A 57,671-nucleotide genomic window follows, 5' to 3' on the forward strand; every position below is an offset into this window, starting at 1 on the left:
GACGGGCTTGGGGTAGAGATAGACTTTTTCGACTTTGGCGTCGGGTCGCATCATGACGGGGCTGGCTCCAGAAAGAGATCGGGAGCACAGCATTGGGGATCAGCTTCGCGCTTTGAATGTGGGGTTCATGGAGCAGTTACAAAAGACTTGAGCATGGAGGTCGGGTTGATGGGGCGTCCTGGATAGACGGGTGAAATGAAGACCCAGCCTTTGCCCTCTGCATCCACCACGCGGCTACCGTGGAGGTGACGTAGTAGCACGAGCGCTTGCTCCGGTAATGGCACGATGTGCTTGCTCTTGTCCAAGTGCTTGGTCTTGCTGACAACGTAGCGCCAATCAGCGCCGACCAAATCCACGTCCTCCCAGCGCATCTGTACCAGTTCGCCAGGGCGGACCGGCAACATGACCAGCAAGCGCATCGCCGCTGTCACACTGCTGTCACTGCAGTCATCCAGGCGCAACAGCAACCTCCCCAGGTCGGCCGGCCTTTCGATCGCTGGGTTGCTGTTGACGACGTGGCGGATTTTCAATTCTTCGATATTGCTGAGCGCCACGTTTCGCTCTACCCAGCCGCGCCCCTCAGCGAATCCCAAGATGGCACGGATGATGGTCCGTACGCGCCTAGCCATAGCCATGGTGCGCTTGCGACGCAACTCGGTGATGATCGCGGTGATGTGGTCCAGCTTGATCTCGCTAACCTGCTTTTTGCCGATCGCAGGCAATATGTGGTTGGTCAGCGCTCCGCGAAACCCGGCGATGGATTTAGGCACCAGTTCGGCAGACTTGAACGACATCCATTGTTCCGCAACAAACTCGAACGTGCGCACCTCATTGAGAAGCTGTGCCTCGATCTTTGCGGTCTTGGCCTTGAGTGGGGCGACATTGTTGGCCACGTCGTTGCGTGCGCCTCGAGCAATGTCGCGCGCTTCTTTCAAGCCGATGTCGGGATATGCGCCGATGGAGAAGCGGTTTTCTTTGCCGTGTAGGCGGTACTTCAGGCGCCAAAACTTGGAGGGTGGTTTGCCAATTTTGCTCGATGCCTTCACTTCCAGGTATAGGCCCGGGACTTCACCGTCGGCGTGTTTGCCGGGGGCAGTCAGTGAGCGGATGAAGGCATCACTGAGCTTGCGTCTGAACGGAGGGGGATTTTCTGTAGACATCGGTGGGAGCACCGTTTTTTAAATTTCACTATTTGCCCCCAATTACGCCCCCATCAGTACTGGAAACCAGTGGAATTCGATGAGCGGCTTTGGACTCTAAATACCATTAACTATCTGATTGTAATGAATTTTGTGGATGTCATTGGAACTCAGTCACAGACTATCGGGGTCCCCAAAGAACATCTGTATCCGCGACCGCAACCACCGCTCCGCCGGATCGTTGTCCTGCGCGCCACGCCAGGCCATGTGCAACTCGAACGTCTGCACGTCCAGCGGCATGTCCTCGGCTCGCAGTCCGCCCGCCGCCGTGAGCGTCTCTGCCGCGTAGTCAGGCACGGTGGCGATGATGTCGGTGCCCGCGAGCAGGGTGCCCAGGCCATTGAACTGGGGCACGGCCAGTACCACGTGGCGCTTGCGGCCAAGGGTTTCCAGGGTTTCGTCGATGAAGCCGGACAGGTCGCCGGCGAACGACACCAATGCGTGCGGGCGGGCGCAGAAGTCGTCCAGGGTCAGGGCGCCGGGTACGCTGTCGGCGCGCAGCAGCTTGGGCTTGCTGCGGCGCAGGACCTTGCGCTTGGCGTTGGCGGGCAGGTCGGCGGTGTAGCTGACGCCCACCGAGATTTCGCCGGAGGCCAGCAGGGTGGGCATCAGCAGGTAGTTGACCCGGCGCACCACCAGGACGATGCCCGGCGCTTCGGCGCGGATCCGCTTGAGCAACTGCGGCAGCAGGGCGAATTCGGCGTCGTCGGACAGGCCGATGCGAAACACCGAGGTGCTGGTGGCGGGGTCGAACTCGGCGGCGCGGCTGACGGCGGTGGAGATCGAGTCCAGCGCGGGGGAGAGCAGGGCGAAGATCTCTTGGGCGCGGGCCGAGGGCTCCATGCTGCGGCCGGTACGCACGAACAGCGGGTCGTCGAACAGGTTGCGCAGGCGTGACAGCGCCGCACTGATCGCCGGCTGGCCGAGAAACAATTTCTCGGCGGCGCGGGTCACGCTGCGCTCGTGCATCAGCGTTTCGAACACGATCAGCAGGTTGAGGTCTACTCGGCGCAGGTCGTTGCGATTCATCGGTGCGTGTCGCCTTGCTCTGGTGGGTCGGGATGAATAGTACGGCCAAAGGCTGTTAACCTGCACGGATTTACCGGCCTCGGATCAATCGCAGGCATGTCGACTATTAATGGCCACTGATGGTCTAACCGGCAAAGCCCCGATAAAGTCCGTGGTAATACGAGATTCACACAGGCGAGGTATGCGATGTCCCGCATGATCCGGTTCCACAAGTTCGGCCCGGCCGATGTGCTGCGCTGCGAAGAGCAGCTCGAGCCGTCGCCGGCGGCCGGCGAAGTCCAGGTGCGCGTCCAGGCCATTGGCCTGAGTTGGTACGACGTGCTCTGGCGGCAGAACCTGGCGCCGTCCCACGCGCGGCTGCCGGCCGGTATCGGTCATGAAATGGCCGGGGTGGTGACCCAGGTCGGCGAGGGTGTCGATGACATCGCGGTGGGCGACCGCGTCGCCAGCTTCCCGGCCACCAGCCCGAACGAGCATCCGGTGTACGGCGATGTCATCGTTTTGCCGCGCACGGCCATTACCCGCTACCCCGAACACTTGACGTCCATCGAAGCGAGCGTGCACTACACGCCGCTGCTGATCGCCTATTTCGCCTATGTCGACCTGGCACGGGCCAAGGCCGGGCAGTCGGCGCTGGTGACCGATGCCAGCCACTGCGCAGGCCCGGCTTTCGTGCAATTGGGCAAGGCCCTGGGCCTGAAGGTGATCGCGGCCACCAAGGAGCCCGAGCAGCGCGACTATCTGCTGGGCTTGGGCGCTGACAAGGTGATCGTCACTGAAGAGCAGGACTTGCTGATGCAGATCGGCAAGTACACCGATGGCCGCGGCGTGGATATGGTGCTCGACGGCATGGGCGGTCCGCAGATGTCACTGCTCGGCGATGTCCTTGCGCCGCGTGGCAGCCTGGTGCTTTATGGCCTGCAAGGCGGCAACCAGACGCCTTTCCCGGCGTGTGCGGCGTTCCAGAAGAACATCCAGTTCCATGTGCACTGCATCGGCAACTTCACCGGCAAGCCTGAGCTGGGCATCGCTCAGGATCAGGTGGCGATGCAGCGCGCGCTGCGCGATATCAACCAGTTCACTGCCGACAAACTGCTGACGCCACAGATCATCAGGGTCTTCCCCTTCGATGATTTCGTGCAGGCGCACCGCCTCATGGATGATTGCCCGTGCGGCGGACGAATCGTGCTGGACTTGGGGGCCGCCCCCTGATCGAAGCGATGCGCTGATTGGGTGCCCCCGACAGCCGCCCCTGTAATCCCACTATGTGCCCTGTCGGGCGCGGGGTTACAGGGGCGGCTTTTTGCATTGATGCACATAGACTGATCGTTTGCTGGTCAAGCACTGAAACTTCCTACAAATATTTAGTGTGTATCTGATATCTAAAACGCATGCAATGTTATCGGCACCTCATGCGGCGGCTCATATCCTTAAAACAAGGGGCTTAATCTCTATAGTCTCCTTTGAATTACGACTATCTGAATGGTTTTTTTACGTTCATCTGTATCTGTTATTCAGCGTACAACCCTCGATAATGGCCCTGTGACACCCAGGCTGAACGCCTGCAGAGTGCCCAGTTGCTTCAGTTTTCGGCTAGTGAGCGCTGGGATTGAAGCTGTGGCGCGTCACTAACCCAAAATAGTTGCGAGAAGCTGCTTCAAGTTTTCCTAGTTAGCTGTAGGAAATCTCCGGAATGCTGAATCAAACATATTCAGCAGTTCGATGACCCGAGGCTTTATTGCGCTCAAGGAATGGAGTGGAACACATGAGCAGTATCCATGATCAAGCAATGCACTACATCTATCAGCAAGTGCTGGAGCGGTTGCTCGACCATATGACCCAAGCCCAGCGTGCCTCGGTTCAGTTGTTGATTCAGCGGCTGCTGGTGTCGGCTGGCGGCGTCGAGTATCTGCGCGATTTCCGGCTGTTGGTGTTGCTGGGATACGACCGCAGCAATGTCAGCCTATTGGCGTTTCTACGGGCGGCGCAGCTGAGTATTGCCTTGCGCGGCCCCGAGACCTTTCGCCTGCAAGTGGTCGTCAATGCCAGACCGGCATTGACCGACACGCTGCTCGACCACCTGGAACGAACCTTCGGCGCACTGTTTCTGCATGACGATCCGCGGGTCGAGTTGCTGCTGGCAGGTGCTGGCTACGTTCAGCCGTTCAGTCGTGACCCTTCGTGTACAGCCGAGTCGCAGCAAGCCGACCGCGACGCCTTGCTTGTGTTCGGCCACTTGTGTGCAGGCCAGCCTGAGGCGGTGCTGGGCAGTCGCTTGCATTTAGAGTTGGGCGATACCGTGCGCACGCTATTGCAGCGCGTGGCGCAACCTAGCGCCGTGATCACTGCCGTGCCCCTGCGACAGCGTCAGCGCTTTGTGGCCTGGAGTCGTGCTGCCATGCGTGTCAGCGGTGAGCGTGGCGACGCGGCCTTGCATCGCTGTGCCGGTGCCTTGTGCGAGTTGCTCGGGCGCATGCACTGTACGCTAGCGTCCCCGCTGCAGCGGCCGGATCCTGTGCCTTACGGACGTAACGGCAAATTGGCGTTGCGCATCATCGCCGTCGACGACCTGCTCAACGAGCGGCGCGACGATGATCATCTGGTCGAGGCGCTGGGCCTCGGCGCGGCATCATCTGCCAGCCCCGCACCTCTGGCGGCGTTCTCCGATCCTGCCTATCTGGCGCACTTGCAACGCTTGCGCACCCACTGGCTGGGAAGCGCCAGCGATACCGCGTGGTTGGCAAGCGAGCCTGGGCACGCCGTGCTCCAGCGCGCCTTCGGCATTGACGATGTGCAGTCCACCTGTCTGCTGTTCGCCCCCTTCGCCGAGCGAGGCGAAGGATTGGCGGCCTTCGTCCAGCGCTGTCATCCGGCCATGCGTGTGGCGCTGCCGTATCTGCACCGGGCGCTTCAGGGCGAGCCGTGCCCGGAAGCGGTGGTGCAGTGGTTGCTCGATACCAGCGGGCTGAGCCTGGCTCAGCTGCGCGGTATCTATAATGGACGCATCGAGCCGACGGCCGCGCGGCTGATGCACCGAGTGGCTCGCCGCGATGCGCGTCTGCGCCTGGTGCTACCACCGATGCTGCACGTAGGCGTCACCGCGCCGATTGCCTGCTGATGGGCCGTTCGGTACGTGGGGAGTTTGCCTATCAGGCGGTCTATCGCTATCTGCTGACGCAGATCACGCAAGTGCGGGGGACTGAGGATGAACGTCTGCCTTCGTTGCGCGATCTGGCGCGACGGCTGCGCGTTTCGCTGGCTACGGTGCAGTGCGCCTACAGCCTGCTGGAGGCCGAGGGTCGCGTACATACGGTGCCCAAGTCGGGCTACTACGCTCGACCAGCGCACCTGGGGCCCAACGAGACAGTGCACCAGGCATTGCCTTTGAGCGGTTCCCCGCCACCCTGTGCGACGCTCGAACCGTTGCTGTTGGCCCACGAGCGGCGGCTGGGTAGTCAGGCGCAGGAGGAGCTGGTCGCTCAGGCGGTGCTGCGCCGCGCAATTGCCGCGCGGCTGACGCATTCATCAAGCCGTTACTGGCGGGCCGAAGACGTCAGTCTGTCGCCCGACTTACCGGCATTGCTCTATACCTCGTTGCACGCCTTGAATTTGCAGGGCAGCACGATCCTGGTGGCCACGCCCTGTTGCGCACGAGACGTTCAGGTGCTTGAGCAATTGGACATGCGGATTGTGGAGTGGCCCCTTGAGGTGCCGGACTTCGACGCACTGGCGCGGCTGCTGGAGGCAGAAAAGGTGCACCTGGCAGTGATGCCCGCCTGCCTCGCCAGCCCGCCCGGGCGCTGGCTTTCGCCTGACGAACAACGTGAGTTGGCACGCTTGCTGGGCCTTCATGGGGTTTGGCTGCTGGAGAGCGATCAGGACAGCGAACAGTGTTTCGCAGGATCGCCGGCATCGCACCTTCGCGATTGGGTGGACCCGCGCCGGCTGTTGGTGCACGGCACATTGGAGGCGATTGTCGGCGCAGAAGCCCCCATTGCCTATCTGCTCAGCCCGCATCCTGAGGTGCGCGAAGCCGTAGCGCGGCGCAACTTCCGGCTTCCACCCCGACGTGTGTTGGCTTTGGCGCGTGTACTGAGCCGATCGGATCTGGACAGCCAGCTTGAGCAGGCACGATCGACGCTGCGAGGGCGCATGGCGACACTCTGCCAGCTGATGGATCAGCACCACCTCGGTGACTGGCTGGCCTATGCTGCGCCGCAGGGCGGCTACACGCTATGGTGCCGTTTGCATCGATCCATCGACATCGATAGCCTCTGCGCCCGCCTGCACAGTCCGGCGCTTCGGGTGCTTGCCGGTACTCGGTTCAGTGTGCAGGGGCGGTTTGGACAGTGCCTGGCGCTGAGCTGGGAGGGCGACGATGCAGCGGCACTGGGTCAGGCGCTCGCGGAGCTGGCCCGAGCCTTGTCAGACCTCCACGGTGCCGACCAGCCGGTTGCGGGATGACCGCCGATCCGGCGCGCTTGCCAGAATCCGTGATCTGTATGTATAACCAGTGCTTCTCCGTTCAGCTTCCGATCCTTCGCCGTGATTGCCCACTCCGTCGACGACCCGTTCTATTACCTGCACAACTTCCGGCAAGTGCTGCGCTGGGTCGAGCAACGTTATGCCGACCTGCTCGACGCCGAAGATCAGGCGTTTCTCGTACAGTTTGCAGGCCTGCCCCAGCCCGCGCAGGCCCTGCTGGTACGCATGGTGATGCGCAAGGGCGAGCTGTTTCGCGATGATCGCCTTCACTATGCCGAGATCGGCGACACCGCCCAGGCACTGGCGCCGTTGCTGAGCCTCGGCTGGGTCTGTGCAGAACCGGTGCTGACGTTGGAGCAGTTGTTCGCGCTGCTGCGCAAGGACGAACTCGCGTGCTGCTTCGCCGGCCACCTCAGCCAGCCCAAGGCCACCAAAGCGCGACTTTTGGCTGAGCTGCAAGCGCTGGAATTGGTCGAGCGCCCGTTGCACGCCTGGTACGCCGAGGCGCCGGTGCGCATCCTGCACTGGCGCCTGCAACCGTTGTGCGACCGTTTGCGCTTGTTGTTCTTCGGCAACCTGTATCAGGACTGGTCCGAATTCGTGCTGGCCGATCTGGGGCTGCTGCGCTACGAGCAGGTCAGCTTCAGCCGCGATTCGCGCGCCCTGCGCCAGCGCGCCGATGTCGATCTGGCCATGGCGCTGCACGCCTGCGCCGAGCGACTGGAGCAGGGCGAGGCGCCAGAGGCGCTGGTGCTGCTGTTGGGTCGGCTGGTCAGTGATAACCCCTGGCTGGCGCGGCGCCGCACCCGCTTGCTGTATGCCATCGGCCAGCGCTGTGAGCGCCTGGGTGACTGGGCGCAGGCGGCTGCGGTGTATGAAGGGCTCGCCCACCCGCAGGCGCGGATTCGTCGGGTGCGGGTGTTCGAGCGCAGCGAGCAGTGGGAGAGGGCGCATGCGCTCGCTCTGCACATGGCCCAGGCGCCGGCCAACCCGCTGGAGGTGCAGGCACTGGCGCGCATGTTGCCGCGCCTGAGCCGCAAGCTCGGCGGGCCACCGCATCGGCGCAGGGCTTCGGCGATGCAGGAACTGATCGAGCTGCAATTGCCTCTGGACAGTGCCGGGCAAGGCGTCGAGCGTGCCGTGCGTGCGCATCTGCAGCAGTCCGGGGGCGAGGTGCACTATGTGGAGAACACCCTGTTCAACAGCCTGTTCGGCCTGCTGTGCTGGGAGGCGATTTTCGCGCCGCTGCCCGGCGCCTTCTTCCACCCTTACCAAGCCGCGCCGCAGGACCTTCACGACGACGACTTCCAGACCCGCCGCGCCGCGTTGTTCGAGGCCTGCTTCGCTCAGCTCGACGACGGTCGCTATCGCCAGACCATCCGCGACCGCTTCGCCGCCAAATACGGCTTGCAGTCGCCCTTCGTGTTCTGGGCCGCGCTGAATGAAAACCTGATCGAGCAAGCGCTGGCCTGTGTGCCGGCGCAGCATCTGAAGCACTGCTTCGTGCGGCTGTTGCAGGACATTCGCAACAACCGCACCGGCATGCCCGATCTGATCCAGTTCTGGCCCGAACAGGCGCGCTACCAGATGATCGAGGTCAAGGGGCCGGGCGATCGCCTGCAGGACAACCAGTTGCGCTGGCTGGAGTTCTGTCGGGAGCACGCCATGCCGGTGGCGGTGTGTCATGTGCGTTGGTGCGAGGCGGTGGCGTGAGCCTGAGCGTGGCCGTCCGCGCACTGTGCGAGTTCGCCGCCAAGGTGGGCGATCTGGATCTGCGTTTCACCCCGTCGCCCACCGCCCAGCAAGGCATGGAAGGCCATCGACAGGTGGTTGCACGCCGCGACCCCGGCTATCAGTCGGAGGTGTCGCTCGAAAGCGAGTACCAAGGTTTGCGTGTGCGTGGACGCGCCGACGGCTACGATCCGGTGCGCAATCGCGTGGAAGAGATCAAGACCCACCGTGGCGACTTGGCCCGCCAGCCGGACAACCACCGCCAACTGCATTGGGCCCAGGCCAGGGTTTATGCCTGGCTGTTGTGTCAGTCGCGAGGGCTGGCGCAGCTGGAGGTCACCCTGGTCTACCTGGACATCGACAGCGACCGCCAGACGCTGTTCAGCGAGCAGCTGCAGGCCGACGATCTGCAGCGTTTCTTCGAGACGCTGTGCCAGCGCTACATTGGCTGGGCCCAGGCCCAGCGCCTGCGCCAGGCCGAACGCAACCGCGACTTGCAGCGCCTGGCGTTTCCTTACCCGCAGTTTCGTCAGGGCCAGCGCCAGTTGGCCGAAACCCTGTACAAGGCGGTCGCCACCGGGCGCTGTCTGATGGCCCAGGCCAGCACCGGCATCGGCAAGACACTCGGTACGCTGTTCCCGCTACTCAAGGCCATGGTCCCGCAGCAACTGGACAAACTGTTCTTCCTCACGGCCAAGACCCCGGGCCGGGCTTTGGCGCTCGATGCACTGCGCCAGATCAGCGCCGCCACCGCGCAACCTGGGCTGCGAGCGCTGGAGCTGATTGCCCGGGACAAAGCTTGCGAGTATCCCGACCGCGCTTGCCACGGCGAGTCCTGCCCACTGGCCAAGGGCTTTTACGATCGTCTGCCGGCGGCGCGCGAGGCGGCGTCGCACGTGCCGCTGCTCGATCGCGCCGCGCTGCGCGAGGTGGCCCTGGCCCATGAGGTCTGTCCTTACTACCTGGGGCAGGAGATGGCGCGTTGGGTTGACGTGGTGGTTGCCGACTACAACTACTACTTCGATGCCTACGCGCTGCTGTTCGGCCTGACCCAGCTCAACCAGTGGCGCGTGGCAGTGCTGGTGGACGAAGCGCACAACCTGGTCGAGCGCGGTAGGGCCATGTACAGCGCCAGTCTCGATCAGGGTCAGTTGATGGCGCTGCGTCAGCGCAAACCGGCCGGATTGACCACTGTGCTGGAGCGCCTCAATCGTCAATGGAACGCCCTGTACAAAGAGCAACAGGCCCCGTATCACGCCAGCGAGCCGGTCCCCGACGCCTTCATCAGGGCATTGCAGCAGTGTACCGGGGTGATCCAGGAGCACCTGGAACAGATGCCTGCCCAAGTCGATCCGCAGGTGTTGCAGTTCTATTTCCAGCTCCTGCAGTTCACCCGAGTGGCGGAGCTGTTCGACGAACACTTCCTGTTCGACATTCAACTGCGCAACGGCCCCCGGCGCCGGCGGCTGGCGACGCTGACGCTGCGCAATGTGGTGCCTGCGCGCTTGCTCGCACCGCGCATGGCCGCCGCGCGCAGCGTCACGCTGTTCTCGGCTACCCTCGGCCCGCGACGGTTCTATGCCGATCTACTGGGCATGCCCGCCGACACCGGCTGGCTGGAGGTCGCCGCGCCGTTTCGTGCCGAGCAGCTACAGGTGCACATCGTCAGCCAGGTGTCGACCCGCTACCAGCAACGGCAGCGCTCCCTGGCCCCCATCGTCGAGCTGATCGCCGGGCAATATCATCGTCAACCCGGCAACTATCTGGCGTTCTTCAGCAGTTTCGAGTATCTGCAGCAGGTCGCTTCGCTGTTCGCCGAGCGGCACCCCGAGGTGACGCAATGGTGTCAGGCCCCGGGTATGGACGAGGCCGCGCGGGAAGCTTTCCTGGCGCGCTTCGTCGAGCAGGGGCAGGGTGTCGGCTTCGCGGTGCTCGGCGGTGCGTTCGGTGAAGGTGTGGACCTGCCCGGTACGCGTCTGATCGGCGCCTTCGTCGCCACCTTGGGCTTACCGCAGGTCAATCCGGTCAATGAACAGTTCAAGGCGCGCCTGGGACGTCAGTTCGGTGCCGGCTTCGATTACACCTACCTGTATCCGGGCGTACGCAAGGTGATCCAGGCGGCCGGTCGGGTGATTCGGGGGGAGCAGGATCGCGGCGTGTTGTTTCTGATCGACGAGCGCTTCAGCGAACCGCGCGTGCAGCAGATGTTTCCCGCCTGGTGGCAGATCGCCGAGTGAGCGGCGTGTGGCCATCGCGCCGCCGTGCAACTCCCAGTACACTGCGCGTTCCAACACCTACATCCGTAGAACTCGAGGTTTTGCATGACGCTCAGTCCTTTGGCAGGCAAGCCGGCTCCCGCCAGCGTGCTGGTCGATATTCCCCGCCTGTTGACGGCCTACTACACCGGTCGCCCGGACGCCTCCATCGCCGCCCAGCGCGTGGCCTTCGGCACCTCGGGGCACCGTGGCACTTCGTTCGAGCTGAGCTTCAACGAGCACCATGTGTTGGCCATCACCCAGGCGATCTGTCTGTATCGCCAGGAAAAAGGCATTGATGGCCCGCTGTTCATCGGCGCCGACACCCACGCCTTGTCAGCCCCGGCTGCCGCCAGCGCGCTCGAAGTCTTGGCGGCCAATGGCGTGCAGGTGCGGCTGTCCAAAGATGACGAATACACCCCGACACCCGCAGTGTCCCACGCCATTCTCTGCTACAACCGCGGGCGCCAGCAGGGGCTGGCCGACGGTATCGTCATCACCCCGTCGCACAATCCGCCCCAGAGCGGCGGCTTCAAGTACAACCCGCCCAACGGCGGGCCGGCCGACAGCGATGTGACCAAGTGGATCGAGGCCAAGGCCAATGAGCTACTGGCGGCCGAACTGGCCGGGGTCAAACGCATGTCCTACGCCCAGGCGTTGCAGGCCGCGACCACCGAGCGCCATGACTACCTTGGCAACTACGTCGCCGACCTGGAAAACGTCATCGACTTCGAGGTGATTCGCAACGCCAAGCTGCGCCTGGGCGTCGACCCATTGGGTGGCGCTGGCGTGCGCTATTGGTCGGCCATCGCCGAGCGCTATGGCCTGGATCTGGAAGTGGTCAACACCGAGGTCGATCCCACCTTCCGCTTCATGAGCGTCGACTGGGACGGGCAGATCCGCATGGACCCATCCTCGCCCCACGCCATGCAAGGCCTGATCGGCTTGCGCGAGCGCTTCGACGTGGCGTTCGCCTGCGACCCGGACCACGACCGCCATGGGATCGTCACTGCTGACGGGCTGCTGCAGCCGAACAACTACCTGGCCGTGGCCATCGACTATCTGTTCCGTCATCGCCCGCACTGGCGTCAGGACGCAGCCGTCGGCAAGACCGTGGTGAGCAGCGGCATGATCGACCGGGTCACCGCACAACTGGGCCGTGAGCTCTACGAAGTGCCGGTGGGCTTCAAGTACTTCGCCCAAGGCCTGTTCGAAGGCACGCTCGGCTTTGGCGGCGAAGAAAGTGCCGGCGCCTCGTTCCTGCGCCTGGACGGCAGCGTCTGGGCCACCGACAAGGACGGCCTGATTCCAGCACTGCTGGCGGCCGAGATGACCGCCCGCACCGGACGCAACCCGAGCCAGGCCTACGCTGACCTCACCGCCACCCTGGGCAAACCCTACGCCACCCGTGTAGAGGCCAAGGCCGATGCCCGGCAAAAAGCGCTGCTGAGCAAGCTGGCGCCCGAGCAGGTCACGTCCACCGAGCTGGCAGGCGAAGCCATCGAGCAGATTCTCAGCCACGCGCCTGGCAACGGTCAGGCCATCGGTGGTCTGAAGGTGATGACCGCCAATGGCTGGTTCGCCGCACGGCCATCGGGCACCGAGGACATCTACAAGATCTACGCCGAAAGCTTCATCGACGAAGCGCACCTGCAGCGACTGGTACAGGAAGCGCAGGTCTTGGTGGATGCCGCGATCCGCTGAAGCCGCTGATGCATGAGCGTCAACAAGAATCCGAGGACTGCCTGGCAGCCCTCGGATTCATGCATTCAGGGGGACAGAACCTCAGGCGACATCCACCAGCACGATCTCGCTGTCTTCGATGGCCGTGACCCGCACGACCCGTTCATCTTCGACGGCGACGCCATCTCGTGCATGGGCGCGCACGCCATTGACTTCGACCACACCCTTGGCAGGCACCAGGTAGCCACGGCGCCCCTCATCGAATCGGTACTCGGCACTTTCGCCAGCGTGCAGGGTGGCCGCCACCAAGCGTGCATCGGCGCGGATGCGCAGGGTATCGCCGGGTTCCTCACGGCCGCTGGCCAAGGTGACGAAGCCTTCGCCACGCTCGCCCTTGGGAAACGGACGAGTGCCCCAGGACGGCGCTCCACCGACGTTCTCCGGCACGATCCAGATCTGGAAAATACGCGTGTCGACCGGCTCCAGGTTGTATTCGCCGTGAACGATGCCGGTCCCGGCACTCATCACCTGAACGTCCCCGGCTTCGGTACGGCCCTTGTTGCCCAAGTTGTCCTGGTGACTGATTGCCCCCTCACGCACATAGGTGATGATTTCCATGTCCCGATGAGGATGGGGTGGGAATCCGCTGCCGGCCGCGATCAGGTCGTCGTTCCATACCCGCAGGTTGCCCCAGTTCATACGCTGCGGGTCGTAGTACTCGGCGAAGGAAAAGTGATGGTGGGCGTCGAGCCAGCCATGATTGGCGTGGCCCAGGCTCTCGAAAGGGCGCAGTTGCAGCATGGTGAGGTCCTCGTTAATTCGTGATGGAGCTATGATGCGCCGATTGCATATCGAAATTAAGCATAAATATCGACTCAGATTGATCGGCTGGATTGATTAATCAATATATTGTGCTTTCTACGTTTCATCGCCTAATTGCCTGATCTGCAAGCCGAAGCTGGTACTTTTCGGCGGATCGTTGGAACATGCTCGCCTGATTCGTTTAGCCCTGGAGTGACCGTGTCCCACGAGCAGCCGCCATCGTCGCCGCCCGACCTGACCCCGCCCGCGCAGTTGCCGTGGCTACGCCGCCTGGCTGCGCGCCTGCTGGGTCGCGGACTGAGCCGATTACAGGCGCAGCATCGCGATTCCTGGTTCCTGGGTCACGCCATTGGGCAGCGCAGCGGACACACCGACGGTGTGCGCGATGGCTACGAGCGGGGGCGCGCCGAAGGCTATGAAGCCGGGCGTCAGGTGCTGGTGATTCGTGACTGCCGCGACGACACGCCTGCCGTGCCGGGGCAGGACAACAACCTGTTCGACGATTGGCGTCTACCGCTCACCGCCGACCTGAAAAAGCGCTTCAAGGCCGATGTCGCCCAGCGCCTGCCGGCCACCGCCCAGCCCAGTGCGGCGCAGTGGAAGCTGATCTTCAGCGACACGCCCAGCACCTGCGTGGTGGCCGGTGCGGGGGCGGGCAAGTCCACGTCCCTGGTGCTGCGCATCCTGCTGCTGCGTCATTACCTGGGCTTCGAACTCGATGCCATGACCGTGGTGACCTTCACCCGGGAGTCGCGCAATGACTTTATCAAGCGCCTGGTGCAGGTGTTCGGGCTGTGGCACGTCGAGATGTCGCCGGCCACTGCCCGCGAGTTGGTGCGCACCTTCCACTCACGCATCCTGCCGCTGGTGCGCAGCCTGCCGGGCTTTTCCCAACTGCGGGCGTTCGAGACGCTGGGCAATGACCTGCCGGCAGGCAGCGAGGCGTTGGCAGAAAGTACCGCGTTCGACCTGCGCCTGAATGACGCCCAGCGCCAGGCCATGAACCTGTGCTACCGCGATCTGCTCGCTGAAAGCCCACGCTTCGCTGAACTGGTGGCCTCCTTGCGTCGCGAGGCGCTGCTGCTCAAACCGTTGGATCCGGACCATCCGGATGTGCAGAAGCGCGTGCAGGTCACCCAATTGGCTGCGCAGCGGGACGAAGAGTTGTGCGATGTGATCGAAGACCTGTGGTTCGCGGCCGGCGCCTGGCCCATCAAGGGCATCGAGCCGTGCCGTGAGACTGTGCAGATACGTGGGCAACGCTTTCACGTGCATGGGCGCCTCGCAGGGCAGGACACCTGGGTCGTGTTAGGCTTCGACCCCGGCGAGAGTGCTCAGTATCAGCGACCCGGCGCCAAGCTTTCGGTGCGCGCAGAATGGTCGGTCAAGCGCACATTGCTTCAAGCTTTTTGCGACAAGCCCCTGATTTGGCTGGATAACTACGACAGCGCCAAACGCCTGGCCGGCACCCTCGCCGGGGATGCCGTCGCCGGGCCGGGGTTCGAGTTCAAGGTCAAGGGTGAGCTGGCATCGGTCCCTTTGCTCGACGCGTTCGTCTCCGCTGCCGGTTTCATCGAAAACCTGGGCCTCGATGTAGGGCGTGCGGTAGCGGACCTGAGCTTCCCGTCAGGCGATGCCGATGCGTCATTTTTCGAAGCGTTGGCGCTGTATTGGAAGGCCTTCGAAAACCATCTGCTGGGCATGTCGCCGCCGGTCATGACCTACAACCGCATGTTCGCGCTGTTCGGCGAGCTCAACCCGCAGAATCTGCGACTGCTGCCTGATACGCTGCTGCGTCCGATGGCTCACCTGATGCTCGACGAGTTCCAGGACGTCTCGCCACAGATCGTCAGTTGGCTGCGCGCCACACTGGCTGAAATCCGCCGGCGCGGTCCGAGTCTGACTACGGGGCGTACGGCGGCGCATTCTTCCTTGCTGTGCGTGGGCGACGACTGGCAGTCGATCTATGGCTGGCGCGGCAGCTCGCCCGACTACTTCATCGGCTTCACCCAGACCTTTCCATCACCTGCCAACACCCGTGTGTTGATGGTCGAGAATTACCGCAGCCAGCAGTACATCATCGACGCCGCCGAGCACTTGGTGCGTGGTGCGCCGGCGATCGGAGGCAAAAAAGCCAGGGCCAGCGGCGCCGCTGCCGAGCTGCCGCTGTCGGCTGTGAAGGTATTCGAGCGCGACGACGAGGCCATGGCGCGCACCGTGGTCGAGCATTACGAACAAGGTGAAAGCATCCTCATCCTGTTTCGAAAATCATCAGATAAATCATTGATTCTAAAGAGTATCGAGCAATTACTTAAAGTAGAGTCTGAACTGCCGAATGACCGCCGGCGAATCCGCCTGCTGACCTATCACAGTGCCAAGGGGCTGCAAGCCGATACCGTCTTCATGCTTGGCGATTGCCAGTACCTCACTCGCTCACCCCACAAGAACCAGCTGTACCGTCTGGCAGGCTTGGCTCGCGATGGCGATGCACAAGGCTACGACACCGCGCAGAAAGACGAAGTGCAGCGCCTGGCCTACGTCGGCGTGACCAGGGCGATCAGGCACTGCTATTGGTACGTGGAGCGGCCGGATGGCGAGGCCAGGACGCTGCCTAGCGCTGCGCGCAGGGTCGATGCCCGGCTGCCATGTTTCGACGATCTGCGCGGATGAGCCGGTCGAGGCCAGGCGCTGGTGCGTGAACTGATTGGCGGCGTCGCGTCTGCCTAAGTGACGGTCGCGCTCGGGCCTTTGGCCAGTGCCCTGATGGTCCAAGGTGGTTCACTCGCCCGCGTTGTTTCGGACGTCGGGCCATGCCAGGGAGCGCGCCATGCCTACGCAGTCCATGCCCAAGGATTACCTGCTGGACCTCAACGGTATCGAGATGGCAGTCCGCACGTGGGGAGAGCAGGGAGCCATTCCGGTGCTCGCGCTGCACGGCTGGCTGGATAACGCGGCCTCGTTCGAGCGCCTGGCGCCGCTCATGGAGGACTGTTTCATCGTGGCCCCTGACCTGATTGGGCACGGTCGCTCCGATCATCGACGCGAAGACAGCGGGTACTACCTCTGGGAGCATGCCGAAGATGTTCTGGCATTGGTCGATCGCCTGGGGCTTGGGCCTTTCCATGTTGTGGCGCACGGTATGGGCAGTGGCATCGCCTCGATACTCGCCCTGCTCACCAGCACTGTCGTCAGCATGACCTTTCTCGATGGCATGGGAGTACCTTTTACCGTCGATGAGGGCGAGCGGCTGCCGCATCTGGCTCGCGCCTATCGGCTCAAGCGCATGGTGCAGCGCAGCCAGGCAGGCAGCACCGGGCCGTTGTCGGGCAGTAGATTCGAGAACCTCGAGCAAGCGATGGGACAGCGTCGCGACCGGTTGGGCGCTGAGGTATCCGAGGAGGCAATCAGGTTACTGGCTCAGCGAGACCTGCTGCAGACGGGCGATGGCTATCGCTGGCGCCATGATGAACGGCTGGCGCTCCCGGAAAGCATGCCCTTGACCGAGAAAGAAGCGTGCAAGCTGCTCCAGCAGATCCACTGTCCGTTGTACCTGATTCTGGCCCGTCAGGGTCGGTGCGCAGGCCCCGTTTTCAATCGCCGTAAATCCGCCTTGCCCGCTCATGCGCAGGTGTCGTGGTACCCGGGTGGGCACCATTTTCACCTCGATGAACCTGAGCGAGCCTTGGCCGAGCAGATAGGGCGGATTCTGGCGCGCCATGAAGGCGCGCCAGTGCTGCGTCGCGTCAATGAGTGAATTGCGCTATATGCCACTCAGCGATTGGCGCCGCCATCGCCCTGCGCTCCGGCGCCTTCTGACCCGGTTTGATCCATACCTGGCAGGTCAGCATCATCCTTTTGCTTGATCGACGGGCTTTCGCTCTCGGCGTTGGGCACACGTGGGTCGGTGTCACGAGGCATGGGCTGCTGGATGGGATTGAGGGTGCTGTCCACTCCAGGCGCAGGGCCTGGGTTGTGCGGGTCGTCCGGGTAGGTGGTGCCAGTGCCCACTGCCATCGCCAGCGGTGAGCACAGCAGGGCAGCCAGCAGACAGGAACGGGTCAGGGATCGCTTCATGGGGCAAACTCCTTTGCGCAGAACAGGGCGTGTTTCCCTTGGGCCCTGTCATGCGCGGCAAGGTGCCATTATCCCGACCGACGGTCAGACAACCGTCGACAGCAACATGATGAAGATGATGCCGACCACCGAGAGGATGGTTTCCATCATGCTCCAGGTCTTGAAGGTTTCAGCCACGGTCATGTTGAAGTACTGCTTGACCAACCAGAAGCCGGCGTCATTGACGTGGGAGAGGATCAGCGAGCCGGCACCGGTGGCCAATACCAGCAGCTCACGGTTGACCCCAGGCACCAGTTCGATCACCGGCGCGACGATGCCGGCGCCGGTGATGGTGGCTACCGTCGCCGAACCGGTGGCGATACGAATCACCGCAGCCACCAGCCAGGCCAGCAGGATCGGTGAGATTTCGGCCTGGACCGCCATCTGCCCGATCACGTTGCCGACGCCGGTATCGACCAGCATCTGTTTGAAGCCGCCCCCGGCGCCGACGATCAGCACGATGGCTGCGGTGGGCGCCAGGCTGTGGTCGAGCATCTTCATGATCTGCTGACGGCTGAAGCCGCGCGCCGAACCGAAGGTATAGAAGGCCAGCAGCAGGGCAGCGAGCAGGGCGGTGATCGGGTGCCCGATCAGGTCCATCCATTGGCGCACGATATGGTCGGTCGGCAGCACCACGTCGGCGAAGGTCTTGAGCAGCATCAGCGCGACCGGCAACAGCACGGTGACCAGAGTGACGGTGAAGCTGGGCAGGTTCTTCTGGTCCGATTCGCGGGCGATCTGGTCCATCAGTTCCTGGGAGGGGTTGCCGGGGATGTAGCGCGAGATGAAGTTGCCGAACAACGGGCCGGCGATCACGGCGGTGGGCAGTGCTACCAGCAGGCCATAGAAGATGGTCTTGCCGATATCGGCGTGGAAGATGCCGATCGCCAGCAGCGGTCCCGGATGCGGCGGCACCAGGCCGTGCACCACTGACAAACCCGCCAGCAGCGGGATGCCGATCTTCACCAGCGACACGCCCGAGCGTCGCGCGACGATGAATACCAGCGGGATCAGCAGCACGAAGCCGATCTCGAAGAACAGCGGGATGCCGACGAGGAAGGCGGCGAACATCATCGCCCAGTGCACCTTTTGCTTGCCGAAGGCGCGGATCAGCGTCTGCGCGATCTGGTCGGCGCCGCCGGAGTCGGCCATCAGCTTGCCGAGCATGGTGCCCAGCGCGAGGACGATGCCGACGAAGCCGAGCACGCCGCCGAAGCCGTCCTGGAACGATTTCATGACCTTGGCCACCGGCATGCCCGAGGTCAGGCCGAGAAAGCCGGCAGCCAGGGTCAGGGCGACGAAGGGGTGAACCTTGAAATGGGTGATCAGCAGGATCAGTCCGACGATGGTGACCAGCGCGTCGAGCAGCAGGTAGGTATCAGTAGCCAGTCCGAACATGGGAGTCTATGCCTCGGTCTTGTCGTTGTTGTAGTGGCGGAGCAGGGTAGGTCTTGAGTGCAAGGCATCAAGACAGCGCTATCTTTGGTGAGCCGGAAAACCGCATTCAGGCGGTTCGCGCCAGGCTCCGCTCACCGCAGGGCTTTAGCCAGTCGTTCACACGCTCGGCCAGCGCGGCGATCGGACGTGTGGCATCCAGCGCAAGCGTGAGGGGTTCGCCGTGAGGCGGCTCGAGGGCCGCGAACTGGCTGTCGATCAGGCTGGCGGGCATGAAGTGGCCGGGGCGGGCCAGTACGCGGCGCTCGGCTTCCTCGGGGCTCAGCTCGAGAAATACGAAGCCAAGGCCCGGCATGGCCTGGCGCAAGGTTTCACGATAGCGGCGCTTGAGCGCGGAGCAGGTGAGGATGGGGCGCTCGCCGGCCTTGACGATGGCCTGCAATTCTTCGCCCAGGCGCGTCAGCCAACCGGCGCGGTCGTTGTCGTCCAGGGGAATACCGGCGCTCATCTTGCGGATGTTTTCGGCAGGGTGGAAAGCATCGCCTTCGATCAGGCGACCGCCACTTCGGGCCGCGATGGCCGAGCCGACGCAGCTTTTGCCGCAGCCTGCCACGCCCATGACCACAATGGCGCAAAGGGAAGGGTTCATCGGTACCTCCTGCGGGGTAAGACAGCGCTGTCTCACGCTCGACGAGCAGTGGTGCAGGCGCCACCCTCCCGGGTGTTATTGATTTTGTGATACGCAGTTCGGACTGCTGCAACGATTGAGGCGTTGCCTGCATCCTGAGACAGCGCTACCTTAGAGACCGTTCCCCCTTCTTGCAAGTAGTAAAATTACAACATCCATGACCCGCATCGGCTCCCGCACCACCGGTCGTCCCACCCTGGCCGAAGTCGCCAGATTGTCCGGGGTTTCCCCGATCACCGCTTCGCGCGCGTTGCGCGGCGTCAGCACCGTTGCCCCGGCGTTGGTGGAAAAAGTCGTGGCAGCGGCCGCGAGCCTGGGCTACGTGGCCAATCCCGCCGCACGCGCCCTGGCTTCGGCGCGCAGCCACTCGGTGGTGGTGCTGATTCCGTCGTTGTCCAACCAGTTGTTCATCGACACCCTCGAAGCGATCCATGAGGTGATGCGTCCGCGTGGCCTGGAAGTGCTGATCGGCAATTACCACTACGATGCCGGCGAAGAAGAGAACCTCATCCGCAATTATCTGGCCTACCAGCCCTGCGGCATCCTGTTGACCGGCTTCGAGCGCAGTGAGGCCTCGCGGCAGATGCTCGCGGCCAGCGGCGTGCCTTGCGTGCACATGATGGAACTGGGCGGTGAGCCGGGCGATTTGTCGGTGGGTTTCTCCCAGCAGTGCGCCGGTCGCGCCGCCGCCGAGCATTTGATCGCCCGTGGTCGGCGGCGTCTGGCCTTCATCGCGGCGCAGTTGGACCCGAGGGTGATGCAGCGCGCCGAGGGCTTCCGGCAGGCCCTGCGCGAAGCGGGGCTGGCCGCACCGGCGCTGGAGGTGCTCGATCCGCAACCGTCGTCCATTGGCCTGGGCGGCGAATTGTTCAGTCGTCTGCTGGAACAGGCGCCGGAGGTGGACGGGATTTTCTTCTGCAATGACGACCTGGCTCAAGGCGCTGTGTTGCAAGCCCTTCGCCAGGGTATCGAGGTGCCTCAGCAGGTGGCCATGGTCGGCTTCAATGACCTGCCGGCCTCGGCACACATGGTGCCGAGACTGACGTCCATCCGAACCCCGCGCGCCGCCGTGGGGCGCCATGCTGCCCAGGCGCTGCTGAACCTGCTCGACGGAAAGCGTGTGGTCGATGAGCGCCAGGACATGGGCTTCGAACTGGTCGTGCGGGAGAGTTCCTGAGCCCCCACTGCAGTCCTCGGGACACTGGACAAACGGCGATGCCGCATCGCTTGCATGGTGCCAATTCCGTTATATGCTCTGCACATTCCCGCCCATACAAGGAGGTTCGGCGCATGTTCGGTTTTCAGCGCAAGTCCGATTCGATGCACAACGAGCGCTGCCGGGAGGCGTTGGCTGCGGTGCAAGCCAAGCTGGCCGCGATCAGCCGGTCGATGGCCATGATCGAGTTCTCCGTTGACGGCGTCATCCTCCAAGCCAATGCCAAGTTCTGTGTTGCGATGGGCTACACGGTCGACGAGATCCTCGGCCAGCATCATCGCCTGTTCTGCGAACCCGAGTACGCCAACAGTGCCGAGTATCAGCAACTGTGGCACGAACTGAGTCAGGGCAAGGCCATCAGCGGCACCTTCGAGCGCCTCGACAAGGCGGGCCGCGAGGTGTGGCTGGAGGCAAGTTACATGCCGGTGCTCGACGAGCAGCAGCAGGTGACCAGCGTGATCAAAGTGGCGGCCGATGTCACCCAGCGCTCCCGCGAATCCCATGAGCGCGAGAGCCTGCTCCAGGCCATCGGGCGCTCGATGGCGGTCATCGAATTCACCCCCGAAGGGCGGGTGATCGCCGCCAACCAGAACTTCCTCGACACCATGGGCTATCAGCTCGATGAGGTGGTCGGACGCCACCATGGTCTGTTCTGCCACCCCCATGAGCGTGAATCGGAGCAGTACCGACAGTTCTGGGCATCGCTGAACCGCGGCGAGTACCATTCCCACCGCTTCGAGCGCATCGATAGACAAGGCCGGACAGTGTATCTGGAGGCTTCCTATAACCCGATGTTCGACAGCAAGGGCCGCCTGTACAAGGTGGTCAAGTTCGCCAGCGATATCACCGACCAGATCAGCACCCAGCAGAGCGCAGCCGAGGCCGCCCATGCCAGTTCGGTGCAGACCGACGCTTGCGCGCGCAAGGGCACCGAGGTGGTGCAGCAGGCCGTGCAGGTGATCGAACAGATTTCCGTCGAGCTCAACGATGCCGCGCGCAGCATCGATGCCGTGAGTCGACAGTCACAGGTGATCGGGCAGATCGTGTCGACCATTCGCGGGATCGCCGACCAGACCAACCTGCTTGCGCTCAACGCCGCCATCGAGGCGGCACGGGCCGGGGAGCATGGTCGAGGGTTCGCGGTGGTCGCCGATGAGGTGCGCAGCCTGGCGGCACGCACCAGCAAGGCGACGCTGGAGATCGTCGAGGTGGTGCGCCAGAACCAGGACCTGTCATTGACTGCAGTTGCCAGCATGCAGTCGAGTCTGTCACGCACGGGGATGGGCGTTGAGTTGGCCAATGAAGCCGGCACGGTGATCATGGAAATCCAGCAGGGCTCGCGGCATGTGGTCGATGCCATCAGCCAGATCAGTTCGACCCTGCAATTGCATTGAGCCCTTGGCGCAGTTCCAGCTCCAGGCCTTGCAGGTTCGTCTCCAGGCGCCGTAGGTGCTCGGCGCTGGGGCTGTCATCGGCGAGGGCCTGTTCCAAGGCCTCGCAGTCGCGGACCACGCCACGCACCTTGAGCATGCGAGCGCCGCCCTTGATCCGATGGACCAGCGCTTTCAGCTCGGCAGGGGCGCTGTCGGGCGTGAGCGCGCGCAGGGCTTGGAGATCCTCGGCGGTGCTGCGCGCGAGTTGTTCAAGCAGGCGCCGGGTGAGACTGGCGTCGTCCTGGGTAAGGTGACGCAGTTGAGCAAGGTCGAAACCGCTTTCCGGGCGATCAGGCGTACGCGCGGGCGCCTGTGGCAGATGGGCCTTGAGCAGTTGCAGGCCAATAGGCTTGAACAGGCAGTCGTCCATGCCGTCGGCCAGGCATTGCGCTCGCGCTTCGGCCTGGGCATTGGCCGTGATCCCCAGAATGGTGCAAGGCGATAGGCCGCGTTCGCGCTCCAAGGCGCGGATGCGACGTGTCAATTCATGGCCGTCCATCACCGGCATGCTGCAATCGGTGAGCACCACGTCGAAATCCTCCGCTTGCCACAGGACCCACGCCGCCTCACCGTTTTCCGCGAGGCTGACGTGGTGACCGAGGCTATGCAGTTGCTTTTCCAGGAGCATGAGATTGGCGGGGTAGTCGTCAGCCACCAGGATGCGCAAGGGGTTGCCACCGATGACTTCGACGGGCAAGGCTGAGCCGCTGCTGGGCACGGGGGTGGCGCTCTGTAGCCTGAGTCTGACCTCGACCCGCGTGCCGACGCCTTCCAGGCTCTGCAAATGCAGTTCGCCTGCCATGAGCTGGCACAGGGTTCGGCTGATGATCAGGCCCAGTCCTGCTCCGTGACGTACGCGCTGGCTGTCGAGCTGGCCGAAGGCTTTGAACAGCCGCGCCTGGTCCGCCTGGCTGATGCCGATGCCACTGTCCTGCACCTGCAACTCCACGCGCAGCCAGCCCTCGGCGTCGGGTTCGGTCCAGAGCCGGACATCGACCTGACCCTGGTCGGTGAACTTGATGGCATTGCTGATGAGGTTGGCGATGATCTGGCGCAAGCGCACCGCATCGACGCTGACCCAGGTCGGCGCGTCTGGCAGGCTGGCGTGCAGCGCCAGACCCTTCAGGCGTGCATTGGCCTCGAACGCACGCAGCACGGACCTGACCAGCTCGACCAGGTCGGCGGGAACGGGTTGCAAGGTCATATGGCCGGATTCGATCCGTGAAATATCGAGAATGTCGCCAATCAGGTCGAGTAGGGCACGCGCTGCATCATGCGCGGTTTGCAGGCCCTGCGGATCGCTGCGGCCTTCGCGGTGATCGTTCAGCGCCAGTTCCAGCAGCCCCATGATGGCGTTCATCGGCGTGCGAATTTCGTGACTCATGATGGCCAGAAAACTGCTCTTGGCCTGGCTTGCGCGCTCTGCCTCCTCCTTGGCCAGACGTAATTGCTCGAGCAAGCTGCGACTGAGCGTCAACTGCGTCTGCAATGCCTGTTGCGCCTCACTGCGCTGGTGGATGAGCTTGCGCAGGTAGCCATTCCAGAACACCACGCCGGCCAAGAGGACCGCCGACAGCACCAGCACTTGCAGGGCCAGTGAACGGTAGTTGCCCCACAGGCTATCGCTGGCGATGGTGCTGGTGCGCCAGCGGTTGATCAACTGGTCGAGTTCGTCCGGCGGAATGCTCAGCAGCGCCTTGTCCAGAATCGATTGCAGCACGGGCAGATCCGGTGACACGGCAAACGCAGCGACGGACTGTTCGTCGTCTTGCAAGCCAGCGATGCGCAGCTTGTCCTTGAACACGTGGGTGAGGTAATAGGCCGCGGCGATCTGGCTGATGAGCGCGACATCGGCTTCGCCCTTGGCCACCGACTCCATCATGGTCAGCGCGTTGTCGCTCTCGATGACCCTGGCCGCAGGGTAGCGTTGCAGCAGCGCCACGTGCGGGGAGGCGCCGCGCACCAGGGCGATGCGCTGATCGTCCAAGCGCTGTGTCAGCGGTGCGTTGCGGCGGACAACACGCACGGTCGGGCTGATCAGATAAGGGCGGGTGAAGCGCACCCGCGAGGCGCGTTCGCGACTGTAGTCGAGCGCACCGGCCATGTGTGCGGCGCCGCTTGCCACCTCATCGACCATGGCCGCCACCGAATCGCGCTCGACGATTTCGAAGCGCAGCCCGGTGCGCAGGCTGATCTGCTTGAGCACTTCCAGGGTGATGCCGGTTGGTTGCTGTTGGCTGTCATTGAAGGTCAGGGGCGCCAGGCTGGGATTGACCAGCACCTGCAGCGTCGGCGCCGTGACCAGCCACTGTTGCTCCTCGGCAGTGAGCGTGGCCAGACGACGTTGCAGCAGCAGGCTGGTGTTGCCGCTGGACCAGCGGCGCAGGATGTTCAAGCGTTCGCTGTCGGTGATGCGCTCCAGTGCCTGATCCACCAGCTTCAGCAGCCTGACGTTGTGCTGGTCCAACGCGAAGGCGAAGCTGCCGGCAGGCGTCGGCACGAAGTGATCGATGCGCACCAGACCTTGGTAGGCGCGGCCGATGGCATAGTCCGAGCTGATCGCATCGCCGATATAGGCGTCGGCACTGCCCAGCGCCACGGCGCTCAGGCCGGCCTGGGTCGAGCGGTAGAGCTGTAGTCGAGCCTGGGGGTAAAGCGCACGCACCGTGCTGGCAGGCACATAGTGATCGACCATGGCCAAGGTCATTCCGGCCAGGCTTTGATCGTCGAGTTGAGGGCGGTCCTGGCGGGTCACGATGACCGGCAGATCGTCGGCGTAGGAATGGCTCAGTGCAAGGCCGCCATCTTGCGCCTCGAAGCCGTTGGAACTGCCGAGCAGATCGATCTGGCCGCGCCGTAGTGCATCGATGGCCTCTGTACGGCTAGCGAAGCGCCGCACCGTGATCGGAATGCCCAACTGCTCGCCGATCAGACCGGCATAGTCGGCGCTCAGGCCTTCGTAGTCTTGCGGGCTGACGTTGATTTCAAACGGTGGATAGTCGGGCTGGGAGCTACCCAGCACCAGCACCTTGCGCTCATCGAGCCATTGCCGATCGTCCTGACTCAACACCAGCGCAGGGCTGGCACTGAGCGAGCGGGCCAGCAGTTGACGCGGCTGGCTGTCCGCCATGGCGGCTGCCGACACTGTGAGCGTCAGTATCAGCAACAGTCTGCGCAGCCAGGGCGTCATGGGCGGGCTCAGGTGATGTTGTTGCGTTTGGCCAGATCGACCATTTCCACCAGCGACTCGGTCTTGAGCTTGTCGCCGATCCGGCCACGGTAGGTGCTGATGGTCTTGGCACTGAGGTTCATGGCGGTGCCGATGTACTTGTTGTTCTCCCCGCGTGAAAGCCGGCGCAGCACTTCCATCTCGCGGTTCGACAGACTGTTCAGGCGCACCGTCTCCGACTCCAGCGTGTTGCTGTTGACCGACATCTGCGGAAACGTCGAATACCCCTTGACCAAGGCCTTGAGCGCGAACAGCAGGGCGTCGAGGTCTTCGTCTTTGTTGACGAAGGCCGCGATGCCGGCATCCAGGCAGCGGCGTACGTACAGCTCGGAAGATTGCCCGGTCAGGACCATGATCTTCGGCGCCGGCTCCAGCATCTGCAGGCGCTTGATCACCTCCATGCCGTCCAGCCCCGGCAGACCGATATCGAGGATCACCACCTTGGGTGAGAGCTGACGCGCCATTTGCACGGCCTCGATCCCGTTTCCGGATTCGCCGACCACCTCGAAGCGTTCGCGCTCGAGCAGAATGCGCACGGCCAGGCGGACGGTTGGGTGATCATCGACCATCAGTACGGTGGTCATGGGCAAGCTCCTGTAAGAATTTATGTTCGTTCCTGGCATTACCCAGGAATGCGTCTGTAGGGCCAATCTGGCTGCGCGCACGATACGTCCATCAGAACGCTTTGATAATGGCGAGTATAGGCGTGTGGAAAAAGCCGCCACAGGATGTAGATATTCCCTACAAAAGCGGCTGAGGATGTGGGATTGAGATGACGCTCGCGGCGAGCGCTATCGCGAGCGTGTAGGACGCGGCCTAGGCAGGGAAGGCGCCCGGTCAGTTGAGCGGCCGGTAGAGGTGGGCGTGGCCTGCCCGGTAGAGCGCCGATTCAGAGAACGGTGCATCGCCCAGGACATGGCCGACCAGAATCAGCGCGGTACGCCGAAAGCCCTTCGCTGCCACACCCTCGACAATGTCGGCCAGCGTGCCGCGCACCCAGTCCTGATCCGGCCAAGTGGCCCGGTGGACCACGGCAACCGGGCAATCGGCGCCGTAATACGGCAGCAGTTCGGCGACGATCTTCGGCAGGTGACGCACACCCAGGTGGATCGCCAGCGTGCTGCGATGGCGTGCCAGGTCAGCCAACTGCTCGCCGGCGGGCATGGGCGAGGCATCGGCGTAACGGGTGAGGATCACCGTCTGCGCCACGTCGGGCAGCGTCAGCTCGCAGCCGAGCAAGGCGGCGCTGGCGGCCGTGGCGGTGACGCCTGGGATGATCTGGTAGTCGATCCCCAGTTCGCGCAGATGGCGTATCTGCTCCCCGATCGCCCCATACAGGCTCGGGTCGCCACTGTGCACGCGAGCCACGTCCAGGCCTTGCTGGTGGGCATCGTGCATGGCGTCGACGATCTGCTGCAGATGCAGTTCGGCGCTATTGAGTACGGTGCGAGCGCTATGGCCCTCGAGCACCGCTGCCGGTACCAGGGATCCCGCGTAGATGATCACCGGACATTGGCGGATCAGGCGCTGGCCCTTGACCGTGATCAGCTCGGGATCGCCGGGGCCGGCACCGATGAAGTAGACCGTCATGAGACTTCCTTGGGTAGGAGAAGCAGTGCTAGCCGTTGCAGGCAATTGCCAGGGTAGCGCTAGCGAACACTTGGCGGGAAATGCGCAGGCGCGGCTGATCGCCCTGACCCCCGGCCAGTGCCAGTGCCGCGCTTTCGGCGACGCCCCAGCAGCCCGTGGTTTTGTGGGATATTTCTGAGCGGTGGCTGAGCTGGTTCAGGAAGGGCTGCAGGTGTTGCGCGTCGTAGCACACCAGAGGCAGGGCCAGGCGCCGTGACAGCGCACTGAGACCCGGCTCATCGGCCTTCGACGCAATACTGGCGATTCCGCGCACGGCCGTGATGGCCAGGCCGTGGGCCGCGAGGCTGCGCCGTAGCAGGTGCTCCAGCACCTCGACAGAGCAGCCTCGGCGGCAACCGAAGCCTGCGTACAGCGCGCTCATCAGGCCTGAGCGGAACGACGGTAGAGCCAGGCGCTGAGCAGGCCCAGAGCAATCCAGAACGCCGCGTTGGTCAACCAGGAGGCCACTTTGAATTGCGCTTCGAGTGCTTCGGGCGCCAGGCTCTCGTATATCTCGGGCTGGGGCGCGCCGATCAGGTGGGGAACGACCAGCAGCGCGGCGCCCAGTACCTTGACCAACCAATGCCGGGCAAACACCAACAGGGCCAGGCCCACGGCTGTGGCCGCTGCGGTGCCGATCCACCAGGTCTGGCGCTGGCCCAGGTCGGCAGCGGCCGTGCCCGGCAGCTCCGGCGGCAGGCCCAGCGTCGGTGCCAGGCAGAACACTGCGAAGCCGCCCAATCCCCACAGGGCACCCGTGCTGACGCGTCCCGGCTCGCGCAGGCTGTACAACGCGGCGAGGATCAAGGCGAACCCGACCGCCACCACCAGGTTGCCGCCGGTGGTCGATAACACACGCTGCCAGCCATCTTCCGGAGACCAGGCTTCGCTGTCCTGCTCATGGGCAGCCACGGCTTGGCCTGCAGCGTGCTCATGCTGTTCGGCCGGGGCTGCGCTTTCGTAGGTTTCGGCCTGAAGAATCAACGGGGCCACCCAGAAGCTCTGCAGCAGGGTCAGCAGCAGGGCAGCGAGCAGGCCACTGAAGCCTGCGGTGCGGGCAATACGCGTAATCATCGCTGGGCCCTCAATGGCAAGGGAAGGCGGCGCTGTGGCGGGTGTCGTGGGCCGCGTTATGCACGGCCTCCAGGTGCGAGAACCCGGCGAAGTAGACCAGGCACAGGCCCAGCAGACTGGCACCGATGGCGACCACCAGGCGTTGGCTGAGACTGACGGGCGTGGCGATGCTGTGTTTGGCGCTGGTGACGGACATGACGCATTCCTCTGCTTTTTTCATGGCGACAGCAAGCGCGGCGAGCCCGGAGCGACAACGTCCAGGAATCGGCAACAGCGCCCGCCCACCGCGGGGTGTGATGACTGAACGTCGGGCCGGTCTCCGGGCTGGCGAGCAGAAGCAAGGCCTCCAACAGCAGCGTCACCTTCCCATGCCTTGGACACAGTGGATCAGACGCTCGCTCGCTTACCGTTGCGGGGGCAGCACCGGACTGATCGAACCCTGGAATGGGCCTCGACGCACCGGTTTCCCGTTTCACCCCTGCAAGGGGCACCCGACGTAAGGGTGTAAGCAGATCACGGTCATGCGCGCGCCGTCAATTCTTGTTACCAAATACCCTCGCCATGGACGGGCTTTGTGCACAGGCGTCGCACTTTTTTACATTTGCAGGCTCTATGCAGGGCCTGGCTGCGCCGATTCCCGGCTTGGCCGCTGACCCGGACCACGGTGCCGATGCCTGTTCCTGCTCTTCGTCATGGCGCTCGCCTGTTGCTGGTGGGCACGTTGATCACCCTGTGCGCGTGCACTCGCCAGGAGGGTCAGGATGTCTTCACCCAGTTGGGCAATGGCCATCCCAGCGAACTGTTCCAGACCAGCGTCGACCGCATGGCGACCCTGTCGATGCGCGACAACCTGCAGAGCCTCTATCTGCTGATGAACAAGCTGTACCTGCGCAACCCCAACCAGTGGCGTCAGTCCGGCTACCTGGACGCTGCCACCGCCGAGCGGCAGATCCGCCAAGCCATCGAGCAGCGCCAGCCGCTGGCGCAACTGGGCCAACGCCGTGACCTGGCTGCCCTGAGCTATGCCTTGAGCCCCGAGTTTCGCGGTGACCGGGTGGGCGCCTTCATCTATGCCATCGGCAGCATGCTGGTGACCGCCCATGGCGGGCGCACCGAGTTCTACATGACCGACGCCATCGATCCATTGTTCGTCAACAACGCCGCGCGCAACATCGAGAAAGCTACCTGGATGCTCAGCCAACGCCAGGACGCCAACGGCGTGCTGCTGTTGTTCTCCAACGAGATTTCCGAGGAGGGCAGCAACCTGAGTTTTGCCGTGGAGTTCGGCAAGATCGTCGCGCGCCTGGACCTGCTGGCGCAGATGCTCGACGAGCGCTATCGGCGCATTGGCCTGAACTATGCCCAAAGCCTGTTGCTGATGAACTTCCTGCCCGTGCAATGAGCCGCAGGCGGCCCTACAGCAAGGCTTCGATTGCGCGCCGATAGCGCTGGCCCGCCAGGCTCATGCTGTTGTTGTGGGTCGCGCCGGGTACCAGCAGCAGAGCCTTGGGCTCCTGGGCGGCGTCGAACAGGGCCTGGCTGAAACGCGGCGGCACGTAGCGATCGTCCAGGCCATGCACCAGCAGCACGGGCAGGCCGACTTCGCCGATCTTGCCCAGCGAGTCGAACTTCTGCGACAGCAACCAGCGCACCGGCAAGCTGGTATTGGCCACGGCAGCGGCGACGTCGCCAAGTGTCGTAAAGGTCGATTCCAGAATCAGGCCGCGTGCGGGCACTGGCGTGCCGTCACTGCGGGCCTGCCGGGAAAGCTCGGAGGCCAGTTCAACCGCCACGGCGCCACCGAGCGAGTGGCCGAAGATCAGGCGCTTGCCCGGCACCGGCTGCAGCTGGGCAAAGCGGTCCCAGGCGATGCGCGCGTCTTCGTAGACTGTGGTTTCTGACGGCAGGCCGCCCCGGCTCTGGCCGAAGCCGCGGTAGTCCACCGCCAGTACCGAATAACCCATGGCATGCAGTTGCTGGATGCGGAACAACTGGCCGGTCAGGTTCCAGCGTACGCCATGCAGATAAAGGATCGCCGGTGCATCCGCGCGTTTGGCAGGCCACCACCAGGCATGCAGGCTCTGCCCCTGGGTGAAGCTGCGCGCACGCAAGTCCAGCTCCTGTACGCCAGCCGGCAGGCCATGGAACCAGCTGGCTTGACCGGGTTCGATACGAAACACCAGCTCACGCTCTTTATGTTGCAGCACGGCGCAGCCCGTTGGCAGGCCGATCACCAGCAGGGCCACGGCCAGCCAGGTGAACCAGCGGCGTTTGAGATGAGAGAACAGGGTGGCGGTCATGAATAAGGTCGCAGGACAAGGCACCGAAGCGTTTTAGCAGAACCTCGCTGCTGGCTGTAGGAAATTTTCCCCGAGCGGTTCGGCGACAGGGTTACAAGCTGTGTCGCTCACGGCACAACAGCCAGGCCGGTCCTTGCTCGCAGTGGCGTAGGGGGGTTAGCTTTCTCCGATACTGTCAATGGAACGCTGATCGTGGACTCGATTACCCAAGCTGTACTGGGCGCGGCGCTGCAGGGCACCTTGCTCGGCCGTCTGCAGGGACGCCGTGCGCTGGTCTATGGCGCGGCATTGGCCACTGTGCCGGACCTGGATGTGGTGATCCACTACGCCGATCCGGTGTCGCAGATGACCTATCACCGCGGTTTTTCCCACTCGATCTTCGTCCTCACCGGGGTGGCCTTGCTGCTCGCCTGGTTGGTGGCCTGCATCGGTCAGCGCCGCAGGCCCGACGCAGGCTACCGCTGGCCGCGACTGTTCGTGGCGTTCTGGCTGGTGCTGGTCACTCATCCGCTGCTGGACGCCTTCACGGTCTACGGCACCCAGTTGTTCTGGCCGCTGACACTGACGCCGCTGAGCTGGGCCGCCGTGTTCATCATCGACCCGATCTACACCTTGCCCTTGCTGATGGCCGTGGCTTACGCCTTCTGGCGCGGGCCGGGGCGCAGAGCCCGGGGCTTGATGACGGCGGCGTTGATCTTCAGCACGGCGTACCTGGGTTTTGGACTGGCCGGGCGCATGACCGTCGAGCAGCGCTTCGAGCAGGCCTTGCAGGCGCAAGGCGTGGCGCCGCGCGAAGTTCGCGCCATGCCGATGGCTTTCAACAACCTGCTCTGGCGAGTCCTGGCCAAGACTGAGGACGGCGGCTACTACGAAGGGGTGAGCAGTCTGTTCGACCGCGAGCCGCCGGAGACGCAATACCTGTCGCTGAATACGCCACTGGCCAAGGTGTTGCAGGACGACCCGTTGTACACGCGTCTGCGCTGGTTTACCGATGACTGGCTGCGCTACGACGTGGTCGGCAGTACGCTGGTAGTCACCGACCTGCGCATGGGGATTCCCGGTAATTACAATTTCCGCTTCGCCATGGCCCGTCGCGACGCACAAGGTCAGTGGCAGGTCGAAACGCCGTCGCGCTGGCGCGACAATGGCACTTCGATGTTCAACGGCGGTGATCTGGCGCTGATCGGGCGGCGCATCCTCGACCAGCACCCGCCGCTGCCGTTGCAGGCGTGGACGGCACGGGCGATGGCGCCTGCGGCAGCGTCCGGGGTGTCTCGCTGAACGGTCGCTCGGCCGGGCTCGACCTGGCCAAGTGGGTGGCCATCCTCAGCATGGTCGCCGATCACCTGCGTTATCTGTGGCCCGAGGCCGTCGATCTGTTCGTCATCGGTCGGCTGGCGTTCCCGTTGTTCTGTCTGGTGATCGCCTGTCATGTGATGCGCGTGCCATCGGGGCAGTTGTACCGCTCGACCCATGCGCGCTACCTGGTTTGGATGCTGGCGTTCTGCGTGCTTTCGGAGCCGCCTTATCGCTGGCTGGACACGGGAACAACGACCTTCAGCGTGATGCCGACGCTGACCTTGGGCCTGCTCTGCGCATGGGGCGTGCATCATCCGCAACGGCTGGCGCGGCTGGCAGCAGTCTCGGCGGTGCTGGTGGCATGGCTACTCCGTGATCGGTTGATGTACGGGCTGCCTGGCGTGTTACTGCCCGCCGGTTGCCTTTTGCTGTGGAACGGACTGCGGGTGGGACTCATGTTGCCGATGGTGTTGGCCATCGCCGGCAACATGACCAACAGTTGGCTGGCCTCGCATCTGGCACAGCCCTTCACATGGATGGTAATGGCCAGCGCTGCCTTGGCGATTCCGCTTGGGTGGCGAATGCTCGCGTGCAACCGCTGGCGCATCAGCCCTGTAGGACGTTGGGCCTACGGGTTCTATCCGTTGCATCTGCTGGTGATCAAGGCGGTGCTGATCATGCGTGTGTCCGGCACCGGGTGACGGCAGGCGTTGGGCTCAGGCGCCCGAGTCAGGGTCGACACGTGGCACGGTGGGATGCTTTTCCTGGTCATCGTCGGTGAGGTTAGGTGCCGCGTCGGGGTCGTCGACGCGGTCGTTGCGCTGTTCAGGATCCAGGTCAGGCCATTCGGTCTGCGCATCGCCGCCACCCATCCGGTGTTTGTCGTTCATGGTATTCACCTCGAGACTCTCGCTGTACCGCAGGCTGGAAAAAAGGCCTGCCCGCAGGCAGGCCAACACAGGAGTGAGGGGCAGCCCATTGGCCGCCCTCATAGGCTGTGAGTCAGCCAACACCCGCAGTGTCCATGCGAACGCTCAAGGGGCCGACCGACGGTGCTGTTCGTCCACTGCCCACCCCCCGCCCAAGGCCACATACAGGTTCACCTCGGCGAGCAGTTGCGCCAGTCGATCATCGATCAGCCCCTGGCGCGCGCTGAACAACGAACGCTGCGCATCGAGGAAGGTCAGGCTGCTGTCCACTCCCGCCCGATAGCGGTTGCTCGCCAGGTCGTAGTAGCGCTGAGTAGCATCCACCAGGTCGCGCTGCGCCAGCAGTTGCCGACGATAGGTCGAACGCGCAGCCAAACCATCGGACACCTCCTGGAACGCGGTCTGGATGGATTTTTCGTAGCGCGCCACCTCGAGTGTTTTCTGCAGTTGCGCATAATCAAGACTCGCGCGCAGGCTGCCGGCGGTGAACAGTGGCAGGCTGATTTGCGGCTGGAACAGCCACGTGCCGCTGCCGCCATCGAACAGCCCGGAGAGTTCGCGACTGGCACTGCCGGCGCTGGCAGTCAGGCGAATGCCAGGGAAGAAGGCCGCGCGCGCTGCTCCGATATCCGCGTTGGCCGCGCGCAGACGGTACTCGGCCTCGAGAATATCGGGCCGCCGTTGCAGCAGATCGTCGGGCAGCCCGGCGGGTAGCTCGACCACCTGTTCGGCCGCCAGCGGCAAGCCCGGCAGGCGCTCGTCGAGCGTTGAGCCCACCAGCAGGGACAACTGATTGACGTCCTGGGCGACCTGGCGTTGGTAGCGAGCAACCGCCGTACGGCCCGTCTCGACGCGGGTCTGGGCTTGCAGCACCTGCAAGGCCGACACGCTGCCGGCACGACGCTGACCTTGGGTCAGGCGCAGGCGCTGTTGATCGGCCTCCAGGGTCTGGTGTGACAGCGCCAGCAATTCCAGGTCGGCGCGCCAGGTCAGGTAGCTGCTGGCGACGCTGGCCACCAGGGTGAGTTGCACGCTGCGGCGGGCCTGTTCGCTGGCCAAATAGGTCAGCAGGGCCTTGTCGCTAAGGCTGCGCAGGCGGCCGAACAGGTCGAGCTCGAATGCACTCAGGCCCAACGTAGCGGAGTAGGTCTGGCTGATGGCGCCGTCATCGCTGCCGGTCATTCGCCGTGGCAGGTACTGCCGCTGGCCTTGGGCATCGGCGGAGAGGTGCGGCAACTGCTCGGCGCGCTGGAGGCGAAATTGCGCACGGTAGGCCTGGACGTTGAGCGCCGCCACGCGCAGGTCGCGGTTGTCGCGCAGGGCGCGTTCGATCAGCTCGCGCAGCAGCGGATCGCGAAAGACCGCCTGGCCGCGCAGGCGGTCATCAGAAACGGCAGGTTCGACCGGGGCCGCCTCGGTCTGGGCGAAGCGCGCTGGCACGGGCGAGGGTGGCCGCTGGTAATCGGGCGTGAGGGTACAGCCGCTGAGCAGCAACACGAGCAGGGCGGCAGGGTATCTAAGCATGGTGTTCTCTGTCTGGCTCACGCGCCGGCCATCCATCGGGCCAGGCCGTGGCGCCCACTGACGCCGAGCTTGGCGGTGGCGCGCTTGAGGTAGGTTTCCACCGAACTGTTCTTCACGTTCAGCCGCTGCGCCATTTCCGGCACGGTGCCTCCGGTCAGCAGGCCCAGGCACACCTGCTGTTCGCGGCTGGAGAGCTGTACTGCTTCCTGCGCCAAACGCTCGTCGAAGCCCTGGCGCAATAGGTCGGCACTGTCCGAGTCCTCGTCGGCGCCGGGTGTCAGGCGCTGCGCGTGATACTCCAGCAAGGGCAGCAGTGTGTCGGCCAGACGCTTGAGCAGCGACAGCTCAGTGAGCGAAAAGGCGCGTTGGCTGGGCGATCGATGAAAGCCGATCACCCAGCGCCGGTCACCGCTGCGCGACACCAGCTTGCACTGATGCAGATGCTGGTGTGCGCTGCCCTTGCGCTGTGAGCGCTTGTGCTGGATCAGCAGCGGGTCTTTCATCTGCACGATGTCTTGCAGCAAGGCAAGGCCGGTGGGGGTTGCCGAGGAGAGCGCGTCGCTCGCCCCGGCACTGCCCAGCATCCTGGTCCGCTCGACGCAGCCCTGGCGGCTGTCGATCGTCCACTCACTCAGGTCGAGCCGGTGCACCGGCACCAGTCCGTCGACGAATCGCAGCATGTGGCCGGCGAAGTCAGGCTCGCTGGCACTGGCGATCAGTTCACCCAGTTGCAGATAGAGGCGCGCATCGTGCGGCCTCAGGCGGCGGGGGTCGAGTTTCATGTCTGTTCATCCTTGATTCGTGTACCACACCTAAGAGTCACCCACCGGCGCAGAGGCTGCCCGAGCGAAGGCGGCGCTATTCAAGACCGGCGGTGCAGGTCGCGTCTGTAGTGGAAACCGGGGACAGAAAATGGCACCGATAAGCGGCGAATTGGCGAGCGGTTTCAGGTGGAGTAAAACGTTTGCGCGGTGATGGTCAGCAAATTGGCGTCAAAATGCCGATGATCGCAACACGTTTCCAGGCTAAGTGCTGACGGGTAAGTGATCTCGGCGGCGAACAAATAGCCAATGTCCTACAGAAGAATCCGCAAACTGCGCTTATCCCGCCGGTGTCCGGGTTTAATGGGCCATACGCCGCAGGGGCAGGGTGCTTGAATCGACCGACGAACAACGGAGAAGGACCTCCCAGCCCATGCCCGCCGCCGATACTTACCCTCTGACCAGTGCTCAACGCGACATCTGGCTCGACCAGTTGAGTCGAGGTGACTCGCCGCTCTACACCACCGGTGGGTACACCGACCTGCGCGGTGACTTGCAACCGCACCCACTGCACCAGGCCTTGCGAGCATTGTTGGCGGCGCATCCGGTACTGCGTACCGAGTTGCTGCTCGACGCAGGCGCCGAAGGTTTGCCGCTACAGCGCTTCGCGCCCGCCGGTGAAGCTGAAACCGTCGAGTTGGCGATGCTGGATCTGTCCGCGCAAACCGATCCCGCCGCTGCCGCGCTCACGTGGGTACAGGCGCACATGCAGCACACCTATCGCTTCGACGGCAGCCCGCTGTTGACGTTCACCTTGTTGCGTCTGGCGCCCGACCGCCATTGGCTTGTCAGCCGTGCACACCATTTGCTACTCGATGGATGGGGCTTCGCGCAGTTGATCAAGGCGCTGGGCGACCACTACACAGCGCTGGTCGAGGGCACCTCGCCGCCGGCCGCGCAAATGTGTTACTCGGCGTTCATCGACGAGGATCACCAGTATCGCCACTCGTCCCGCCAGGCACGCGACCGCGACTACTGGCTGGCTCGCTTCGCGCAGGTGCCCGAACCCTTGCTGGCCGCGCGTCATCATCACCGCCGCGCCACCGACCAGGCCCCGGCACGCACCTGCGTGCAGGCGTTTCCCGCGAGCCTGCACGCACGCATGCAACAACTGGCGCAGACCCACAAGGCCTCGGCGTTTCATGTGTTGCTGGCGGCGCTGCATGTGCTGTTCACGCGCAGCGCCCAGCGCGAGGACTGGGTGGTGGGGCTGCCGATACTCAATCGGGGTGGGGCGCGGTTCAAGACCACCCTGGGCACCTTCGTTCAGGTCAGCGCGGTGCCGCTGGCCTTTTCCGCGAGCCTGTCCTTCGCCGAGCTGATCGCGGCCATCCGCGATACCCTGCGCCAGGATTTCCGCCATCAGCGTCTGCCGGTCAGCGAACTGAATCGGGCGCTGGGTCTGCTGGGCGAAGAGCGCCGCCAGTTGTTCGAAGTGTCGGTGTCCTACGAACAGGACGACCATGATTACCGCTTTGGCGCCGCCAGCGGCCACACGGTCAAGGTGTCCAATAGCCACGAATCCACGCCGCTGGCCATCCATTTGCGCAGCAACCGGCACACCGACAAAGCCTGGTTGCACCTGGTGCATCACCGTGCCTGGCTTTCGGCCGATGAGGCCCACGCCTTGGGCGAGCGCTTGATGCATGTGCTCGATCAAGGCCTGCAAACACCTACGCTGACGGTTGCCGACTTCGACCTGCTCACCGCCCATGAACATGATCGGCTACGTCACTGGAACGCGACTCAGCAGCCGATAGGCGAACCCTGTGTCCATCGACGGATCGAAGCCCAGGCCGCACAGCGGCCGCACGCGTTGGCTGCGGTCCATCAGGGGCAATCGCTGAGCTACGGCGAACTGAACCAGCGGGCCAACGCCCTGGCCTGGCGCTTGATCGCCCAAGGCGTGCAGCCCGAGCAGCGGGTGGCCGTGCTGGCGCGGCGCGGACTCGACACGCTGGTGGGGCTGTTGGCCGTGCTCAAGGCCGGAGCAGCCTACGTGCCGATCGATCCAGCGCATCCTCGCGAGCGCCTGGCTTATCTGCTCGAAGACAGCGCGCCGGTGGCGCTGCTGACCCAACGCCGACTGCTCGAGCATCTGCCACGCCACGACGTTCCGGTGATCGAGCTGGATGGCTGCCCGCTGCCTGAGGGCGCACTGGATAACCCTAGCGTCGCCGGCCTTGATTCCCACAGCTTGGTCTATGTGATCTACACCTCCGGCTCGACCGGGCAGCCCAAGGGGGTGATGGTCGAACACCAGATGCTGGCCAATCTGGTCGATTGGCATTGCGGCGCCTTCGATGTGACGGTCGATACGCACACCTCGAGCTTGGCAGGCTTCGGCTTCGATGCGATGGCCTGGGAAGTCTGGCCCGCCCTGTGCGCGGGCGCCACCCTGCACTTGGCACCGGTCGGTGAAGCAGGCGAGGATCTCGACGCGCTGCTGCGCTGGTGGCGTGCCCAGCCGCTGCAGGTGAGCTTCCTGCCGACCCCCGTGGCCGAATACGCCTTCACGCAGCCAGATCATCCGACCCTGCGCACCCTGCTGATCGGCGGCGACCGCCTGCGCACGCTGTCGTGTGAGCGGACTTATGCGGTGATCAACAACTACGGACCCACCGAAGCAACGGTGGTCGCCAGTTCCGGGCGAGTCACCGCTGGGGCGGCGCTGCACATCGGCGGCCCGATCGCCAATACCCAGTTGTACGTCCTGGATGCTCAGCGACGGTTGCTGCCGATTGGCGTACCCGGAGAGCTGTACGTCGGCGGACTGGGTGTTGCTCGCGGCTATCTGGGACGCGAGCAGATGAGCGCCGAGCGTTTCCTGATCGATCCGTTCAGCTCTCGAGCCGGAGCGCGAATGTACCGCACGGGGGATCTGGTGCGCTGGCGTGACGACGGCGCGCTGGAATACCTGGGACGCAACGACGATCAGGTGAAGATCCGTGGAGTGCGCGTGGAGCTTGGCGAGATCGAGGCCGCGCTGGCCAGCCATGAGCAGGTGCACGAAGCGGTGGTGCTGCTGCGCGACGGGCAGTTGCAGGCCTGGTTCATCGGCGATGCGCCAACCCCGGGCGACTTGCACGAGCATCTGCGCGCCATGCTGCCACCGGCCTTGCTACCCGCGGGTTATCAGCGTGTGGAGCAGTGGCCACTGACCGCCAATGGCAAGCTCGACCGTCGCGCGCTGCCGGCGTTGGGCCAGGACGCTTGGGTGCGCCGCGTCCACGAAGCGCCGCGCGGCGATGTGGAGGAGCGTCTGGCGGCGCTGTGGAGCGAACTGCTTGGCGTACCCGCTATCGGCCGACACGATCACTTCTTCGAGCTTGGCGGCCACTCGCTGCTGGCGGTGCAACTGGTCGAGCGCATGCGTCAGCAGGGCCTGCGCGCCGATGTCCAGGTGCTGTTCGGGCAGCCGACCTTGGCGAGCCTTGCAGCCGCCAGTCAGGCAGGTGTGATCGAGGTGGCCGGGAACCGCGTACCCCGCGGCTGCACCCGCATAACCCCGCAGTTGTTGAGCCTTGCCCGCCTGGATCAGGCCCAGATCGACCTGATCGTCGCCAGCGTACCGGGAGGCGCCGCCAACGTTCAGGAGATCTACCCGCTGGCACCGCTGCAACAAGGCTTGCTCTATCACCACCTGCGTGGCGGCGACGATCCCTACCAGCAGCAGGCCTTGTTCACCTTCGCCGACCGCGCCGGCTTCGAGGCCTTCGCCCAGGCGTTGCAGCACGTGGTCGAGCGCCACGACATCCTGCGCACCAGCCTGTACTGGGACGGGTTGGAGCAGCCGCAGCAGGTGGTGTGGCGTGAGGCTCGCCTGCCCGTGGAAGTCCTGCAGATCGCCTCCCACGACGCGGCTGGGCAGTTGCGCGCGCATTTCGCCACCGCGCAACGTTCCCTGGACCTGCGCCACGCCCCGATGATGGCGCTGGCCGGCACCGAGGACGTCGAGCACGGGCGCTGGCTGGGCTTGCTGCGCTTCCACCATCTGGTCAACGACGCCGTCTCGGTACAGGTGCTGCTGGGCGAGTTGCGCGCCGTGCTGAGCGGCACACAGCAGGCTTTGGCCACGCCCGTACCCTACCGCAACTACGTCGCGCTCAGCGGCGCCGAGGCGCGCCAGGCCCAGCACGAGGTGTTTCTGCGCGCGCTGCTGGCAGGGGGCGAGGCGCCGCCATCCTTGCCAGGCATGCCGACGCACGACGTGTCGCCGCAAACGCTGGAAAGCCTCGAACAGCCGCTGTCCGGCAGGCTGAACGGGAGCCTGCGACGCTTGGCCAGGCAGCACGACGTCGGGCTGCCCAGCCTGTTGCACCTGGCCTGGGCCCAGGTCCTCGGTGCGCTGGCCGGGCGTGACGAGGTGGTGACCGGCACGGTGCTGCTGGGCCGGATGATGGCCGGCGAGGGTGCCGATCGCGCGCTGGGCATGTTCGTCAACAGCTTGCCGCTGCGCCTGCACCTGGCCGGACGCAGCGTGGCCCAGGCGCTGGGTGACACTCAAGGCGCATTGGCTGCCTTGTTGGAGCACGAGGACGCACCGCTTTCGCTGGCCCAGCAGTGCAGTGGTCTGCCTGCGGGTGTGCCGCTGTTCAACAGCCTGATCAATTTCCGCCATGGACTGACCCACGGACAGTCGACGCTGCCCGGTGCGCAACTCCTGGAGGCCAGCGAGGTGCACAGTCACGCCCTGGTGCTGTCGGTGGACGATCAGGGCGACAGCCTGCGTCTGGGCGTGCGTGCGCCCCAGGCGCTGGGCGCCAGCCGGGTGCTGACGTATCTGCAGCATGCCTTGGAGGTGCTGTGCGAGGCGCTCGACCAGGACAGTTCGCAACCCCTCGAGCGGCTGTGCTGCGTACCGCCTGGCGAACGGCGGGAGCTGCTGGAGGGCTTCAACGATACTGCGCAAGCCCACGCACTGCGGGGTCGAACCTTGCCGTCGCTGTTCGAGGCGCAAGTGCAGCGTACGCCTGAGTCAATCGCCTTGCAGACCGACGAGGCCACGCTGACTTACCGCGCGCTCGACGAGCAGGCCAACCAGTTGGCCCATCATCTGATTGGCCTCGGGGTGAAGCCCGACAGCCGCGTCGGTGTATGCCTGGAGCGCGGCCTGCCGTTGCTGGTAGGGCTGCTGGGCGTGCTCAAGGCTGGGGCGGCCTACGTGCCGCTCGATCCTGAATACCCGGACGAGCGCCTGCGCTATCTGGTGCAGGACAGTTCGCCTGTGGCCGTGCTGGTCCAGGCCGCGACCCGTGGCTTGTTCGAGGCGCAGGCGGTGGCGCTGGTCGATCTCGACCTGCCGGCCTGGCAGGCGCAGTCGAAGCAGGCGCCTGAGGTGGCCTTGAGCGCGTCGAATCTGGCCTATGTGATGTACACCTCAGGCTCCACCGGAACGCCAAAGGGGGTGATGGTCGAGCACCGCGGCCTGGGCAACCTGATGCACTGGAGCTCGACGCTGTGTCCGCCACGGCCAGGTGACGCGCTGCTGCAGCGGGCGCCGTTCAGCTTCGACGGCTCGGTCTGGGAGCTGTTCTGGCCGCTGTGCGCCGGGCTGCGCCTGGTGCTGCCGCGCCCGGACGGGCACCGCGATCCGCACTACCTGATGCAATTGATCCAGGCCCGGCAGGTGACCACGGTCAAGTTCGTACCGGCGCTGCTGCATGTTTTCCTCGAGCAAGCGGGCGTGGAGCAATGCACCAGCCTGAGGGACATCTTCTGCGGCGGCGGCGAGCTGACCCTGGCCTTGGCCACGCTGCTGCGCGAGCGCCTGCCCCAAGTGCGCCTGCACAACGTCTATGGCCCTACCGAGGCCACGGTGGACAGCACCGCCTGGACCCTGGAACCTGATCAACCCTTGCCGTCGGTGGCACCGCCCATTGGCCGTGCGATCGCCAATACCCGCCTCTACGTGGTCGATACCCATGGCCGGCCAGTGCCCAAGGGCGTTGTGGGAGAGCTGTTGATCGGGGGTATTGGGGTGGCCCGCGGCTACCTCGGGCTGCCAACGCTGGAAGCCGACCGCTTCATCGCCAGTCCTTTCGTCCAAGGCGACCGCCTGTACCGCACGGGCGACCTGACGCGCTGGCGTGAAGACGGCGAGCTGGAGTTCATCGGCCGCAACGATTTTCAGGTCAAGCTGCGCGGATTGCGTGTGGAATTGGGCGAAATCGAGGCCCTGCTGGCCGCGCATCCGGCGCTGGGTCAGAGTGCGGTACGGGTGCGCGATGAGCGCCTGGTGGCCTACTTTACCTGCCGCGAAGGGCAGTGTGCGCCGTCGCTCGAAGTGCTGCGCAATCATTTGCTGGCACGGCTACCGGCGTACATGGTGCCTGCGGCTTTCGTCGCGCTAGACGAAATGCCGTTGAGCCCCAACGGCAAGATCGACCGCAAGGCGCTGCCCGAACCCGGCCCGCAAGCCCTGATCACGCGTGCTTTCGAGGCACCACGCGGGGAGTTGGAGTGCACCCTGGCGCACATCTGGAGCGAGGTACTCAAGGTCGAACAGGTGGGCCGCGACGACAATTTCTTCGAGCTGGGCGGTCATTCCCTGTTGGCGGTGAATGTGGTGGCGCGGATGCGTCAAGCCGGGCTGCAGGCCGATGCCCGCCTGTTGTTCCGTCAGCCGACCCTGGCCGCACTGGCGGCCAGTGCCGGCCAGCCACGCGCCGAGGTGCAGATCGCCGCCACCACGATCCCCGGCCTCAAGGCCAGGCGCAGGCTTTGATTGCCTCAGGTTGGCGCTACTGTGCCGGCCAAATGACGCGCCACTGTGCTTGACCGCGCGGGGGCTGCGGCGCGACGCTGCGGCCGTCCGCTACGGAGAACAACAATGGACGCGTCGAACCTGCTGCTATTCGTCCCCGCCTGTTTTGCCCTGAACATGGCGCCGGGCCCGAACAACCTGCTGTCGCTGCACAATGCCAGCCGTTATGGCCTGCGCACCGCCTGCCTGGCCGGAGGCGGGCGGCTGCTGGCCTTCGCCGCAATGATCGCCCTGGCGGCGATGGGGCTGACCGTGGTGTTGCACACCAGCGAGTACCTGTTCCTGGGCATCAAGCTGGCGGGGGCGGCGTATCTGTTCTACATCGCCTGGCAGCTGTGGCGCGCCCCGGTCGCGACCGGGCCGGTCGACGATAGCCCGCGCAGGGGGCTCTGGCGCCTGGCGCGGCAAGAGTTCTGGGTGGCGGCGGGCAATCCCAAGGCGATCCTGTTGTTCACTGCGTTTCTGCCACAGTTCGTGACGGTGGACAGCCGCACGCCGTTCGCTGAGCAGTTCCTTTGGCTGGGGTTGTGGTTCCTGCTGCTGGAGTGGGTCGCCATTGCCGTCTACGCCGGCCTGGGCGTGTTCCTGCAGCGTTGGTTCAACCGCCCACGCGCGCGGCGGCTGTTCAACCGGGTCAGTGCCTCGCTGCTGGGGTGTGCCGGGATCGGCTTGCTGGTCGCGCGGCCGCGCTGAACCGCGCTTCCGTGAAGCCCCTCAATCGCGGTAGAACACCTGCACCAGGTGATAGCCGAACTTGCTCTTGATCGGGCCGTGCACCACCCGCAGCGGTTTCTTGAAAATCACCTGGTCGATGGCGCCCACCATCTGCCCTGGGCGCACTTCGCCCAGGTCGCCGCCGCGCTTGCCGGAAGGGCAGGTGGAGAATTTCTTGGCCAGCACGTCGAATGCCTCGCCCTTGGCCAGGCGCTGCTTGAGCTGCTCGGCTTCTTCGGCGGTCTTGACCAGGATGTGGCGGGCTTGTGCTTTCATGGCGTACCTGTAACTGCGGCGAAAAAGGGGGGCATTATGCCTGATGACGTCGCTTCGGACCTGCCCAATACGCAGCGCTCCCTGTCACTGCGCCAACCACCCACCATCGACGTTCCAGGCCGCGCCACGCACTTGGCTGCCAGCCTCGCTGCACAGGAACAGCGCCAATTCGCCCAACTGCTGCGGGGTCACGAAGGCCCGTGAAGGCTGCTTCTCGGCCAGCAGTTCATGCTCGGCCTGCTGTGGATCGCCATCCCCTGCACGCGCGTCGATCTGTTGCTGCACCAGCGGGGTCAGCACGAAGCCTGGGCACAAGGCATTGCAGGTGATAGAGGTGGTCGCCGTCTCCAGCGCCACGACCTTGGTCAGCCCGACCACGCCGTGCTTGGCGGCGACGTAGGCGCTTTTGCCCGTGGAGCCGACCAGCCCGTGCACCGAGGCGATGTTGATGATGCGCCCCCAGCCACGCGCGCGCATGCCCGGCAGGGCCAGGCGAATGCCATGGAACACGGCCGACAGATTGAGCGCGATGATCTGGTCCCAGCGCTGTACCGGGAACGCCTCAACCGGTGCGACGTGCTGGATTCCGGCGTTGTTGACGAGAATGTCGATGCCGCCGAACTCATGCTCGGCGAAAGCGAACAGCGCTTCGATCTGCGCCACGTCGGCAAGGTCCGCTGCGTGATGGCCGACCTTCACGCCATGGCCGCGGATCGCGTCGAGGGCCGGCTGTGGATCGCCGAACCCGTTGAGCACAATGTTCGCGCCCGCCCGCGCCAGCACCTGGGCGATGCCCAGGCCGATACCGCTGGTGGAACCGGTGACCAATGCTGTCTTGCCTGCGAGCGTCATGTGCAACTCCTGGTAGCGAACGGATGAACGGGGACCGGGTCAGCGTCGCGGGTCGAATGCCTCGCGCAGTGCATCGCCGATGAACACCAGCAGCGAAAGGATCGTCGCCAGTGCGAAGAATGCCGTGAAGCCCAGCCACGGCGCCTCCAGGTGCTGCTTGCCCTGGGTTACCAGCTCGCCCAAGGAGGCGCTGCCGGCGGGCATGCCGAAGCCGAGGAAGTCCAGGGCGGTGAGGGTGGTGATGGCGCCGGTGAGCATGAAGGGAATATAGGTCAGCGTCGCGTTCAGGGCATTGGGCAGGATGTGCCGGAGCATCACCTGGGTGTCGCTCAGGCCCAGGGCGCGGGCGGCCTTGACGTATTCCAGGCTGCGGCCGCGGAGAAATTCGGCGCGCACCACATCCACCAGCGTGAGCCAGGAAAACAGCGCCAGGATGCCCAGCAGCCACCAGAAGTCCGGTTCGACGAAGCCGGAAAGGATGATCAGCAGGTACAGCACGGGCATCCCCGACCAGACCTCCAGCAGTCGCTGGCCGAGCAGGTCGACCCAACCTCCATGGTAGCCCTGCAAGGCCCCGGCGCTGACGCCGATCAGCACGCTGAGCAGCGTCAGCGCGAAGGCGAACAGCAGCGACACCCGGGTGCCGTACAGTACCCGCGCAAGCACGTCGCGGCCCTGGTCGTCGGTCCCCAGCCAGTTCACCGTGCTCGGTGCACTGGGCGTGGGCACCTGCAGGTCGTAGTTGGGCGTATCGGCGCTGAAGGGGATGGGGGCGAACAGCATCCATCCGCCTTGGGCTTCGATCAGCCGGCGCACGTAAGTGCTGCGGTAATCGGGCTGGAAGGGCAGTTCACCGCCGAACTGCTGCTCGGTGTAGCGTTTGAGTGCCGGACTGTAGAGCTCGCCCTGGTAGCTGAGCAGCAGTGGTTTGTCGTTGGCGACCAGTTCGGCGCCCAGGCTCAGCAGCAGGATCGCGCCGAACAGCCACAGCGACACCCAGCCCAGGCGGTTACGGCGAAAACGTTGCAGGCGACGTCGGGCGATAGGCGACAGCATCAGTGCGCCCTCGCGTCGAAGTCAATCCGCGGGTCGAGCAGCGTGTAGCAGAGGTCGCCGATCAGGCGAATCAGCAGGCCGCCCAAGGTGAAGATGAACAAAGTGCCGAACACCACCGGGTAATCCCGGGACACGGCCGCGTCGTAACTCAGGCGCCCGAGGCCGTCGAGGGAGAAGATCACTTCGATCAGCAGGGAGCCGGCGAAGAACACGCTGATCAAGGCCTGCGGCACGCCAGCCACCATCAGCAGCAGGGCATTGCGCAGCACATGGCCGTACAGCACCCGGCGCTCGCTCAAGCCCTTGGCCCTGGCAGTGACCACGTAGTGCCGGGAAATCTCGTCGAGAAACGCATTCTTGGTCAGCAGCGTCAGGGTGGCGAAACCGCCGATCACCAGGGCGCCGACCGGCAGTACCAGATGCCAGAAATAATCGGCGACTTTGCCCAGCAGACTCAGTTGCTCGAAATCTTCGGAGACCAGCCCGCGTACGGGAAACCAGTTCAGCGAGGTGCCGCCGGCGAACAGGACGATCAGCAGCAGGGCGAACAGAAACGAGGGCAGGGCGTAGCCGACCACGATCAGCACACTGCTCCAGGCGTCGAAGCGGCTGCCATGGCGCACGGCCTTGGCAATGCCCAGCGGGATTGACACCAGGTAGGTGATGAGCGTGGCCCACAGGCCCAGCGACAGGGTGACTGGCAGCTTGTCGAGAATCAGGTCGGTGACCTTGGCGCCGCGAAAGAAGCTGTGGCCGAAGTCGAGCCTGGCGTACTGGCCGAGCATCAGCCAGAGCCGCTCGGGGGCACTCTTGTCGAAGCCGTACTGGTGTTTGATCTGCTCGATCATCTTCGGGTCCAGGCCCCGGCTGGCGCGAGACTGGCCTTGAAGCGCTTCGACCCGTGCCCCCGGCGCGCCGCCGCCGATGCCCTGCAGGCGGGCCACGGCCTGCTCCACAGGCCCGCCGGGGGCGGCCTGGACGATGGCGAAATTCACCAGCAGGATCGCCAGCAGCGTGGGCACGATCAGCAGCAGACGCCGCAGCAGATAGCCGGTCATGGTGCCGCCTTCAAGCGCTCGGCCATCTGCGCATCGGTCAGCGCCGTTGGGCTGACCTCCCACCAGGTGTCCAGCCCCTCGTCATACCTGGCCTGCACCTTGGGCAGTCCGAAGCGATTCCACCAGACGGTGGAGCTTCCCGGCGGGTAGTAGTTGGGGATCCAGTAATAATTCCACTGCAGCACCCGATCCAGCGCATGGGCGTAGCGCTGCATGTCGGCCTGGGTCGAGGCGTGGACCAGGCCGTCGAGTAGCCGGTCCACGGCAGGATCCTGGAGCACCATGAGGTTGTTCGAGCCGGGATCGTGGGCGGCGGCGGAGCCGAAGTAGTTGTACTGCTCGGCCCCAGGCGACAGGGTGACGGGATAGCCGGTGATGACCATGTCGTAGTCGCGGGCCATGAGCCGGTTGACGTATTGGGCCGAGTCCACGTTGCGGATGTTCAGCTCGATGCCGATCTGCGCCAGGTTGCGCTTCCAGGGCAGCAGCAGGCGCTCCAGGCCGGCCTGGCCGTTGAGGAAGGTGAAACTCAACGGCGTGCCTTCGGCATCGACCAGGCGATCACCCTCGGGGCGCCAGCCAGCGGCTTGCAGCAGTTGCAGCGCGTGCAACTGTTGCGGGCGGATGATGCCCGAGCCATCGGTCACCGGTGCCTTGAACACCTGGGTGAACACGTGGTCGGGGATCTGCCCGCGCAAGGGTTCGAGGATCTTCAGTTCTTCGACATCGGGCAGTTCGCGGGCGGCCAAGGGCGTATTGGAGAACAGGCTCTGCTGGCGGATGTAGAGGTTGCGCATCATCTGCCGGTTGCTCCACTCGAAATCCCAGAGCAGGGCCAGGGCCTGGCGCACACGGCGGTCGGCGAACATCGGCCTGGACAGGTTGAACACGAAGCCTTGGGCGCTTTGCGGTTTGTCCGGCCCCAGTTGCGCGCGCTGCAGGCGACCGTCGGCCAGTGCGGCACCGTTGTAGCCTTGGGTATACCCGGTGGCCGAAAACTCGCGGTTGTAGTCGTAACCGCCGCCTTTGAGCACTTGGCGGGCCACCTCGGTGTCGCCGAAGTATTCCACGCGGATGCGCTGGAAGTTGTAGCGTCCGCGGTTGACGGGCAGATCGCGGGCCCACCAGGTGGGGTCGCGCTCGAAGGTGATGCTGCGGCCATTATCCAGGCGCGCGATGCGGTAGGGGCCGCTGCCCAGTGGCGTGTCGAAGCCGCCACCGTGGGCGAAGTCGCGGGTCTGCCAGTCATGTTCAGGCAGCACCGGCAGGCTGGCCAGGTCCAGTGCCAGGGTTCGACCGTGAGGTTGGCGAAAATCGAAACGCACGCTGCGCGGACCTTCGACGCTGACGGCGGTCACGTCGGCGAACTGGGTGCGGTACTTGAGGCTACCTTTGCTCATCAGCAGCTCGAAGGTGAAGCGTACATCTTCGGCGCGTACCGGCTTACCGTCTGCAAAGGTTGCGCGGGGATCGATCTCCACCCGAAGCCAGGCATCGTCAGGGCCGCGCTCCAGGCGTCGGGCGATCAGTCCATAGACGGTGTACGGCTCATCCAGCGAGCGCACGGCCAAGGGCGCATAGAGCCAGCCATCGACCTGACTTACCCCGGTGCCTTCATCGATGAAGGGCAGGACATGGTCGTACTGGCCGATTTCGAGCGCCGAGCGGCGCAGACTGCCGCCCTTGGGCGCGTCCGGGTCAACGTAATCGAAATGCGCAAAGTCGGCGCGGTAGCGAGGCGCTTCGTCGTAGACGGTCAACGCGTGCGAGGGGGCGGCGAGGCTGGCGGTGCTCAGCCAGGCCCCGACCAGCAACACGGCCAGACGGGGGCAGGCGGCGCCCGCTCCCACAAGGGCACTGCAGGGGCGGGCGGACAAGAGAGGGTCAGTCCTGGCGGCTGGTCACTTCCAGCAGGTGATAGCCGAACTGGGTCTTCACCGGACCTTGCACGGTGTTGACCGGCGCGCTGAACACCACGGTATCGAATTCCTTGACCATCTGACCGGGGCCGAACGAGCCCAGGTCGCCGCCCTGGCGGCTGGAGGGGCAGCTGGAGTTGGCCTTGGCAATTTCGCCGAAGTCGGCACCGGCTTCGATCTGGGCTTTGAGTTCGTTGCACTTGTCTTCGGTGCTGACGAGGATGTGACGGGCGGTGGCACGTGCCATGACAAGATTTCCTTGGGTGAGAGAAAACCCAAGACTACCGCATAGCGCCGCGCTGTGTCTGTGCCCAGTGCTCGTGCTTCACCTGCGAGCCCGTCCTGGCAGCGCCTACCTGACAATTTTGCCAGTTGTGCCGTTCGCTGCCGTGCCCTGAAATCAGCTGACCCGACCTGCAGTTGGCTTGCCTCACATCAGGAGCACTCCCATGACAGACGACATAGACTTCGACCATGACGCCGATGGCGTGCAAACCCTCGACCAAATCCTCCAACAGTACAACCAGCGCTTCCAGGAAGACGACGCACCACCGATGGGTATCCAGAGCAGGGCTGGTCACGGCATGGGGATCCAGCTTGCCGGTGTCCAGAGCATGGGCGTCCAGGGCATGGGCACCATGTCGGTGATGGGTGCTTCCTCCCTGACCCCCATCATGCCGGCGATCTACATCCCTGGGCATATCTCGGGCTTGAAATCGGCGCCGCGGCTGGCAGTCGGTATCAATCGCAAACTGGTCTACGACAATCCGAGCGGTTTGTTGATCGTCCTCCAGGCCTATGACGACATGCGTCCCGGCGACTGGGTGGAGGTCTTCTGGAACGATTCCAGGGTCTCGGTGGCCTCGATGGTGGTCGCGCAAAGCGACGTGGGCAATCGCATCGCGTTGTTCGTCAGGGCAAGCAAAGTGCCGGAAGGGACTACCGAGCTCTGGTACCAGGTCAAGCGTGTTTCGGGTGTCGTCGAGGAATCGACCCGACTCACCGTCATCAGTCAGATCACGCCTCTAAGCGATTTGTCGTTGCTCGTGCCGGAAGTGCCCGCCTCAGGGTTCGTGGGACCGGACGATGCTCGCCAGGGCGTCAAGGTGCATATCCCACCCTATGACGGGATTCGTCAGTACGATCAGGTCGAGTTTGCCTGGGGCACGCAGAAGGTCTCCCATACGGTAACGATGGCCGAGGTGACTAACGGCATCAACTTGGTGATCGATGAGCGGACTCTGATCGCTGCGGGCAACAGCGAGCGCATGGCGCTGGCCTATCGGGTGATCGACGAGGTCGGCAATATTTCCGAACGATGGTCGCAGCAGGTGGAAGTGCCTGTGCGGCTGGTTGCCAATCTGACGCCTTCGCCGTATATCGCCAACCCTGACCCCACGGCCGTTCCACGCTATCTCATCGATCTGGATCAACTGGGCGGCAACGACTTGCAGGTCGAGGTCGATACCGTCCATCCCAGCTTTAAACTGGGTGACAGCATCCGTGTGACCTTGACTGGCAGCCCTGCCCAAGGGCCGGATGTGACGCTGCCGACGGCCGCACAACCTATCCGCCGGCTGGGGCGTACCTTGTTCTTCGCCGTCAGTGGCGCCTCGCTGCTACCGCTGCGTGGTGGTCGCGCCAGTGCATCGTACGAGAACCTCACTACCCGCGGATTCGTCTCTGGCAAGGATTTCGCGGTGTTCGCCGGCCTCCAGCGCTCGGCCATCAAGCCGGAGTTGGTCCAAGCCGATGCTGATGGCAACGTAGACCCCTCGCTCACGTCGGTGACCGTGCAGATTCCAGTCGCCGCCGATCTGCAGCGCGGTGACCGGGTGACCTTGGTGTGGTTGGGCACACGCGCCAACGGGACGGCGCTCTATGAACAATTCACCAAGGTCGTCAACACCAAGGATGTGGGGCTGATTTTCACCTTCCCAGTCGCAGATGGCTTGAAGTACCTGGCCCCGCTTGACGGTGGGAAGCTGGACCTGAGTTACCAGATCCAGCGCCGGGGCATGTTGCTGCCTCTTTATTCCGAGCATCAGATCATCCAGGTTGGCCAACCCCAAGCGGCGCTGCCTGCGGCACGAATGGAGCCTGAGTTGATCAATGGCATCGTCGATCCAAACCTGCCGCAGTTCGCCAACGGTCTGAAAATTCATATCGACCCGTTCCTCAACATGAACGAGATGCAGGATGTCTCGCTTCAGTGGCTACCCGAGATGGGACCGCCATGGGACGACAGCACGGTCGTCTGGCCAGGTGAACCCTTGGTATTCGAAGTGCCTCACGATCAACTGATGGCTAACTTCGGCGGTTCTGTACAAGTGCGCTACTTCGTGACCGAGCCCGGGGAAACGGAGCGCTATTCGGATTACCTGGACTTCGTCATCGACGTGTCGCAGGTGACTGACCTGGAGCCTGTCGAGATCCCGGCAGCTCAGGAGGACAACCTGGATCCGGGCGCCGTGATCGATGGCGCATTGATTGTCATTCCCGCCTCGGTGCAATTGCAGGTCGGCGATTTCGTCGATGTCTACTGGGATGGCTCCAATCCTGGCGGTGTCACCGTTGTCAACGATGTCGTGATCGAAGAGGGTGTGTCTCCCGAGGGCTTGGTGATTGAATACCCTTATGTGATTGCCAACTTGGGCGGCAAAGCGGACGTGCGCTACGAGGTGACACGCCTCTCCGGTTCCGTGGACAGCTCCTTGAGCCGTACGATCTTCATCAAGAAAGGCGGATTGCCTCAAGCCTACTTTCTCGAAGGCGTCGATGGGCATTTGAACCCAGGTGATGTTCCTGACAAGGCCACAGTGCGTATTGGCGCCGATGCCAAACTCCAGGCTTCGGATAAAGTTACGATCTGGCTCGAAGACGAGGCATCCAATGCCTCCCGACACCTCGAAGTCACGGTACCGCCCGAGCGTGCCAACCGAACCCTGGATATCGACATCCCTGCCGCGTATATCGAGGCGCTGGACGGCAGCGCGGTGAACCTGCGCTACGAGATCAAGCGCAGTGGCTCGGCGACCGTCGAGCAAGGTGGCGGACAGCGCTACGTCATTCAGAGCGAACTGGGTAGCGGCACGCTGCAAGTGTTTGGGGCCAGGTACAGCGCCAGTGCCTTCCGCTGTAATCACATCTCGCATGTAGTGAGTGCTTTCAACGCCGCCACCGGCAAACCTATTCTGGCGCAGTGGCTCTACGAGGGCGACCAGACGTCCAGACTCGCTTACCGCCTGCTGGATCGTCAACCTCACCGGCCGCTGCTGGTCCGCACAGCGACCGATGCGGTGTGGCTGAACACCACGAATGTGCTCGGAACTGGCATTGCGTTGTCGACCGGCGAGAAGCCGGCTGACACGAGGGCTGCGTTCGTGGCCATGCTTAGCACCAGTAAGCCTGGGCTGTTCAGCCTGTGCAGTTGGGGGGCGGCGACCCACGGCGGGGCCCTGCCCAGCGCGCTGGCGAACATCAACACCGTGGTCGAAGTGAGCAGCACTCGCGGGGCGTTCGCCGCGCGCCTGAGTAACGGCAAGGTGCATACGTGGGGTAACACTCGATTTGGCGGCCAGATCAACGCAGCCGATGCCGACAAAGTGTTCTTGGACGTGCGCGGCAACGTCATGGCGTTTGCCGGACGCGTCCAGGTTTCACCCGGCAATCCGCAAGGTCGGCTGGCCTGCTGGGGAAATGCCGACCTTGGCGGGGCGTTGCCGGCCGGGCTCGCCAACCTCACGGACATTGTGAAGATCTACAGCGGTCGCAGGTGCTTCGTCGCAGAACGGGCCAATGGCAGCTTCGTCGCCTGGGGTGATGCGACTGCCGGCGCCACTTTGCCCGCGAGCCTGATGGCGCCGCCCTCCAGCCCTGAACAGCGGCCCGTCTATTTGGCGAGTACTTACGCGGCTTTTGCCGCCCGCCTTCAGAACGGAACGCTGATTGCCTGGGGCAACCCAGGGACCGGCGGGTCGCTGCCGGCCCAGTTGGCAGCGCGCCGGGATATTGCGTCGCTAGAGACTGCGTCTGAGGAAGCCTTTTGCGCGCTGACCAACGACGGCCATGTGGTTGTCTGGGGCGGCAGCTCGGCTGCAAACGTACCGCCAGCGGTCACCTTGCTCGACGACATTGTCGAGGTCTCGAGCAACGCGTATTCGTTCTGCGCGCGGCGGCGCGGTGGTCATGTGGTGACGTGGGGGTCGCCGAACAGTGGAGGAACTCTGCCCCCAGAGGTCGCCCGTCTGTCTAACATCGTCCAGGTCACCGGCAGCACCTGGGCCTTCGCGGCACTGTGCAGCGATGGCTCGGTCGTGGCCTGGGGTGATAAGGATCGGGGAGGCCAGATTCCGTCTGCCGTAAAGGCACAACTGACACAAGTCCGCGCGATCTACGCCAACACCGTGGGCTTCACCGCCCTGACGGCCGATGGGCGTGCTGTGACCTGGGGCGAGCCCTCCAACGGTGGCAACAGCGCATCGGTGCAGGCCGTACTGAATCGCGCATTGCGTTACGGGCGCCCAGGCAGCGGCCATGCCGTAGCCCCGGACAACGACCTGCGCGCTCTGGCCTGAGCGATTTGCGACGCCGTGTGTACTTTCTAGCCGTCACTGCGACGGCTTATCTGGAGAGCGTTCATGAACGATCTAACTGTACCGGCCGTGGCCCTCGTGCAGGACGGCAAGCTCGATCCACTGAAGATTCCGAGCACCGGACTGCCCGTGGTCATGACTGTGAGCGCAGCGCATGCGCGTGATGTGCTTAACCTGGTGCTGGAAATGGAGGGCAGCGGGCAACGGCTGTACACCAGTGCGAACCTGCCCATCGGCGCCAGCGGCCGGCCGGTTACGCTGCGTATCCCCAAACAGTTATTCCTCGACCACGTCGCTGATCGGCTGACGATCTATTACACCCTGGCCGCAGCGGGTAGCAGCCCCAGCATTGCCTTTGAAGTGGAGCAAGGGTTTAGCGGAGACCACCAGGTCGACCTGAGCAGGCATCTCTACCGACCGCTGTATGCCAACGGACAAGTCCGCCTGCCCAAAACGCTGCCAGGGTTCGTGTACTACGAACGGGCCTTGCCCGGCGCCACGGCCTACACCAGCAGTGACCCGAGTGTGGCAACGGTGACCCAAGCAGGTCGGGTGACCTTGCTGCGCAATGGCCAGAGCACGATCACCGCGCAGACGCCGCAAGGCGCCCAGTCGTACTCGCTGACCGTAACCGGCATCAGAGGCCTCGAGGTGCTCTCCACCAGCGCCGTGACCTGGCAGAACGCCAAAAAACTGTGCGATTCGCTGGGGATGTCCATGCCCCAGGAGCGCGATTTCAGGGCGATGGTCGAGTATTACGGGGCTGACCTGCCGCAGGCCTTGGACCCCCGTGCGCCGTTGTGGGGGGAGTCACTGGGGGCGGGTACCGCTGTCACCTTGAATCCGGTGACGCTGAAGATCACTGCTGAGTCGACTCAAGCAAACAATTTGCGCCAGGTAGTAGGTATCGACTGATCGCACACGATTGGGCGCAACCCAGCAGCATTCAACGAGGAATGCCACCATGAAAAAGTCGATGCTGCCCAGGGCAAGCGCTCTGGCCTGCTGCCTGCTGTTTGTCCTGACGTGTCTGCAGTCACCCCCCAGCCATGCGCTGGTCGCCCCCTCTGACTCGATCGAGGTGCTCACCGAGACCCGGCTGGCTGCAGCCACGGCGGCGGTCGAGCAAGGGCTGTCCATCGCCGCGACGCTGAACCAACGTCTGGTCAGTACACCTTCTGCCTGTGTACGCAATCAGCCGGACTATGCCTGCAGTGGCGTATTGGTGCGTCCCATGGCGGCTGCTCATGCGGTCCGCTTCTGGGAGCATGACGCCGAGGCCAATGCCCGAGGCAGTGAGGCATTCGTCTATCTGCGCAGTGATCGCCAGCAGGGGGCGCTGCCAGGGCGTGGCGGTTATGTACTGATGTCACGGTTCGATGCGCTGGCCAACGGAAAGCCCTATGAGGTCAAGGCACGCCCCAGGCCCGGCGAGGTTCAGGTCAACAACTGGAATGCGGCACAGCCCAACCAGATCGCCATCGAGGCGCTCTACTACAATCCCGCCGTTCCCAATGACCTGTTCCGGGCTCAGCGCTCACAACTGCAGTGGTTCAAGGCAACAGCAGCCTGGCTGCCGATCCTGCGCTACGGCGGCGGTGTTGGTGCTAGGTTCGGCTTCGATCAGAGCGAACAGCTGTACGATGGCTATCTGATCGCTGAGCGGATCAACCAGCGCTTCACCACGGTGACGGCCACCTGTCCTGACGGCAGGGCGCGCTATTACTGCCAGGGGGTCTGGGTCAGGACCACCAACATCGCCGACGTCGGCCGCTATCGCACTTGGAACCCGAGTCCGGGGTCGCAGCGCAATAACAGCGTGTCGTTCAGTTGGTTCTCTGCGGACACGTCCGTCGCGACGACATACCACACGCAAGGTTTCATCCTGCGCGAGTCAGGCTACGCCGTGACGCAACCGCTCACCCTGCGCTGCGGCTATCCCCGGGACGCCGCCACCAGCGGCGCTGCCGATCCCTGTACCTTCCGCGGCCAATGTGCAGCGCTGGGCATCACCACCACAGCGGCTTGGCGCGCCAGGTACGGCAGCGGGACCAATCCGGGGTGCGCCTTCGGCAACGATGCGGCGGCGTTTCGTGTGCTGATCGATCTGCGCAACCGCCAGACGGGCTTCGTCAACGGTTGGAATGAGTTAATGATGGCCGTGTGGCCGCAGAACGTGGCGGCGCAGTTACCGCTGGAGTCGTTCATCTATTCGGCAGCCAACGGCCGGGCGAGCGCCCAGGTCTTCCAGCGTGAGTACGTGCGCGACACCCTCGGCCGGTATTTACCGGTGCTGTTCCTGAACCCCACACCGCCGCCCAACCGCCTAGTGACCTACAACCCCGACGACCAGAACGTCGAGTAGCGAAGGCGTCGCCTCTCAGCCATCGATCACCGCACAGGTGGAGACACCGTCATGACTATCGCAACCCTTGGCAGATCACTGCTGCTTTCATTGTGCCTGGCGTTCCATCCTGTCTACGCGCTGCAGCCCCTGGCCGATCTCGAAACCACGGCTTCCTCAAGCATGGCGGGCCAGGCGCTGCTCGCTCAGGCTGCCGCCGATCAGGGGCTGGACGTGGCGCAAGGACTCAACGCCCGCCTGGCCAGCACGCCGATTCGGTGCGTGCGCAATCAACCGGACTACGCCTGCAGCGGTGTCCTGGTCAAGCCAGTGCTGGACAGTCGCGCCGCGATCTTCTGGGAGCACGATATCGAAGCCCGCGCCCGCGGTACCGAGCAGTTGGAGTATCTGCGCGCTGACCTGGCGCCTCGAGGTGGGCAGGGCCAAGTCGGTTACGTGCTGATGAGCCATCTGGATGCCAGGGCGCAGGGCAAGGATTATCAGGTCAGGCAGCGCCCGAACGCAGCGCAGGTGTACGTGGCGAACTGGGACGAAACGAAGCCCGCGCAGGTGGCGATCGAGGCATTGTATTACCCCGCCGGGCGTTCCGATGCGCTGCTGTTGGCCCAGCGTGCGCAGCAGGCCTGGTTCTCGCGTACACGTCAGTGGCTGCCGGTGTTGCGCCTGGATTCGACTCGCGCTACGAGCGCGTTCGGTTTCGACCAGCAGGATCAGCTCTACAGCGGTTATACGCTGGCTGACCAGTTGAACGGCCGGTACCGCGACACTGCCACGCGCTGTCGCAATAACACCCCCGCGTATTACTGCAATGGCGTATTGATCCGGGCCACAGGCGCAGCCGACAGTTTCCGCGCGTGGAATCCTTCGCCCAACTCGGTCGGCCGTAATGGTGTTTCGTTCTCCTATGTGCGGGCGGACGTCGGCACCGTTCGTCTGGCCAATAATCAGGCGGGCCTTATCTTTAAACCTGCCGACTACCCAGTGACCCAGCCCGCGACGCTCAGGTGCGCTTACCCGGCCAATGCGGGCACCAGTTCCACACCCAATAGTTGCCGCGCCAGTTGCCTGTCGCAGGGCATCACCACGGTGGCGCAGTGGCGGGCACGGTACGGCAACACTGGGGCAGGCAACTGTGCCTTCAGCATGGAGCCACGTCCCGACGCTGCGCAGTTTCAACTTAACGTGGACGTGCGCAGCAACGGAGGGGCGCACAACGAGATGATCATTGCCGCCTGGCCCCCGAACATTCCCGAGAAACTGCCCATCGAAGCGATCTACTACCCGGTCAACGGACGCGAGGACCAGGCGAGCCTGATCCAGCGCCAGTACTTCAGTGCCACACGCCGTTTCATGCCGGTGATACGGGTGAACCTGACGGCCGGCGCCGGTGCGATCTTCATCTTCCGGCCCGAAGATCAGAACCGCTGATGGCCCCGGGCTGCGGCATCCCGTTTAGGCCAATCGCCGGGCTGCATCGCGCAGCAGCTCGGCGGTGTTGTCCCAACCCAGGCAGCCATCGGTGATCGACACCCCGTACTTCAAGGCGCCTTTGCCCAATGTCTGGCAACCCTCGAACAGATGCCCCTCGATCATCACGCCGATGATCGAGGTGTCGCCGGCCAGGCGTTGATCCAGGACGTCCTCGAATACCGCCGGCTGACGCGCTGGGTCCTTGCCGCTGTTAGCGTGGCTGCAATCGACCATGATCCGAGCCTGCAAACCGGCCTTGGCCAGGCCTTGTCGGGCCAGTGCAAGGCTGTCGGCGTCGTAGTTCGGGCCTTTGTGCCCACCACGCAGTACCAGGTGCGTATCCGGATTGCCGAAGGTCTCGATGATCGCGGGATGACCCTGCGCGTCCATGCCGAAATGACGATGACCCGCGACGGCACTGCGCATGGCGTCGGTGGCGACGGCTAGGCCGCCATCGGTGCCGTTCTTGAAACCGACTGGCAGTTCCAGGCCACTGACCATCTCCCGGTGAATCTGCGACTCGGTGGTACGCGCGCCGATGGCGGCCCAGCTCAGCAGGTCGTCGAAGTAGCCGGCAGCCATGGGCTGCAACAGTTCGGTGGCGATCGGCAGACCGCGTTCGAGCATGCCCAGCATCAAGCCCCGCGACAGGGCGATGCCGGCGTGCATGTCGTCGCTGCCGTCCAGGTGCGGATCGTAGGCGAGGCCTTTCCAGCCGACGGTGGTCCGTGGTTTCTCGACGTAGGCGCGCATCACCAGCAGCATCTGGTCGCTTACTTCACGGCTCAGGGCGGCGAGGCGGTCGGCGTACTCAAGGGCTGAGCGCGGGTCGTGGATCGAGCAGGGGCCGACCACCACCAGCAGACGTGAGTCGCGGCCGTCGAGAATGGCGCGCACGGCCTGGCGATGGTCATGGACCTGTTGCGCGAGTTCGCTGGAGAGCGGCATCTGCTGCTTGAGCAGGTGCGGGCTGGGTAGGCGTTGGCTGACGGCGGCGTTGGCCGCAACGGGTTGGGTCAGGGGCAGGGCGAGGTTCGAAGAATGCATGGCGAGGTTTTCCTTGGGCGGACGGCGGGTGTGGGCCCGCGCCGTCGGCCCTATCGAGGTGTTCGACAGGTTGTCGGATGAGCGTTGCGTGCAGCATTGCCACCGGTCAGGGTCCGTACGGAGGCGGCAGGCTGGCCCGAACGGGAATGGCTAAATCGCCAGGCGTGGGGGAAGGCGTAGGGATAGCTGACGTAGTTCATGGTGTTGTCCTCAGAAGTACTGAACGAATGTAGAAGCCGTTAAACGCAAAACCCCCGGTCGGGGGGCCGACCGGGGGTTTGAGTAGTCTCATGTTCGGCGGCCCCTCGAAGGTGGGCGCCGGGTGGGTATCGGCGCCTAGTGGCTAAACCAATACCCAAAATAGGAGCAGGCCGCGACATCACGACCGGCAACGGCCAGCACAGGGCGCACGAGACGTCCGGCGGTGATGGCGTGATTGCAGGTGTGTTTCGACATGTTGCTCTCCAATGAATGAAACCGAGCTTACTGCAGCGCTGCGCGGTGTTCAATCGGTAAATGCTATCGGGGTGATTGCACGCGGCGTTCAGGCACCCGCGTGCGTATCGGGTGCCTGAGGTGAGGGGCTGTCAGACCGCATAGTGCTTGAGTTCCCGCGCGATCAGCATGCGCTGGATCTCGCTCGATCCTTCGTAGATCTGGGTGATTCGCGCATCCCGGTAGTACTTCTCGACCGGATAG

The 57,671-nt window shown here is 64.2% G+C and carries 42 protein-coding genes, 1 pseudogene and 1 riboswitch (1 of these 44 running past the window's edge); of the genes and pseudogenes, 19 read left to right on the forward strand and 24 right to left on the reverse strand.

What is annotated here, in order from left to right:
• Nucleotides 1-140 precede the first annotated feature (140 nt).
• Both Q7C30_RS07110 and Q7C30_RS07115 read right to left on the reverse strand, forming a co-directional pair.
• Nucleotides 141-1,160 (reverse strand): annotated as a pseudogene (locus Q7C30_RS07110) (integrase arm-type DNA-binding domain-containing protein); the annotation flags it as partial.
• Nucleotides 1,161-1,313: 153 nt separating this feature from the next.
• On the reverse strand, nt 1,314-2,228 hold the full coding sequence (locus tag Q7C30_RS07115; RefSeq protein WP_039578058.1) for a LysR family transcriptional regulator: 915 nt from the start codon (nt 2,226-2,228) through the stop codon (nt 1,314-1,316).
• 186 nt (nt 2,229-2,414) lie between these two features.
• Here Q7C30_RS07115 and Q7C30_RS07120 point away from each other — a divergent pair, with 186 nt between their 5' ends.
• The 6 genes from Q7C30_RS07120 (at nt 2,415) to pgm (ending at nt 12,403) form a co-directional block, all read left to right on the forward strand.
• Nucleotides 2,415-3,440 carry a zinc-dependent alcohol dehydrogenase family protein gene (locus Q7C30_RS07120; RefSeq protein ID WP_317871100.1) on the forward strand — a complete coding sequence of 342 codons (1,026 nt, stop codon included), beginning with the start codon at nt 2,415-2,417 and terminating at the stop codon, nt 3,438-3,440.
• Nucleotides 3,441-3,993: 553 nt separating this feature from the next.
• On the forward strand, nt 3,994-5,346 hold the full coding sequence (locus Q7C30_RS07125) for a hypothetical protein (protein WP_317871101.1): 1,353 nt from the start codon (nt 3,994-3,996) through the stop codon (nt 5,344-5,346).
• On the forward strand, nt 5,346-6,692 hold the full coding sequence (locus tag Q7C30_RS07130; RefSeq protein WP_317871102.1) for an aminotransferase class I/II-fold pyridoxal phosphate-dependent enzyme: 1,347 nt from the start codon (nt 5,346-5,348) through the stop codon (nt 6,690-6,692). The genes Q7C30_RS07125 and Q7C30_RS07130 overlap by 1 nt, the downstream gene beginning before the upstream one ends.
• An 81-nt stretch (nt 6,693-6,773) precedes the next feature.
• On the forward strand, nt 6,774-8,426 hold the full coding sequence (locus tag Q7C30_RS07135; RefSeq protein WP_317871103.1) for a VRR-NUC domain-containing protein: 1,653 nt from the start codon (nt 6,774-6,776) through the stop codon (nt 8,424-8,426).
• Nucleotides 8,423-10,681 carry an ATP-dependent DNA helicase gene (locus Q7C30_RS07140; protein WP_317871104.1) on the forward strand — a complete coding sequence of 753 codons (2,259 nt, stop codon included), beginning with the start codon at nt 8,423-8,425 and terminating at the stop codon, nt 10,679-10,681. Before Q7C30_RS07135 ends, Q7C30_RS07140 begins: the two co-directional genes overlap by 4 nt.
• 84 nt (nt 10,682-10,765) lie before the next feature.
• Nucleotides 10,766-12,403: a phosphoglucomutase (alpha-D-glucose-1,6-bisphosphate-dependent) gene (pgm, locus tag Q7C30_RS07145; RefSeq protein ID WP_317871105.1), complete on the forward strand. Its 1,638-nt coding sequence runs from the start codon at nt 10,766-10,768 to the stop codon at nt 12,401-12,403.
• Nucleotides 12,404-12,484: 81 nt separating this feature from the next.
• On the opposite strand, the gene Q7C30_RS07150 is transcribed toward pgm, so the two are convergent.
• Nucleotides 12,485-13,183, reverse strand: a complete 699-nt coding sequence (locus tag Q7C30_RS07150) for a pirin family protein (protein ID WP_039578042.1) — start codon at nt 13,181-13,183, stop codon at nt 12,485-12,487.
• A 219-nt stretch (nt 13,184-13,402) separates the two neighbouring features.
• On the opposite strand from Q7C30_RS07150, the gene Q7C30_RS07155 reads away from it, so the two are divergent.
• Both Q7C30_RS07155 and Q7C30_RS07160 read left to right on the forward strand, forming a co-directional pair.
• Entirely contained in the window at nt 13,403-15,874 is a 2,472-nt protein-coding gene (locus Q7C30_RS07155) for a UvrD-helicase domain-containing protein (RefSeq protein ID WP_317871106.1), read from the forward strand.
• A gap of 157 nt (nt 15,875-16,031) precedes the next feature.
• Nucleotides 16,032-16,958: an alpha/beta hydrolase gene (locus Q7C30_RS07160; RefSeq protein WP_317871107.1), complete on the forward strand. Its 927-nt coding sequence runs from the start codon at nt 16,032-16,034 to the stop codon at nt 16,956-16,958.
• A 17-nt stretch (nt 16,959-16,975) separates the two neighbouring features.
• Here the strand turns inward: Q7C30_RS07160 and Q7C30_RS07165 are convergent, their stop codons facing one another.
• The 3 genes from Q7C30_RS07165 to Q7C30_RS07175 all read right to left on the reverse strand — a co-directional run bounded on the left by Q7C30_RS07165 (nt 16,976) and on the right by Q7C30_RS07175 (nt 19,361).
• Complete coding sequence (locus Q7C30_RS07165) at nt 16,976-17,278, reverse strand: hypothetical protein (protein ID WP_317871108.1); 303 nt, start codon at nt 17,276-17,278, stop codon at nt 16,976-16,978.
• Nucleotides 17,279-17,362: 84 nt separating this feature from the next.
• Nucleotides 17,363-18,715, reverse strand: a complete 1,353-nt coding sequence (locus Q7C30_RS07170) for a GntP family permease (RefSeq protein WP_317871109.1) — start codon at nt 18,713-18,715, stop codon at nt 17,363-17,365.
• A 106-nt stretch (nt 18,716-18,821) separates the two neighbouring features.
• Complete coding sequence (locus Q7C30_RS07175) at nt 18,822-19,361, reverse strand: gluconokinase (protein ID WP_039578034.1); 540 nt, start codon at nt 19,359-19,361, stop codon at nt 18,822-18,824.
• A 196-nt stretch (nt 19,362-19,557) separates the two neighbouring features.
• On the opposite strand from Q7C30_RS07175, the gene Q7C30_RS07180 reads away from it, so the two are divergent.
• Together Q7C30_RS07180 and Q7C30_RS07185 are read left to right on the forward strand one after the other, a co-directional pair.
• Nucleotides 19,558-20,577: a LacI family DNA-binding transcriptional regulator gene (locus Q7C30_RS07180; RefSeq protein ID WP_317871110.1), complete on the forward strand. Its 1,020-nt coding sequence runs from the start codon at nt 19,558-19,560 to the stop codon at nt 20,575-20,577.
• Between the two features lie 113 nt (nt 20,578-20,690).
• A complete protein-coding gene (locus tag Q7C30_RS07185; protein ID WP_317871111.1) occupies nt 20,691-22,010 on the forward strand; it encodes a PAS domain-containing methyl-accepting chemotaxis protein in 1,320 nt (439 codons plus the stop codon).
• Here the strand turns inward: Q7C30_RS07185 and Q7C30_RS07190 are convergent.
• The 6 genes from Q7C30_RS07190 to Q7C30_RS07215 all read right to left on the reverse strand — a co-directional run bounded on the left by Q7C30_RS07190 (nt 21,985) and on the right by Q7C30_RS07215 (nt 28,177).
• A complete protein-coding gene (locus tag Q7C30_RS07190) occupies nt 21,985-25,179 on the reverse strand; it encodes a transporter substrate-binding domain-containing protein (RefSeq protein ID WP_317871165.1) in 3,195 nt (1,064 codons plus the stop codon). The genes Q7C30_RS07185 and Q7C30_RS07190 overlap by 26 nt on opposite strands.
• 68 nt (nt 25,180-25,247) lie before the next feature.
• Nucleotides 25,248-25,862 carry a response regulator transcription factor gene (locus Q7C30_RS07195; RefSeq protein WP_039578027.1) on the reverse strand — a complete coding sequence of 205 codons (615 nt, stop codon included), beginning with the start codon at nt 25,860-25,862 and terminating at the stop codon, nt 25,248-25,250.
• 253 nt (nt 25,863-26,115) lie between these two features.
• Entirely contained in the window at nt 26,116-26,868 is a 753-nt protein-coding gene (cobM, locus tag Q7C30_RS07200; RefSeq protein WP_317871112.1) for a precorrin-4 C(11)-methyltransferase, read from the reverse strand.
• 28 nt (nt 26,869-26,896) lie between these two features.
• Nucleotides 26,897-27,289 (reverse strand): cobalamin biosynthesis protein, encoded by a 393-nt coding sequence (locus tag Q7C30_RS07205; protein ID WP_317871113.1) that lies wholly within the window; start codon nt 27,287-27,289, stop codon nt 26,897-26,899.
• Nucleotides 27,289-27,981, reverse strand: coding sequence for a CbtA family protein (locus Q7C30_RS07210; RefSeq protein WP_317871114.1), 693 nt, complete (start codon nt 27,979-27,981; stop codon nt 27,289-27,291). The genes Q7C30_RS07205 and Q7C30_RS07210 overlap by 1 nt, the downstream gene beginning before the upstream one ends.
• Before the next feature lie 10 nt (nt 27,982-27,991).
• A complete protein-coding gene (locus Q7C30_RS07215) occupies nt 27,992-28,177 on the reverse strand; it encodes a CbtB-domain containing protein (RefSeq protein ID WP_039578008.1) in 186 nt (61 codons plus the stop codon).
• Between the two features lie 96 nt (nt 28,178-28,273).
• Nucleotides 28,274-28,491, reverse strand: a riboswitch (cobalamin riboswitch).
• 160 nt (nt 28,492-28,651) lie between these two features.
• Between Q7C30_RS07215 and Q7C30_RS07220 the strand changes: the two genes are divergently transcribed.
• Entirely contained in the window at nt 28,652-29,383 is a 732-nt protein-coding gene (locus Q7C30_RS07220) for a hypothetical protein (RefSeq protein WP_029613507.1), read from the forward strand.
• 13 nt (nt 29,384-29,396) lie between these two features.
• On the opposite strand, the gene Q7C30_RS07225 is transcribed toward Q7C30_RS07220, so the two are convergent.
• Nucleotides 29,397-30,281, reverse strand: a complete 885-nt coding sequence (locus Q7C30_RS07225; protein WP_317871115.1) for an alpha/beta hydrolase — start codon at nt 30,279-30,281, stop codon at nt 29,397-29,399.
• 192 nt (nt 30,282-30,473) lie between these two features.
• Between Q7C30_RS07225 and Q7C30_RS07230 the strand changes: the two genes are divergently transcribed.
• Together Q7C30_RS07230 and Q7C30_RS07235 are read left to right on the forward strand one after the other, a co-directional pair.
• Nucleotides 30,474-31,562, forward strand: coding sequence for a metal-dependent hydrolase (locus Q7C30_RS07230; RefSeq protein WP_317871116.1), 1,089 nt, complete (start codon nt 30,474-30,476; stop codon nt 31,560-31,562).
• Complete coding sequence (locus Q7C30_RS07235; protein ID WP_317871117.1) at nt 31,511-32,281, forward strand: TraX family protein; 771 nt, start codon at nt 31,511-31,513, stop codon at nt 32,279-32,281. The genes Q7C30_RS07230 and Q7C30_RS07235 overlap by 52 nt, the downstream gene beginning before the upstream one ends.
• Before the next feature lie 15 nt (nt 32,282-32,296).
• On the opposite strand, the gene Q7C30_RS07240 is transcribed toward Q7C30_RS07235, so the two are convergent.
• The 3 genes from Q7C30_RS07240 to Q7C30_RS07250 form a co-directional block, all read right to left on the reverse strand.
• Nucleotides 32,297-32,470 carry a hypothetical protein gene (locus tag Q7C30_RS07240; RefSeq protein WP_162889535.1) on the reverse strand — a complete coding sequence of 58 codons (174 nt, stop codon included), beginning with the start codon at nt 32,468-32,470 and terminating at the stop codon, nt 32,297-32,299.
• A gap of 144 nt (nt 32,471-32,614) precedes the next feature.
• A complete protein-coding gene (locus Q7C30_RS07245) occupies nt 32,615-34,033 on the reverse strand; it encodes an efflux transporter outer membrane subunit (protein WP_317871118.1) in 1,419 nt (472 codons plus the stop codon).
• 17 nt (nt 34,034-34,050) lie between these two features.
• Nucleotides 34,051-34,815, reverse strand: coding sequence for a helix-turn-helix transcriptional regulator (locus Q7C30_RS07250; RefSeq protein WP_116888362.1), 765 nt, complete (start codon nt 34,813-34,815; stop codon nt 34,051-34,053).
• Between the two features lie 412 nt (nt 34,816-35,227).
• On the opposite strand from Q7C30_RS07250, the gene Q7C30_RS07255 reads away from it, so the two are divergent.
• Both Q7C30_RS07255 and Q7C30_RS07260 read left to right on the forward strand, forming a co-directional pair.
• A complete protein-coding gene (locus tag Q7C30_RS07255; protein ID WP_317871119.1) occupies nt 35,228-41,581 on the forward strand; it encodes a non-ribosomal peptide synthetase in 6,354 nt (2,117 codons plus the stop codon).
• Nucleotides 41,582-41,686: 105 nt separating this feature from the next.
• On the forward strand, nt 41,687-42,313 hold the full coding sequence (locus tag Q7C30_RS07260) for a LysE family translocator (protein ID WP_295481957.1): 627 nt from the start codon (nt 41,687-41,689) through the stop codon (nt 42,311-42,313).
• 21 nt (nt 42,314-42,334) lie between these two features.
• Here the strand turns inward: Q7C30_RS07260 and Q7C30_RS07265 are convergent, their stop codons facing one another.
• The 6 genes from Q7C30_RS07265 to Q7C30_RS07290 all read right to left on the reverse strand — a co-directional run bounded on the left by Q7C30_RS07265 (nt 42,335) and on the right by Q7C30_RS07290 (nt 47,742).
• Nucleotides 42,335-42,610: a peptidylprolyl isomerase gene (locus Q7C30_RS07265; protein WP_039577991.1), complete on the reverse strand. Its 276-nt coding sequence runs from the start codon at nt 42,608-42,610 to the stop codon at nt 42,335-42,337.
• Nucleotides 42,611-42,694: 84 nt separating this feature from the next.
• Complete coding sequence (gene hbdH / locus Q7C30_RS07270; RefSeq protein ID WP_317871120.1) at nt 42,695-43,462, reverse strand: 3-hydroxybutyrate dehydrogenase; 768 nt, start codon at nt 43,460-43,462, stop codon at nt 42,695-42,697.
• Between the two features lie 39 nt (nt 43,463-43,501).
• The gene (locus tag Q7C30_RS07275) at nt 43,502-44,518 is read right to left on the reverse strand and encodes an ABC transporter permease (protein ID WP_317871121.1); all 1,017 of its coding nucleotides are present in this window, start codon (nt 44,516-44,518) and stop codon (nt 43,502-43,504) included.
• Nucleotides 44,518-45,576: a microcin C ABC transporter permease YejB gene (gene yejB / locus Q7C30_RS07280; protein ID WP_317871122.1), complete on the reverse strand. Its 1,059-nt coding sequence runs from the start codon at nt 45,574-45,576 to the stop codon at nt 44,518-44,520. The genes Q7C30_RS07275 and yejB overlap by 1 nt, the downstream gene beginning before the upstream one ends.
• On the reverse strand, nt 45,573-47,399 hold the full coding sequence (locus tag Q7C30_RS07285) for an extracellular solute-binding protein (protein ID WP_317871166.1): 1,827 nt from the start codon (nt 47,397-47,399) through the stop codon (nt 45,573-45,575). Before Q7C30_RS07285 ends, yejB begins: the two co-directional genes overlap by 4 nt.
• Nucleotides 47,400-47,460: 61 nt before the next feature.
• On the reverse strand, nt 47,461-47,742 hold the full coding sequence (locus Q7C30_RS07290; protein ID WP_029615238.1) for a peptidylprolyl isomerase: 282 nt from the start codon (nt 47,740-47,742) through the stop codon (nt 47,461-47,463).
• A 202-nt stretch (nt 47,743-47,944) separates the two neighbouring features.
• On the opposite strand from Q7C30_RS07290, the gene Q7C30_RS07295 reads away from it, so the two are divergent.
• From Q7C30_RS07295 to Q7C30_RS07310, 4 genes are all read left to right on the forward strand, one after another.
• The gene (locus Q7C30_RS07295; RefSeq protein ID WP_317871123.1) at nt 47,945-52,072 is read left to right on the forward strand and encodes a hypothetical protein; all 4,128 of its coding nucleotides are present in this window, start codon (nt 47,945-47,947) and stop codon (nt 52,070-52,072) included.
• A 63-nt stretch (nt 52,073-52,135) separates the two neighbouring features.
• Nucleotides 52,136-53,005: an Ig-like domain-containing protein gene (locus Q7C30_RS07300; protein WP_317871124.1), complete on the forward strand. Its 870-nt coding sequence runs from the start codon at nt 52,136-52,138 to the stop codon at nt 53,003-53,005.
• 49 nt (nt 53,006-53,054) lie between these two features.
• A complete protein-coding gene (locus Q7C30_RS07305; RefSeq protein ID WP_317871125.1) occupies nt 53,055-54,455 on the forward strand; it encodes a hypothetical protein in 1,401 nt (466 codons plus the stop codon).
• A gap of 51 nt (nt 54,456-54,506) precedes the next feature.
• Nucleotides 54,507-55,883, forward strand: a complete 1,377-nt coding sequence (locus tag Q7C30_RS07310; RefSeq protein ID WP_317871126.1) for a hypothetical protein — start codon at nt 54,507-54,509, stop codon at nt 55,881-55,883.
• 24 nt (nt 55,884-55,907) lie between these two features.
• Here Q7C30_RS07310 and Q7C30_RS07315 read toward each other — a convergent pair whose 3' ends face one another.
• Both Q7C30_RS07315 and Q7C30_RS07320 read right to left on the reverse strand, forming a co-directional pair.
• Complete coding sequence (locus Q7C30_RS07315; RefSeq protein ID WP_317871127.1) at nt 55,908-56,972, reverse strand: 3-deoxy-7-phosphoheptulonate synthase; 1,065 nt, start codon at nt 56,970-56,972, stop codon at nt 55,908-55,910.
• Between the two features lie 587 nt (nt 56,973-57,559).
• Nucleotides 57,560-57,671 carry the end of an acyl-CoA dehydrogenase family protein gene (locus Q7C30_RS07320; RefSeq protein ID WP_317871128.1) on the reverse strand. 1,040 nt of this gene lie beyond the right edge of the window, so 112 of the gene's 1,152 nt are visible here — the last part of the coding sequence; its start codon lies beyond the right edge, outside the window; it ends in the stop codon at nt 57,560-57,562.

The sequence above is a fragment of the Pseudomonas sp. RAC1 genome (assembly GCF_030658255.1).
GTDB classification, from domain to species: domain Bacteria; phylum Pseudomonadota; class Gammaproteobacteria; order Pseudomonadales; family Pseudomonadaceae; genus Aquipseudomonas; species Aquipseudomonas boreofloridensis.

What these genes read in the sequence shown, in the direction of transcription:
- Q7C30_RS07115 (WP_039578058.1), bottom strand. Translation starts at nt 2,228, where the DNA reads ATGAATCGCAACGACCTGCGCCGAGTAGACCTCAACCTGCTGATCGTG.
- Q7C30_RS07120 (WP_317871100.1), top strand. Translation starts at nt 2,415, where the DNA reads ATGTCCCGCATGATCCGGTTCCACAAGTTCGGCCCGGCCGATGTGCTG.
- Q7C30_RS07125 (WP_317871101.1), top strand. Translation starts at nt 3,994, where the DNA reads ATGAGCAGTATCCATGATCAAGCAATGCACTACATCTATCAGCAAGTG.
- Q7C30_RS07130 (WP_317871102.1), top strand. Translation starts at nt 5,346, where the DNA reads ATGGGCCGTTCGGTACGTGGGGAGTTTGCCTATCAGGCGGTCTATCGC.
- pgm (WP_317871105.1), top strand. Translation starts at nt 10,766, where the DNA reads ATGACGCTCAGTCCTTTGGCAGGCAAGCCGGCTCCCGCCAGCGTGCTG.
- Q7C30_RS07150 (WP_039578042.1), bottom strand. Translation starts at nt 13,183, where the DNA reads ATGCTGCAACTGCGCCCTTTCGAGAGCCTGGGCCACGCCAATCATGGC.
- Q7C30_RS07160 (WP_317871107.1), top strand. Translation starts at nt 16,032, where the DNA reads ATGCCTACGCAGTCCATGCCCAAGGATTACCTGCTGGACCTCAACGGT.
- Q7C30_RS07165 (WP_317871108.1), bottom strand. Translation starts at nt 17,278, where the DNA reads ATGAAGCGATCCCTGACCCGTTCCTGTCTGCTGGCTGCCCTGCTGTGC.
- Q7C30_RS07170 (WP_317871109.1), bottom strand. Translation starts at nt 18,715, where the DNA reads ATGTTCGGACTGGCTACTGATACCTACCTGCTGCTCGACGCGCTGGTC.
- Q7C30_RS07175 (WP_039578034.1), bottom strand. Translation starts at nt 19,361, where the DNA reads ATGAACCCTTCCCTTTGCGCCATTGTGGTCATGGGCGTGGCAGGCTGC.
- Q7C30_RS07180 (WP_317871110.1), top strand. Translation starts at nt 19,558, where the DNA reads ATGACCCGCATCGGCTCCCGCACCACCGGTCGTCCCACCCTGGCCGAA.
- Q7C30_RS07185 (WP_317871111.1), top strand. Translation starts at nt 20,691, where the DNA reads ATGTTCGGTTTTCAGCGCAAGTCCGATTCGATGCACAACGAGCGCTGC.
- Q7C30_RS07190 (WP_317871165.1), bottom strand. Translation starts at nt 25,179, where the DNA reads ATGGCGGACAGCCAGCCGCGTCAACTGCTGGCCCGCTCGCTCAGTGCC.
- Q7C30_RS07195 (WP_039578027.1), bottom strand. Translation starts at nt 25,862, where the DNA reads ATGACCACCGTACTGATGGTCGATGATCACCCAACCGTCCGCCTGGCC.
- cobM (WP_317871112.1), bottom strand. Translation starts at nt 26,868, where the DNA reads ATGACGGTCTACTTCATCGGTGCCGGCCCCGGCGATCCCGAGCTGATC.
- Q7C30_RS07205 (WP_317871113.1), bottom strand. Translation starts at nt 27,289, where the DNA reads ATGAGCGCGCTGTACGCAGGCTTCGGTTGCCGCCGAGGCTGCTCTGTC.
- Q7C30_RS07210 (WP_317871114.1), bottom strand. Translation starts at nt 27,981, where the DNA reads ATGATTACGCGTATTGCCCGCACCGCAGGCTTCAGTGGCCTGCTCGCT.
- Q7C30_RS07215 (WP_039578008.1), bottom strand. Translation starts at nt 28,177, where the DNA reads ATGTCCGTCACCAGCGCCAAACACAGCATCGCCACGCCCGTCAGTCTC.
- Q7C30_RS07220 (WP_029613507.1), top strand. Translation starts at nt 28,652, where the DNA reads ATGCCTGTTCCTGCTCTTCGTCATGGCGCTCGCCTGTTGCTGGTGGGC.
- Q7C30_RS07225 (WP_317871115.1), bottom strand. Translation starts at nt 30,281, where the DNA reads ATGACCGCCACCCTGTTCTCTCATCTCAAACGCCGCTGGTTCACCTGG.
- Q7C30_RS07240 (WP_162889535.1), bottom strand. Translation starts at nt 32,470, where the DNA reads ATGAACGACAAACACCGGATGGGTGGCGGCGATGCGCAGACCGAATGG.
- Q7C30_RS07245 (WP_317871118.1), bottom strand. Translation starts at nt 34,033, where the DNA reads ATGCTTAGATACCCTGCCGCCCTGCTCGTGTTGCTGCTCAGCGGCTGT.
- Q7C30_RS07250 (WP_116888362.1), bottom strand. Translation starts at nt 34,815, where the DNA reads ATGAAACTCGACCCCCGCCGCCTGAGGCCGCACGATGCGCGCCTCTAT.
- Q7C30_RS07255 (WP_317871119.1), top strand. Translation starts at nt 35,228, where the DNA reads ATGCCCGCCGCCGATACTTACCCTCTGACCAGTGCTCAACGCGACATC.
- Q7C30_RS07260 (WP_295481957.1), top strand. Translation starts at nt 41,687, where the DNA reads ATGGACGCGTCGAACCTGCTGCTATTCGTCCCCGCCTGTTTTGCCCTG.
- Q7C30_RS07265 (WP_039577991.1), bottom strand. Translation starts at nt 42,610, where the DNA reads ATGAAAGCACAAGCCCGCCACATCCTGGTCAAGACCGCCGAAGAAGCC.
- hbdH (WP_317871120.1), bottom strand. Translation starts at nt 43,462, where the DNA reads ATGACGCTCGCAGGCAAGACAGCATTGGTCACCGGTTCCACCAGCGGT.
- Q7C30_RS07275 (WP_317871121.1), bottom strand. Translation starts at nt 44,518, where the DNA reads ATGCTGTCGCCTATCGCCCGACGTCGCCTGCAACGTTTTCGCCGTAAC.
- yejB (WP_317871122.1), bottom strand. Translation starts at nt 45,576, where the DNA reads ATGACCGGCTATCTGCTGCGGCGTCTGCTGCTGATCGTGCCCACGCTG.
- Q7C30_RS07290 (WP_029615238.1), bottom strand. Translation starts at nt 47,742, where the DNA reads ATGGCACGTGCCACCGCCCGTCACATCCTCGTCAGCACCGAAGACAAG.
- Q7C30_RS07295 (WP_317871123.1), top strand. Translation starts at nt 47,945, where the DNA reads ATGACAGACGACATAGACTTCGACCATGACGCCGATGGCGTGCAAACC.
- Q7C30_RS07300 (WP_317871124.1), top strand. Translation starts at nt 52,136, where the DNA reads ATGAACGATCTAACTGTACCGGCCGTGGCCCTCGTGCAGGACGGCAAG.
- Q7C30_RS07305 (WP_317871125.1), top strand. Translation starts at nt 53,055, where the DNA reads ATGAAAAAGTCGATGCTGCCCAGGGCAAGCGCTCTGGCCTGCTGCCTG.
- Q7C30_RS07310 (WP_317871126.1), top strand. Translation starts at nt 54,507, where the DNA reads ATGACTATCGCAACCCTTGGCAGATCACTGCTGCTTTCATTGTGCCTG.
- Q7C30_RS07315 (WP_317871127.1), bottom strand. Translation starts at nt 56,972, where the DNA reads ATGCATTCTTCGAACCTCGCCCTGCCCCTGACCCAACCCGTTGCGGCC.